Annotated in this window: 53 protein-coding genes (2 of these 53 only partly in view); 5 read left to right on the plus strand and 48 right to left on the minus strand. The window is 43.3% G+C overall.

Annotated elements, in window-relative coordinates; genetic code table 11:
- Nucleotides 1-556, minus strand: partial view of a zinc metalloprotease HtpX gene (htpX, locus tag HMPREF1195_RS05320; protein ID WP_023918930.1) — the 5' portion only. 341 nt of this gene lie to the left of the window's left edge; the window shows 556 of its 897 coding nt (coding positions 1-556); the start codon lies at nt 554-556; the stop codon falls past the left edge of the window.
- Between the two features lies 1 nt (nt 557).
- Nucleotides 558-1,118, minus strand: coding sequence for a LemA family protein (locus HMPREF1195_RS05325; protein WP_023918932.1), 561 nt, complete (start codon nt 1,116-1,118; stop codon nt 558-560).
- Between the two features lie 70 nt (nt 1,119-1,188).
- Between HMPREF1195_RS05325 and rsmG the strand changes: the two genes are divergently transcribed.
- Nucleotides 1,189-1,902, plus strand: a complete 714-nt coding sequence (rsmG, locus tag HMPREF1195_RS05330) for a 16S rRNA (guanine(527)-N(7))-methyltransferase RsmG (RefSeq protein ID WP_023918934.1) — start codon at nt 1,189-1,191, stop codon at nt 1,900-1,902.
- Nucleotides 1,903-2,117: 215 nt separating this feature from the next.
- Here rsmG and HMPREF1195_RS05335 read toward each other — a convergent pair whose 3' ends face one another.
- The 10 genes from HMPREF1195_RS05335 to HMPREF1195_RS05380 form a co-directional block, all read right to left on the minus strand.
- Complete coding sequence (locus HMPREF1195_RS05335; protein ID WP_023918935.1) at nt 2,118-3,020, minus strand: carbohydrate kinase family protein; 903 nt, start codon at nt 3,018-3,020, stop codon at nt 2,118-2,120.
- 83 nt (nt 3,021-3,103) lie between these two features.
- Entirely contained in the window at nt 3,104-3,856 is a 753-nt protein-coding gene (locus HMPREF1195_RS05340; RefSeq protein WP_023918936.1) for an SDR family oxidoreductase, read from the minus strand.
- 4 nt (nt 3,857-3,860) lie between these two features.
- On the minus strand, nt 3,861-4,691 hold the full coding sequence (locus HMPREF1195_RS05345) for an energy-coupling factor transporter transmembrane component T family protein (RefSeq protein WP_023918937.1): 831 nt from the start codon (nt 4,689-4,691) through the stop codon (nt 3,861-3,863).
- Nucleotides 4,663-6,366, minus strand: a complete 1,704-nt coding sequence (locus tag HMPREF1195_RS05350) for an ABC transporter ATP-binding protein (RefSeq protein ID WP_023918938.1) — start codon at nt 6,364-6,366, stop codon at nt 4,663-4,665. The genes HMPREF1195_RS05345 and HMPREF1195_RS05350 overlap by 29 nt, the downstream gene beginning before the upstream one ends.
- The gene (locus tag HMPREF1195_RS05355; RefSeq protein ID WP_021153738.1) at nt 6,367-7,140 is read right to left on the minus strand and encodes a nucleoside phosphorylase; all 774 of its coding nucleotides are present in this window, start codon (nt 7,138-7,140) and stop codon (nt 6,367-6,369) included.
- A 156-nt stretch (nt 7,141-7,296) separates the two neighbouring features.
- Nucleotides 7,297-8,202 carry a DUF4299 family protein gene (locus tag HMPREF1195_RS05360; RefSeq protein ID WP_023918939.1) on the minus strand — a complete coding sequence of 302 codons (906 nt, stop codon included), beginning with the start codon at nt 8,200-8,202 and terminating at the stop codon, nt 7,297-7,299.
- Between the two features lie 99 nt (nt 8,203-8,301).
- Nucleotides 8,302-9,285, minus strand: a complete 984-nt coding sequence (gene trhO, locus HMPREF1195_RS05365; protein ID WP_023918940.1) for an oxygen-dependent tRNA uridine(34) hydroxylase TrhO — start codon at nt 9,283-9,285, stop codon at nt 8,302-8,304.
- Nucleotides 9,286-9,435: 150 nt separating this feature from the next.
- On the minus strand, nt 9,436-9,927 hold the full coding sequence (locus HMPREF1195_RS05370) for a DUF6773 family protein (RefSeq protein WP_023918941.1): 492 nt from the start codon (nt 9,925-9,927) through the stop codon (nt 9,436-9,438).
- A gap of 10 nt (nt 9,928-9,937) precedes the next feature.
- Nucleotides 9,938-10,420 carry a DUF6773 family protein gene (locus HMPREF1195_RS05375; protein WP_003008473.1) on the minus strand — a complete coding sequence of 161 codons (483 nt, stop codon included), beginning with the start codon at nt 10,418-10,420 and terminating at the stop codon, nt 9,938-9,940.
- 28 nt (nt 10,421-10,448) lie between these two features.
- Nucleotides 10,449-10,643, minus strand: a complete 195-nt coding sequence (locus HMPREF1195_RS05380) for a helix-turn-helix transcriptional regulator (RefSeq protein ID WP_003005328.1) — start codon at nt 10,641-10,643, stop codon at nt 10,449-10,451.
- 175 nt (nt 10,644-10,818) lie between these two features.
- Here HMPREF1195_RS05380 and HMPREF1195_RS10705 point away from each other — a divergent pair.
- A protein-coding gene (locus HMPREF1195_RS10705; protein WP_155246333.1) for an IS3 family transposase occupies nt 10,819-12,167 on the plus strand; the annotation gives its coding sequence in 2 pieces (ribosomal slippage) (nt 10,819-11,284 and nt 11,284-12,167; 1,350 coding nt in all).
- Between the two features lie 209 nt (nt 12,168-12,376).
- Here HMPREF1195_RS10705 and HMPREF1195_RS05395 read toward each other — a convergent pair.
- The 23 genes from HMPREF1195_RS05395 to HMPREF1195_RS05505 all read right to left on the minus strand — a co-directional run bounded on the left by HMPREF1195_RS05395 (nt 12,377) and on the right by HMPREF1195_RS05505 (nt 35,728).
- Complete coding sequence (locus tag HMPREF1195_RS05395) at nt 12,377-12,928, minus strand: ECF-type riboflavin transporter substrate-binding protein (RefSeq protein WP_023918944.1); 552 nt, start codon at nt 12,926-12,928, stop codon at nt 12,377-12,379.
- Between the two features lie 14 nt (nt 12,929-12,942).
- On the minus strand, nt 12,943-13,791 hold the full coding sequence (locus HMPREF1195_RS05400) for an SAM hydrolase/SAM-dependent halogenase family protein (RefSeq protein WP_023918945.1): 849 nt from the start codon (nt 13,789-13,791) through the stop codon (nt 12,943-12,945).
- Nucleotides 13,781-14,377: an MptD family putative ECF transporter S component gene (locus HMPREF1195_RS05405; RefSeq protein WP_023918946.1), complete on the minus strand. Its 597-nt coding sequence runs from the start codon at nt 14,375-14,377 to the stop codon at nt 13,781-13,783. Before HMPREF1195_RS05405 ends, HMPREF1195_RS05400 begins: the two co-directional genes overlap by 11 nt.
- Nucleotides 14,378-14,389: 12 nt before the next feature.
- Complete coding sequence (locus HMPREF1195_RS05410; RefSeq protein ID WP_003008487.1) at nt 14,390-15,082, minus strand: methionine ABC transporter permease; 693 nt, start codon at nt 15,080-15,082, stop codon at nt 14,390-14,392.
- Nucleotides 15,079-16,146 (minus strand): methionine ABC transporter ATP-binding protein, encoded by a 1,068-nt coding sequence (locus HMPREF1195_RS05415; RefSeq protein ID WP_023918947.1) that lies wholly within the window; start codon nt 16,144-16,146, stop codon nt 15,079-15,081. Before HMPREF1195_RS05415 ends, HMPREF1195_RS05410 begins: the two co-directional genes overlap by 4 nt.
- Nucleotides 16,139-17,512: a M20/M25/M40 family metallo-hydrolase gene (locus tag HMPREF1195_RS05420; RefSeq protein WP_023918948.1), complete on the minus strand. Its 1,374-nt coding sequence runs from the start codon at nt 17,510-17,512 to the stop codon at nt 16,139-16,141. The genes HMPREF1195_RS05415 and HMPREF1195_RS05420 overlap by 8 nt, the downstream gene beginning before the upstream one ends.
- A gap of 72 nt (nt 17,513-17,584) precedes the next feature.
- The gene (locus tag HMPREF1195_RS05425; RefSeq protein ID WP_023918949.1) at nt 17,585-18,448 is read right to left on the minus strand and encodes a MetQ/NlpA family ABC transporter substrate-binding protein; all 864 of its coding nucleotides are present in this window, start codon (nt 18,446-18,448) and stop codon (nt 17,585-17,587) included.
- Between the two features lie 24 nt (nt 18,449-18,472).
- Nucleotides 18,473-19,300, minus strand: a complete 828-nt coding sequence (locus tag HMPREF1195_RS05430; protein WP_023918950.1) for an amino acid ABC transporter substrate-binding protein — start codon at nt 19,298-19,300, stop codon at nt 18,473-18,475.
- A gap of 126 nt (nt 19,301-19,426) precedes the next feature.
- Complete coding sequence (locus HMPREF1195_RS05435) at nt 19,427-20,566, minus strand: amidohydrolase (protein ID WP_023918951.1); 1,140 nt, start codon at nt 20,564-20,566, stop codon at nt 19,427-19,429.
- Nucleotides 20,567-20,712: 146 nt separating this feature from the next.
- Entirely contained in the window at nt 20,713-21,801 is a 1,089-nt protein-coding gene (locus HMPREF1195_RS05440) for a DUF4352 domain-containing protein (RefSeq protein WP_023918952.1), read from the minus strand.
- A gap of 154 nt (nt 21,802-21,955) precedes the next feature.
- On the minus strand, nt 21,956-22,867 hold the full coding sequence (locus HMPREF1195_RS05445) for a DMT family transporter (RefSeq protein ID WP_023918954.1): 912 nt from the start codon (nt 22,865-22,867) through the stop codon (nt 21,956-21,958).
- A 94-nt stretch (nt 22,868-22,961) separates the two neighbouring features.
- Entirely contained in the window at nt 22,962-24,005 is a 1,044-nt protein-coding gene (locus tag HMPREF1195_RS05450) for a 2,3-butanediol dehydrogenase (protein ID WP_023918955.1), read from the minus strand.
- Between the two features lie 133 nt (nt 24,006-24,138).
- Nucleotides 24,139-24,522, minus strand: a complete 384-nt coding sequence (locus HMPREF1195_RS05455) for a hypothetical protein (protein WP_023918956.1) — start codon at nt 24,520-24,522, stop codon at nt 24,139-24,141.
- A 99-nt stretch (nt 24,523-24,621) separates the two neighbouring features.
- Nucleotides 24,622-26,064: an Asp-tRNA(Asn)/Glu-tRNA(Gln) amidotransferase subunit GatB gene (gene gatB, locus HMPREF1195_RS05460; RefSeq protein ID WP_003005611.1), complete on the minus strand. Its 1,443-nt coding sequence runs from the start codon at nt 26,062-26,064 to the stop codon at nt 24,622-24,624.
- Complete coding sequence (gatA, locus tag HMPREF1195_RS05465; protein ID WP_023918957.1) at nt 26,064-27,530, minus strand: Asp-tRNA(Asn)/Glu-tRNA(Gln) amidotransferase subunit GatA; 1,467 nt, start codon at nt 27,528-27,530, stop codon at nt 26,064-26,066. The genes gatB and gatA overlap by 1 nt, the downstream gene beginning before the upstream one ends.
- Nucleotides 27,530-27,832, minus strand: coding sequence for an Asp-tRNA(Asn)/Glu-tRNA(Gln) amidotransferase subunit GatC (gatC, locus tag HMPREF1195_RS05470; protein WP_023918958.1), 303 nt, complete (start codon nt 27,830-27,832; stop codon nt 27,530-27,532). Before gatC ends, gatA begins: the two co-directional genes overlap by 1 nt.
- 119 nt (nt 27,833-27,951) lie before the next feature.
- On the minus strand, nt 27,952-29,445 hold the full coding sequence (locus HMPREF1195_RS05475; RefSeq protein WP_023918959.1) for a glycosyltransferase: 1,494 nt from the start codon (nt 29,443-29,445) through the stop codon (nt 27,952-27,954).
- A complete protein-coding gene (locus HMPREF1195_RS05480; RefSeq protein WP_023918960.1) occupies nt 29,442-30,725 on the minus strand; it encodes a glycosyltransferase family protein in 1,284 nt (427 codons plus the stop codon). Before HMPREF1195_RS05480 ends, HMPREF1195_RS05475 begins: the two co-directional genes overlap by 4 nt.
- Nucleotides 30,726-30,751: 26 nt before the next feature.
- On the minus strand, nt 30,752-31,639 hold the full coding sequence (locus HMPREF1195_RS05485; RefSeq protein WP_023918961.1) for a glycosyltransferase family 2 protein: 888 nt from the start codon (nt 31,637-31,639) through the stop codon (nt 30,752-30,754).
- Nucleotides 31,626-32,849, minus strand: coding sequence for a glycosyltransferase (locus HMPREF1195_RS05490; RefSeq protein ID WP_023918962.1), 1,224 nt, complete (start codon nt 32,847-32,849; stop codon nt 31,626-31,628). The genes HMPREF1195_RS05485 and HMPREF1195_RS05490 overlap by 14 nt, the downstream gene beginning before the upstream one ends.
- A 111-nt stretch (nt 32,850-32,960) precedes the next feature.
- On the minus strand, nt 32,961-33,539 hold the full coding sequence (locus HMPREF1195_RS05495; protein WP_023918964.1) for a cysteine hydrolase family protein: 579 nt from the start codon (nt 33,537-33,539) through the stop codon (nt 32,961-32,963).
- On the minus strand, nt 33,539-34,327 hold the full coding sequence (codY, locus tag HMPREF1195_RS05500; protein WP_003005668.1) for a GTP-sensing pleiotropic transcriptional regulator CodY: 789 nt from the start codon (nt 34,325-34,327) through the stop codon (nt 33,539-33,541). The genes HMPREF1195_RS05495 and codY overlap by 1 nt, the downstream gene beginning before the upstream one ends.
- Before the next feature lie 186 nt (nt 34,328-34,513).
- Nucleotides 34,514-35,728 carry a pyridoxal phosphate-dependent aminotransferase gene (locus tag HMPREF1195_RS05505; RefSeq protein WP_003008537.1) on the minus strand — a complete coding sequence of 405 codons (1,215 nt, stop codon included), beginning with the start codon at nt 35,726-35,728 and terminating at the stop codon, nt 34,514-34,516.
- Nucleotides 35,729-35,935: 207 nt separating this feature from the next.
- Between HMPREF1195_RS05505 and HMPREF1195_RS05510 the strand changes: the two genes are divergently transcribed.
- Entirely contained in the window at nt 35,936-36,388 is a 453-nt protein-coding gene (locus HMPREF1195_RS05510; protein WP_023918966.1) for a universal stress protein, read from the plus strand.
- A 36-nt stretch (nt 36,389-36,424) separates the two neighbouring features.
- Here HMPREF1195_RS05510 and HMPREF1195_RS05515 read toward each other — a convergent pair whose 3' ends face one another.
- Nucleotides 36,425-37,825, minus strand: a complete 1,401-nt coding sequence (locus tag HMPREF1195_RS05515) for a Cof-type HAD-IIB family hydrolase (protein ID WP_023918969.1) — start codon at nt 37,823-37,825, stop codon at nt 36,425-36,427.
- A gap of 62 nt (nt 37,826-37,887) precedes the next feature.
- Between HMPREF1195_RS05515 and HMPREF1195_RS05520 the strand changes: the two genes are divergently transcribed.
- Nucleotides 37,888-38,850 carry an asparaginase gene (locus HMPREF1195_RS05520; RefSeq protein WP_003013345.1) on the plus strand — a complete coding sequence of 321 codons (963 nt, stop codon included), beginning with the start codon at nt 37,888-37,890 and terminating at the stop codon, nt 38,848-38,850.
- A gap of 401 nt (nt 38,851-39,251) precedes the next feature.
- Here the strand turns inward: HMPREF1195_RS05520 and recG are convergent, their stop codons facing one another.
- The 8 genes from recG to manA all read right to left on the minus strand — a co-directional run bounded on the left by recG (nt 39,252) and on the right by manA (nt 50,685).
- Nucleotides 39,252-41,267, minus strand: a complete 2,016-nt coding sequence (gene recG / locus HMPREF1195_RS05525) for an ATP-dependent DNA helicase RecG (protein WP_023918971.1) — start codon at nt 41,265-41,267, stop codon at nt 39,252-39,254.
- Between the two features lie 60 nt (nt 41,268-41,327).
- Entirely contained in the window at nt 41,328-42,440 is a 1,113-nt protein-coding gene (gene alr, locus HMPREF1195_RS05530) for an alanine racemase (RefSeq protein WP_023918973.1), read from the minus strand.
- Nucleotides 42,427-42,792, minus strand: coding sequence for a holo-ACP synthase (acpS, locus tag HMPREF1195_RS05535; protein ID WP_003005615.1), 366 nt, complete (start codon nt 42,790-42,792; stop codon nt 42,427-42,429). The genes alr and acpS overlap by 14 nt, the downstream gene beginning before the upstream one ends.
- Before the next feature lie 86 nt (nt 42,793-42,878).
- Nucleotides 42,879-43,907 (minus strand): 3-deoxy-7-phosphoheptulonate synthase, encoded by a 1,029-nt coding sequence (locus HMPREF1195_RS05540; RefSeq protein ID WP_023918975.1) that lies wholly within the window; start codon nt 43,905-43,907, stop codon nt 42,879-42,881.
- A gap of 52 nt (nt 43,908-43,959) precedes the next feature.
- A complete protein-coding gene (secA, locus tag HMPREF1195_RS05545; RefSeq protein WP_023918977.1) occupies nt 43,960-46,479 on the minus strand; it encodes a preprotein translocase subunit SecA in 2,520 nt (839 codons plus the stop codon).
- A gap of 174 nt (nt 46,480-46,653) precedes the next feature.
- Nucleotides 46,654-48,498 (minus strand): APC family permease, encoded by a 1,845-nt coding sequence (locus HMPREF1195_RS05550; RefSeq protein WP_023918979.1) that lies wholly within the window; start codon nt 48,496-48,498, stop codon nt 46,654-46,656.
- A gap of 374 nt (nt 48,499-48,872) precedes the next feature.
- Entirely contained in the window at nt 48,873-49,613 is a 741-nt protein-coding gene (locus HMPREF1195_RS05555) for a MerR family transcriptional regulator (protein WP_023918981.1), read from the minus strand.
- Between the two features lie 127 nt (nt 49,614-49,740).
- The gene (manA, locus tag HMPREF1195_RS05560; RefSeq protein ID WP_003005297.1) at nt 49,741-50,685 is read right to left on the minus strand and encodes a mannose-6-phosphate isomerase, class I; all 945 of its coding nucleotides are present in this window, start codon (nt 50,683-50,685) and stop codon (nt 49,741-49,743) included.
- A gap of 115 nt (nt 50,686-50,800) precedes the next feature.
- Here manA and queG point away from each other — a divergent pair, with 115 nt between their 5' ends.
- The gene (queG, locus tag HMPREF1195_RS05565; protein ID WP_037599392.1) at nt 50,801-51,940 is read left to right on the plus strand and encodes a tRNA epoxyqueuosine(34) reductase QueG; all 1,140 of its coding nucleotides are present in this window, start codon (nt 50,801-50,803) and stop codon (nt 51,938-51,940) included.
- Nucleotides 51,941-52,288: 348 nt separating this feature from the next.
- On the opposite strand, the gene HMPREF1195_RS05570 is transcribed toward queG, so the two are convergent.
- The 4 genes from HMPREF1195_RS05570 to HMPREF1195_RS05585 form a co-directional block, all read right to left on the minus strand.
- Complete coding sequence (locus HMPREF1195_RS05570; protein WP_023918985.1) at nt 52,289-52,915, minus strand: GNAT family N-acetyltransferase; 627 nt, start codon at nt 52,913-52,915, stop codon at nt 52,289-52,291.
- Nucleotides 52,916-52,998: 83 nt separating this feature from the next.
- On the minus strand, nt 52,999-53,514 hold the full coding sequence (locus tag HMPREF1195_RS05575) for a phosphatase PAP2 family protein (RefSeq protein WP_023918987.1): 516 nt from the start codon (nt 53,512-53,514) through the stop codon (nt 52,999-53,001).
- Between the two features lie 610 nt (nt 53,515-54,124).
- Nucleotides 54,125-55,885, minus strand: a complete 1,761-nt coding sequence (locus HMPREF1195_RS05580) for an ABC transporter ATP-binding protein (RefSeq protein ID WP_023918989.1) — start codon at nt 55,883-55,885, stop codon at nt 54,125-54,127.
- On the minus strand, nt 55,878-57,671 hold the 3' portion of the coding sequence (locus HMPREF1195_RS05585) for an ABC transporter ATP-binding protein (protein ID WP_023918991.1). It continues 9 nt past the right edge of the window; the window shows 1,794 of its 1,803 coding nt (coding positions 10-1,803); the start codon falls outside the window, past its right edge; the stop codon is at nt 55,878-55,880. Before HMPREF1195_RS05585 ends, HMPREF1195_RS05580 begins: the two co-directional genes overlap by 8 nt.

The following is a 57,671-nucleotide window of genomic DNA, read 5'->3' on the forward strand; positions in this document are numbered from 1 at the left end:
CCCGGCTACGGCCACCGCCCCACCACATCATCCGGCCACCAATGCTAGAAAGCATGGTGATGGCACTGGCAAGGGCCACTGCAATCGTAGAGATGCGAATATCGTAATTTCGAATGTGGCTGACTTCGTGTCCGATAACTCCCTCCAATTCCTCACGATTCATCACAGCTAGAAGACCTGTCGTTGCTGCAACAGCAGCATTTTGAGGATTGGACCCTGTCGCAAATGCATTCATAGAAGGATCATCTACAATATAGACCCGAGGCATGGGGATCTGGGCTACCATAGCCATATCTTGTACAATATGGTAGAGTTGAGGGGCTTGCTCTTCCGTTACCTCACGCGCCCCATTCATCCGCATGACAACTTCGGTGGATTGAAAAACCATGCTAAAGGCATAGATTCCACCAATAATCAAAGCTAGGATGACGCCACCAAGGGAGGAGCCTAACCAGAGGTAACCAACGGCTGCTCCGATAAGAGCTAAGAGTATGAAAAAAGCAATAAGGAGAATCCAGGTTCTCCTTTTATTGCTTGCAATTTGGTCAAAGAGCATATTAGTCTCCTAATCCGCTAAAGTCCACCTTTGGTACTGCTTTTTCTTCTTCAGGCACTTGAAGAAATTCAGCTTGTCTGAAGCCGAACATTCCAGCAATCACGTTTGTTGGGAAAGTTTCCAACTTGACATTGTAATTGCTTGTGACACTATTGTACAATTGACGAGCATAAGAAATTTTGTTTTCTGTGTTGGTCAATTCTTCTTGCAATTGCATGAAGTTGGTGTTGGCTTTCAAGTCTGGGTAATTTTCAGCCACCGCAAAGATGCCTGCTACTTGGCGTGAAAGAGCATCACTGGCTGCCATTGCTTCTGCAGGTGAAGAAGCTTGCGCTACTTGTTGGCGAAGTTGAGTCACTTTTGCTAGTGTATCTCCTTCGTACTTGGCATAGCCTTTAACGGTTTCGATCAAGTTTGGAATCAAGTCATTCCGACGTTTCAATTGCACATCAATTTGACTCCATGCTTCACGAGTTTGCATGCGGCTTTTCACCAAACCGTTGTAAACTCCTACTACAATCAACACAAGGACCACAATGATCCCAAGAATAATCCAAATCATTTTATTGAATTCCTTTCATTTCTTTCTACCAGTATATCAAATTTCCCTTATTTTGTGGTAAAATAAAAGCATGAAACCAGAAGAATTTTATGTCCTTTTAGCCGATCTCGGCTTTCCATTAACTGATCGTCAAAAAGAGCAATACGAACGCTATTTCGAGCTCCTCGTGGAATGGAATGAAAAGATTAATCTCACTGCCATCACCGAAAAAGACGAAGTCTATCTCAAGCATTTTTATGATTCTATCGCACCCATTTTACAAGGTTTGATCGAAAATCAACCCATCCGTCTCTTGGATATCGGAGCTGGTGCTGGCTTTCCCAGCCTACCAATGAAGATCCTATTCCCTGAGCTGGATGTGACCATCATTGATTCCCTCAATAAGCGGATCAATTTTCTCCACTTGCTGGCTGAAGAGTTGGGCTTAAGTGGAGTTCATTTCTACCATGGACGAGCTGAAGACTTTGCGCAAGATAAGGCCTTCCGTGCTCAATTTGACCTCGTAACTGCGCGCGCCGTTGCTCGGATGCAGGTCCTTTCTGAGCTGACCATTCCTTATTTGAAAGTAGGAGGGCGCCTCCTCGCACTTAAAGCTAGCAATGCTCCAGAAGAGTTGGAGGAAGCCAAAAACGCCCTGAATCTGCTATTTAGCAATGTTGAAGACAATCTACAGTATGAATTGCCAAATGGGGATCCTCGCTATATCACTGTTGTAGAAAAGAAAAAAGAAACCCCCAATAAATACCCAAGAAAAGCAGGCATGCCCAATAAGCGGCCTTTGTAATAAGATACAAAGGGCCAAGCGGATAAAGTCAAAAAAGAGGCTGAGACAAAAGTCCTAGTCTCTCAATTGTTTTTGGATTGTCGAGCAAGACGCAGTGGTTGAGTGGACTCTACTACGCTGATTTCATCAGCTTTTACAGCCCTACTCAACTGTGCGGAGGTGGGACGACGAAATCGAATTCTAACGAATTACCGATTTCTGTCCCACTCTCTTTTTTATTTTTGTTTCAATTCTGTTCGTAGGGCTTCTTGCTGCTCTTTTGTCAGATGAACGCCCTTACTTGCAACAATCTGGCTAGAGACTTTATTGGCAAAGCTTAAGGCTTGTGCGATATCTAAGCCTTCTAATCGGGCTGACAGAAAAGCTCCGACATGGCTATCCCCAGCACCTACTGTATCAACAACTTCTGCTGGGAAACCGGCCGCCTCATACCAGTTGCCATCATAGGCAACCGCTCCTTTTTCCCCCAAGGTGACAATGACTAATTGTCCCGTTCTCTGATACAAACGTTCGATGGCTGGCTGGATCTCTCTACACCCAGAAAAAGCCAGTGCTTCAGCCTCATTAACATGGAGAATCGGATGCAGATCATAAATTGCTTCCAGTCGATCTTTGGGAATCATGAGTCCGCGTGGTCCTGGTGCGAAAATCACCTGGCCTTCTAATTGCGAAACAGACTGCACCAATGCAAGACCGGTTGGCTCCTCGACTTCAAGGCCACACAAGTAGATGTAATCAAACGGATCTGTCTCGATCTCTTTTAGCCACTCTGCTCGGAAGCTATACTCTACTCTGTGGTCCGATAAGAAGGTCCTCTCACCATCAGACTCTACAAAGCAATAACAGCACCCATTGGCCCCTTCTAATGAGATGCTAGAAGAAATCCCTAATTGTTTTAGCTCTCTCCGAATAAAATCACCATACATCCCAGAACCAACAGGCGAGACAAACTGGTAGGGTTGCGACAAAAAATGAAGAATATTGACGACATTAAATGCACAACCTCCCACAGACCATTGTTGGTGATCAATATGGGCATCTCCTTCACGACTCGGCAAACGATCCAAGTAAATCATCACATCACAAACGGTAGAACCAATAATTAACGCAGCTGTCATCTTTTTCTCCTTACTTTGCCTTCTATTATACCAGAGGAAACATAAAAAACAACCAATCCCTTGTGGATTGGTTGTTTCTCTTTTCAATCTCGATAAACGGGTTGAGGGCCAAAAGTTTGGGAAACCGGCATGATTTCAATCCGGTTGACATTGACATGCTTAGGCAGTTGGATCAACCAAGCTACAGTATTCGCAATGTCTTCGGGCTGAATGGCATGGGCATCGCGATAGAGAGCCTCTACCCGTTCTTCGTCTCCTTTAAAGCGAACAGACGAGAACTCTGTTCCTTCACAAAGACCGGGTTCAATATTGCTGACACGAATCTTCTTCCCTGCTAGATCTGCTCGAAGATTGAGGGAGAATTGCTTGACAAAGGCTTTGGATGCTCCGTAGACATTGGCTCCTGGATAAGGCACTGTTCCTGCCGTAGAACCCATATTGATGACATAACCGTCATTTCTTTCCACCATCTGGGGGAGGATTTGCCGGGTCAAATAGGTCAGACCGATAATATTGGTCTGAATCATGGTCAGCCAGTCTGCGACCTCTGCTTCATAAGCTGGGGCGAGGCCTAGAGCCAAGCCAGCATTATTGACCAAAACATCCACTCTCTCCCAAGCTTTTGGCAAACTGGCAAGTGCATGATCTACCTGAGAAAGATCCGTCACATCCATTTGCAGGGGATAAAAGGTTTCTCCCAACTCTTCTTGGAGGGCCTGTAATTTATCGATGTGTCTAGCTGATCCGATCACACGGTATCCATCTGCTACTAAGCGACGGCAAATCGCTTGACCAAAACCAGCTGAAGCTCCTGTTACTAAAATCGTTTCTGACATGTCATTACCTCCATGGATTGTAAAAACGTCCCTGATTGAGAAAGATCAGGACAATACTCAAAACCAGAACAGCCAAGGCTGATAGAATCATCCCATAATCTTTCATTTCCATGGCTTGATGAGAATACCAGGTCCGCTTTTTATTTTTACCAAAGCGACGTAATTCCATGGCTGTAGAAATACTATCAATCCGCTCAAGTGAGCTAAAGATTAAGGGAGAGATGATTTGTAAATTGCCTTTGATCCGCTGGATCAGCTTGGCCTTTTTGGACAACTCCACCCCTCTGGCTTCCTGAGACAATTTAATCGTTTGATATTCTTCTTGTACGTCAGGAATGTAACGCAGAGTCAAGCTGACAGAATAGGCAATCTTGTAGGATACGCCAATTTGGTTGAGGCTTGAAGCAAACTGACTAGGATGGGTCGTCATCAAAAAAATCAAGGCTAGAGGTATGGTACAGACATACTTAAGAGCTAGATTAAAAAGATAAAAGAGTTCCTGCGAGGTTATACTATAGGAGCCCCACCCCTTCATCAGTACCGTCTTTGCCCCGTAGATCTCTACACCATACTGAGGGGCAAAGAGATAGACCATGACAACATTTAACAGTGCAAAAACAAGAGCAAATGCAAGTACAAATGAAATATCCCGAAATCGAATACGAGCTGTAGAGAATAACAGTAAGGCGCCCACACCAATTCCTAGAAGGAGCCGGGTATCATAACTCAACATGGCCGCAAGAGATACAAAAAGAAGAAAGAGTAACTTACTCGCACCTGAAAGGCGATGAAGAAAACTCGTCCCCTCATGGTAGCCGACTAATCGATGCTTCATGATCTACTCCTTTCTGTTGCATATAAAACTGCGTTAGCGCCAAGGGATCCATTCCTAATCGATTGGCTAAGGCAAAAATCGAAGTCTCTTTGAGATTAGCCTCTTGTAAAATATCCGGATGAGTGAACAGCTCTGCAGGTGAGAGATCAGCTAGAATTTGTCCGTCTGATACCACAAGTGCACGATCAGAATAATCCAACATCAGTTGCATATCATGGGTAATCATGACAATGGTATGGCCTTTTTCTTGCAAGCTATCTAGAAATTCCATGATGTCAGTGTAATTGCGTTGGTCCTGACCTGCTGTCGGCTCGTCCAAGACCAAAATTTCTGGTCCTAAAACTAGTATAGAGGCGATGGTCACCCGTTTCTTTTGCCCATATGAGAGGGCAGAAATCGGCCATTTACGAAACTCATAGAGACCACAAGTTTTCAGTGCTTGATAGACACGCTCCTTAATATCTTCTTCCGATATCCCCCGCAAGCGCAAACCTAGAGCGACTTCGTCAAAAATCATATTGGTCGAAATCATTTGATTGGGGTTTTGCAGGACATAGCCGACTCGCTCAGCCCGTTCCTTGACACTCTCCTGCTTGATATCTTCGCCTCTAGAGGTGTATTGCCCTTCTGTGGTAATGAATCCACAGATGGCTTTCGCAAGAGTTGATTTCCCTGCCCCATTCTTCCCAACAATCGCTAAGCGCTGCCCTTTCGGAATCGTGAGTGATATATCTTTTAAGATCGGATGATTTTCTTGATAAGCAAAGGAAATCTGCTCCAACTTCAATAGTTCTTCTGCTTCACCAGTTTTAGTAAAGGTCGCTTCTGGAATCACACAATTTACATCATCCAGTTGGATATCGTCCAAACGATCCAGATGCTCCAATTGATTGATATCCTGTCCAAGCTGGCGAAGAGTTGTTAAATAGAGGGGTTCTCGAATCCCATTTTCAGCCAGCAGTGTCGTCCTCAACAACTCATCTGGGCTCCCATTAAAGAGAACTTGACCTTGATTGATCAAGATAACCCGATCGACAGGACGGTAGAGTACATCCTCTAAACGGTGTTCGATAATAATGGTGGTCGTCCCCTGTTCTTCATGAATCTGATCGATAAGATCAATAATATCCTGACCCGACTTGGGATCTAGATTAGCCAGTGGTTCATCAAAAAGGAGGATCGGACTTTCGTCAATCAGAACACCTGCTAAGCTCACTCGCTGTTTTTGCCCACCGGACAAATCTTGTGGCCGATGATCCAAGAGCTTCATCAAATCCAAGCGTTCTGCCCAACTCTGCACACGCTCTTTCATCGTTCCCAGATCCACCATGTCATTTTCAAGAGCAAAAGCCAAGTCTTCTGCGACACTCAAACCAATAAATTGGCCATCTGTATCTTGCAAAACCGTACTGACCAAGTGAGATTTCTCATAAATACTGAGATCAAAGGCTTCTTTCCCCTGAATGAGGAATTGCCCACTACTGGTTCCCTTATAGATATTAGGGATAATCCCATTTAAGCACTGGCCAATGGTTGACTTACCAGAACCAGACGGCCCAACAATCAGAACCTTTTCCCCCTTATAAATGGTTAAGTTGAGATTTTTCAAGGTTGGTTCAGACTGTGCCTTGTATTGGAAGGAAAAATCCTTCAGTTCAATCATTGCTTCTTTCATTTAGTTTGCCTTTTCCCAAAAGAGAGCAAATTGGATGGCTAACTCCGCGATGCGATCCTTGCTATCTAAATCTTCATGACTAGATAAGGTTCGGATATCCCATTTTTCTTCCGAGAGGTGGTCAGCTGCATAGAAGAAATGGCAGAGCTCAAAGCCTCTATAAACTGCTAGGGCTGCCACTGCCGAACATTCCATATCCACACAGATGGCTCCTGCTTCCTTTCGTCGCTTCATCTTGTCGATGGTTTCCCGGTAGGGTGCATCTGTCGTCCACACTTTTCCTGACTGATAAGAAACCTTGTGACTATCCAGAAAGGCTTGGAAGAGAGGGAGGGTTTTCTTGTTTACTTCCACTTCATCACTAGCCGGCAGATAGTGGTAGCTAGTCCCCTCGTCGCGAAGAGCAGCCGTTGGAATGATGATGGAAGTCGCTTCGATATCACGGTCTAAAACCCCACAGGTCCCAAAGAGCACCAGTTTTTCCATCCCAAATTGAATCAAATCCTCTATAATCCCCACACAGGAAGCAGCCCCAACGGGTGCATTAAAGGCAGCAATTTGTTGGTCTTCAATAGTGATCCCATAGACCAGGACTTCAAAGTTGGCCATGGAGGTTCTTGCAATGACCTCATGGTCATAATTCTCAAGGAGGCGCGCAAAAGTTACTCTTGAAAAGCAAGAGATGACTACTTTGGGAAATCCTTCAATTGGTTGGTGTAAGTCTTGTGGATTGATAATCGCCTGTCGATTGGCATCAAATTCTTCTAACAGCATTTCGTGCACCTCTTTCATTCTACTTCTAGGCCCCTATTATACCATAATTAGCCTAGTCATTGGTTTTTGATCAAAGGAAGAGCATAAAAAAAGAACTGCTCCCAGACGTTAGATTTTTCGGATCAAACGTTGGAAGGACAGTTCCCTACGATATTGTTACTTGTTTTCCAACTGCGCTAATTCTAGCAAGCGCTCTTTGGACAATTTTTTAATTTCAATTTGACTAGCATCTAGCAGCTGGTATTCATCTGGCTCTAGCGCTTCTATAAGTTTCTTCAGTGCAAGAGAACCGACTGGATGGTAATTTTCTGGCTTATCCGGATCTCCATCGATCGCAACCAATAGAACTCGCCAATCAATGATACCCGCTAAGCCCACAATTTCTACATATTCTGCAGGAACATGTGGCACGCTTGGCAAGACCGTATCCGTATCTTCTGTCAAGCTATAGCTGGCTAAGAAGGCTCCTGTCTCCTCCTGTTGATAAAAACGAACTTGACTGAAATAAGCTGCACTATATTGAATCTTCTTGATAAAGGCAGAGTAGGCTTCTAGTGGATGGACATGGTTCAAGACTTCCTGCACTGTATCCCGATCCAAATAGACTGGATGAGCGAAGCCTTGTACTTCAAACTCTTTTAGATCTTTTTCCTTGGTCAAATTCCCCAGCGTTTCTAGGATAACGACTTCATAATCAAAATGGAAAATAGAATCTGGAGTATAGCTTGCACCCTCACTCGATACAATTTCGGTTCCTAGTACTTCTCCTAGGCGACTGATCCATCGAAGGGCCAACTGCCAATCTTCTTCTATTGCAAAAGAGGGCACCTGAATCTGATAAGACTCTTCCTCATCAAAATAGCGTAACTGCAGAGGAAGACCGCTCTTGCCAAATACGATACAGTTCAAGCCTTCAAAATCATTTAAAGGACGATGAAGGGTGGCAGGATCATAGTTGTAGGTTGTTAACCCCTCCACTAATTTAAGAACTTCCTGTGCTGTGAGTACTTTCTGATAGCCAAATAAGCTCTTTTTATTTTTGATTGAAAACACGATACTCATTTGTTTTCTCCTTTGTGAAATCGCTTACCTAAAGTATAGCACAATTTTCAATCAATTTCCATATAAAAACAGCCTGAGCTTTCAGGCTGTTTGTTTCCATTATGCAGGTGCTCCATCAAGTGTCTCACCGATAAGGGCCAAACGCTCAGCAACCTCTGCTTGTGACAAGTTGTGTTCTTCAACATAACGATTGCGAGGGTGAACCCGGCACTCATGCGAACATCCGCGAAGATACTTGTCTTCGTTTTCTTCTGAGGTCAAGATGCGACGGTTACAGAAAGGATTTCCACAGTTGACATAGCGTTCGCATGGTGTGCCATCAAACCAATCTTTTCCGACAACACTTGGATCGACATGGTTGACATCGACTGCAATCCGCTCGTCAAAGACGTACATTTTCCCATCCCACAGTTCGCCTTGAACTTCTGGATCTTTCCCGTAAGTGGCGATTCCACCATGCAATTGACCAACATCTTTGTAGCCTTCACGCACCATCCAGCCAGAGAATTTCTCACAGCGGACTCCACCAGTACAGTAGACGACAACGCGTTTGTCCATGAATTTTTCCTTGTTATCACGGACCCATTGTGGCAACTCACGGAAATTGCGGATGTCTGGACGAATAGCGCCACGGAAGTGTCCAAGATCGTACTCGTAGTCATTCCGAGTATCAAGGACAACGGTATCTTCGTCGAGAAGAGCTTCTTTAAACTCTTTTGGAGACAAATAAGCACCTGTTGTTTCAAGGGGATTGATGTCGTTATCGAAATTATCATCTTCTAAACCAAGGTGGACAATCTCTTTCTTATAACGTACAAACATCTTCTTGAAAGCTTGCTCTTCTTCCTCATCGATCTTGAACCAGAGGTCTTCCATCCCTGGAAGGCTGTGAACGTAGTCCATGTATTTTTGTGTTGTTTCGTAGTCACCAGAAACAGTTCCATTGATTCCTTCGTCAGCGACTAGGATACGTCCTTTGAGGCCGATTGATTTACAGAAGGCCAAGTGATCAGCCGCAAATTGTTCTGCGTTTTCGATGGGAACATATTTATAATAAAGTAATACACGAATAGGTTTTGCCATGTCATTCTCTTTTCTAAGATTAAATTATCAGAATTTTTCATTCAACTATACCAGTATACTCTCCCAAGAAAACGAATGCAATTTATTTGACTGAAAAATAAAAGCCTGGTTTCCCAGACTTTTATACGATGAAACCAGGGTTCCAACTTCCTACTCTTCCTTTTCCAACTGATCCAGATAGGCTTCATAGCGTCTTTTCTCAACTTTTGCAAGAAGCATTACAAGAGTATTCACTCCCCATACAATTGGAAGATTCAGTAAAAAGGTAATAGGAAGTACTAGTAAGAATTTTGAATGGAAGGGATTTGCCTGATAGACAGCTTGGTTTAATTGAAAATTTTGAGCCCAGATGAACAAGGAGAGAATAGAGGTTACTGCTACAATTCCCGTCACATTTAGATAGCTATAACTGATAAATCTCACACCCAATCGTTGACAACGCACCGAATAATATAATCCTGAGACGATGAGTAAGGCTACCACCATGATTGGACTGAGCCCCACCTTAGATGTAAAAATGGATCCTACACTAAAAACAGTTAAGGCAAGGAAAAGAAAAACAGCCATCTCAGCACCAGCCTTATGAGCTAAGCCTTCTTCTCGTTCATCTATGATTTGTTTGTTCAGCAATTGTAATCTCATCCCTTCCTCCTTATTCTTCATCCTCTAATTCTGCCTCGATCTTCTCTTGTTTTTTCCGATTGATAAGAGCAAGTGGTTTTTCAAGCAGATCTGTCAGGATGGCAAAGACGAGAATTTCTAATAGAATTTTGACCAGATACTTTGGACTCAAGATAAAGCTCATTGCTTCTCTCTTTCCAATCACATCCATAGCTGTCACAAGCACAGCAAAGAATAGACCTGACCCAAGGCGACTCAACCAGCTATCTTTTTCTAACATATCTCGGATATCAATCCCTGAACTGATCCTTCTCACAAAGGCATAGGCTCCCATGGCAATCAGAAGGAACATCTCAGGGAGATAAGCGACTAGGTCTAAGTCCAGGATACTGGATTTCACAAAGGCAGATAGGGCAATAAAGCAGGTCATACCAAGGACAAGTTCTCCTGCGATTTTTCCATCAAGTAGCATGGTCCGTTCATCTTTTACAATTGGTTCTTTCTTTTGTTTCATATTCTTCCTCTTTCTATTATTAAAACTGTTACTCCCAGAACAGTTGATCCAGCGTCTTATCCAAGGTCTTACAGATGGCAAGGCAAAGACTGAGGGTTGGGTTATACTTTCCCGCCTCAATCAGACCGATGGTCTGGCGCGTCACTCCAATGGCATCTGCAAGATCCCCCTGGGTCATGTCATGCTCGACCCGGGCCATTTTTAATTTGAGATTTTTCGCCACAGGCTTTTCCTTTCTTATTTTTATAGCTCTATTATACACTATATTTTCTATTTTGCAATATATATCTTACATTTTGTAAAAAATATTTTTGATAAAACAAAAAAGAGGCTGGGACAAAATGAACTGCACCCCAAAAGTTAGACAGAAAAAATCTAACTTTTGGGGTGTTTTTATTATGAAATTAACTTATAAAGATAAAGTTCAGGTCTATGAACTTAGAAAACAAGGGAGAAGCTTCAAAGAGCTTTCAAATATATTTGGGATAAAAATTCCCAATCTTCAGTACATGATTAAATTGATTGATCGTTATGGAATAGAAATCGTCAAAAAAGGAAAGAATTGTTACTATTCACCTGAACTAAAACAAGAGATCATTGATAAAGTTCTGATTGAAGGTCGTTCACAAATAAGGGTATCTCTAGATTATGCTCTTCCAAGTGTTGGAATGTTGCCTAATTGGATAGCACAATATAAGAAAAACGGGTATACTATTGTTGAGAAAACAAGAGGGAGACCGCCTAAAATGGGACGTAAACCAAAGAAGAACCCCGAAGAGATGACAGAGATAGAGCGACTTCAGGAAGAATTAGAATATTTGAGAGCGGAGAATGCCATTCTAAAAAAGTTGAGGGAACTCAGATTGAGGGACGAAAAGGAGCAAGAAGAAAAACAGAAATTGTTCAAGGATTGGTAACAGAGTTTCCTTTAGATATCCTTCTAAACATTATCAAACTTGCTCGTTCAACCTATTATTACCACTTAAAGCAACTGAATCAAGTGGATAAAGATCAAGCTATCAAAGTGGAAATACAAGCCATTTATGATGAACATAAGGGAAATTACGGCTATCGTAGAGTTACTCTTGAATTAAGAAATCGTGGTCGTGCGGTCAATCACAAAAGGGTGCAGCGTCTGATGAAAATTCTTGGTTTAACAGCTCGTATTCGTCTTAAACGTAAGTATTCTTCATATCTAGGAGAAGTTGGCAAGAAAGCAGATAATCTTATTCAACGCCAGTTTGAAGCATCCAAACCAATGGAAAAGTGCTACACAGATGTGACAGAGTTTGCCATTCCAGCGAGCAGTCAAAAGCTCTACTTATCACCAGTTTTAGATGGCTTTAATAGCGAAATTATCGCCTATAATCTCTCAACTTCACCAAACTTAGAACAAGTGAAAGCTATGTTAGACCAGGCCTTCACAGAGGAGCATTACGAAAATACCATTCTCCATAGTGACCAAGGTTGGCAATACCAACATCAGTATTATCATCAATTTTTAGAGGATAAAGGGATCCAACCGTCCATGTCACGTAAGGGAAATAGTCCAGACAATGGTATGATGGAGTCCTTCTTTGGCATTCTTAAGTCTGAGATGTTTTATGGTTATGAGAAGACGTTTCACTCACTTGAGCAATTGGAACAAGCTATTGTAGACTATATTGATTATTACAACAACAAACGCATTAAGGTAAAATTAAAAGGACTCAGTCCTGTACAATACAGAACTAAATCCTTTGGATAAATTAATTGTCTAACTTTTTGGGGTCAGTACAAAAATCCTAGCCTCTCAATTATTTTTGGATTGTCGAGCAAGACACAGTGGTTGAGTGGGCTCTACTACGCTGATTTCATCAGCTTTTATAGCCCTACTCAACTGTGCGGAGGTGGGACGACGAAATCGAATTCTAACGAATTACCGATTTCTGTCCCACTCTCTTATCTTCTGTACATTTAATCTTTGGTCAAACTTCCATCTTTTGTTTGAGTCCGTGCATAAGCAATCAAGAGAAGAGAACCTGCAACAGCTACTGTTAAAGCATTAAATGAACCGGCAACAACACCTTGTAGGAAGACTTTATTGGCACTTTCCTTGTAGATCAAGACATCTCCAACCGGAGCAATCAAGCCCCAGATCACAAGGTTGGATACGATTTGAACAACGTTAAAGACAATTAATTCTTTCTTTGTCACTTCCCCTTTAAATTCACCGATTTGTTTGCGGAAGAAACCAACAAAGAGTCCAAACAAACCACTTGAAATGATCCAAGTCCACCAAAGACCACCTGACATAGCGTCCTTAATGGCATGACCAATCAAGCCCATTAAGAAGCCGACAATTGGGCCAAAGACTACACTAAAGAGAGCTTGAAGGGCATATTGCAACTGAATGCTCGTATTCGGTGCAGGTGCAGGGATTTGCAACATAGCAATCACGACAAAGAGGGCTGCTCCAACCCCAATAGCTACAACATCTTTAATTGAAAATAATGATTTCTGTTTCATTATGATATCTCCTATTAATTTTCCATTTTTCTAATCTCGATATGCCAAGAAGCCCCAACTCCTACATTATAGGCCTTGGCAAAGGATCCCTGGTTGATGGCAAGACCAACACGGTAAAGGGAATTGATATAAAGGATTGGCTGTCCAATCCGCACGTCGGCGAAAGACTTGCCGTAGGTTACTTGGTTTTGATAAACCAGCATGTCATTGTTATAGATGGTCACTTCAAAACGTTCCCCAAATTCAGGTGACAAATGATTGAACTCTTCCCGAGTAATGGAAGTCCAAAGAGAACCAAAGCGCACATCTAGGATGTCAACTGCACCTTTAACAAGATTATCCTCAAGAACCGTCTCAACCACTGGGATTTCCACAATATGTTCGACACTGAGTTCTGGTCCGACTTCTTCAAAACTAATATGGCCACTGGCCAACTTAGCTCCTGTATAGGCGTAGACATCACGCCCATGGAAGGTATAAGAAAACTCTGTATTGGCCCGGCGGTTCTTCACTTCTGAAATCTCACGGATAGCAACAATCCCTACATGTTTCTTGATAAAAGAGAGAGTTCCATTATCCGGAGTGACAATGTATTGATTTTTCGCCGTTTTAGCTACGACACTCTTTCGTTTGGAACCGACACCAGGATCGACCACCGAAACAAAGGTTGTCCCTTCTGGCCAGTAATCTACTGTCTGAAAGAGACGGTAACTCCCTTCAAAGATATTGTAGGGGGTAATATCATGAGTTAAGTGGTGAATTTTAATGGTTGGTGATTCTTCTAAAGCAACCCCAATCATAGCTGATACTGCTCCATCCACCAAACCAAAGTCTGACTGAAGAACTAGTAAATTATTGTGCATCTTTATCTCCTTTTTTGGCCAATAATGGAAGAAGGATGTTCGATAGTCCCCATCCTAATCCAGCACCCAGTATGACCGTGAGGACAAACCAAGTGATGGTCGCTAGATCTGGTGATACCATCACCCGATTGACATAGTCTATCGATTTACCACGATCCAGTAACGACATGCGGTAACTGGCTGGATAGAACCACATCATAAGAATGGGTCCTGTCGTCGCAAAGGCAAAAATAACAAAAGACAAGGCATTTCGTAAATTCGAGCGAAAACGACCACTTGAGGCGACCATCTCCGCAAAACTTCCGGCGATCAAGGCTGGAATAAAGGCCCCTGCACCATGACGCGAAAAGAGGAAGAAGGATCCGATCACGCAGCCAACTATAAAGATAGATCCAACTCCTTTTATTTTTTCTAGATAATAGCGGTAGATCGTCCCGCCAAACAGGGCTGAAAAGGCAGGAGCATAAAACATATTTCCTTGATGATCGACCAGATTTCCAACTAAGACCCCCAGTCCAATCGCAAGAAAATAGAGGAAAATGAAGGCTCCAACTTGTTTTATTTGATTCACATTTATTCTATTCATTGGATACTGATCCTAACGGTGGCTAATTTTCTTCGAAAGGAAGTCCCCGATAAATTGGACCAGAACGATCAGAATCAGGATCAATAAGGTCGCCACAAAGATGACATCATTGTTAAACATGTTTTTCCCGTAGTTGATGGCCAAGGTTCCTAATCCTCCAGCACCAACGGCACCTGCCATGGCGGTTTCTCCAATCAAGGAAATGATGGTCACCGTTGTTACACGGATCAAATCAGGAAGCCCTTCACGAAGGTAGACACCAACAATATCCCAGAAGGTTGCCCCACTTGCTTGTGCTGCTTCAATCACGCCTCCATCCAACTCGGACAAGACTACTTGGACTTGGCGGGCAAAGAATGGAAAGACTGCCAAAGACAGTGGAACAAGGGCCGCTGTAGGGCCGATGGTATTTTTCAAGAGCAAGTAGGTCAATGGATTAATAAAGGCCAACAAGATAATGAAAGGAATGGCGCGGAACAAGGAAGTAATCTTATCCAAAATTTGGAAAACGATTCTATTTTCGATAACACCACCTGGACGGGTCAAGACTAACAAAAGCCCTGTCACCAAACCTAAAAATCCACCAATAATGAAGGAAATAACAGTCATGTAAAGAGTTAAGTAAATAGCGGTTCCCCATCCATACTGGCCAGACCACCCTAATTTATAGACATTTGGTAAATATGTTTGAATTAACTGGATCATGCTTTTCTCCCATCTTTCACAATAGTCACGGAAACTCCTGCATTTTCTAACTCAGCTTTGGCCGTTTCCAGATTTTGAGTCTCACCTGATAAGATGACCACCAACTCTCCAACAGGCGTGTTATCAAGGATCTCGATGTTCCCAAATAAAATGTTGGCAGATACTTGGTACTGTTTGTAAATATCATTGATGATGGCTGTATCTGTCACAGAACCTGCATACTTAAGATGCGCCAAAATCGAATCATCAGGCAAGTTCTTCACAATCGCTTGTTGATTGATTTTCACCATGGCTTCATCGATACCTGTTGCAACTGTGATAAAGTCTTGCGTCAAGGCATTTTTCGGATTCGAGAAGATATCTAAAACAGACCCTTCTTCAATCAGTTCGCCATTTTGCATGACAGCTACCCGGTTGGCAATATCTTTGACAATTTGCATCTCATGGGTGATCAAGACAATGGTTAAACCAAGTTTTTTGTTCAATTCTTGCAACAAAGCTAGAATTTGTTTGGTCGTCTTTGGATCCAAGGCTGAAGTTGACTCATCTGAGATCAAAATTTTTGGATCGTTGGCAAGGGCACGCGCAATCGCTACCCGCTGCTTTTGTCCACCAGACAATTGGGCTGGGTAATTTTCTGCACGGTCAGCTAGACCAACCAAATCCAACAATTTCGCCACTTTCTCATTCTTTTGTTCTTTGTTTAATTTAGAATGTTTAAGAGCAAAAGCCACATTTTCTGCGACAGTCATTTGGGCCATCAAGTTGAAGTGTTGGAAAATCATCCCGATATCCCGACGTTTCTCCCGAAGGGCAGCCGGTTTTAGGGTCACCTGATCTTGATAAATCACATCTCCATCAACAGTGATGGTTCCGGCACTAGGTACTTGCAAGAGATTGATCACCCGAACCAAGGTCGATTTCCCGGCTCCAGAATACCCTACAATCCCATAGATATCGCCTTCATTAATATGAATGGTCACATCTTTGACGGCTTGGATCTGACGTTTCTTTTGCTGGAAGGTCACATCAATGTGGTCCAGCTGAATCATTGCTTTACTCATAACTTGCTATTAACTCCTTTATCAATTCAATATGGGTGTAATAATCGGCGATTTTCACATTTTCGTCGCCCCCATGATCACGGCTATTGGCATTGCCAATTCCAAAGGCTGCCATCGGCACCTGCAAAGCCTCAAATACCGTATGCATGGGCCCTGTCCCCGCTGTTGTTGGAAGAACAGAAACTCCTTCTCTATAGAAATCTTTGGCCAGCCGAACGACATTTAAAATCGATGGGGCACTCATATCACTTCGGTAACTCATTTCACCGAGAGTATAGATCAATTCGACCTGATCATAGCCATTTTTCTTCAATTGTTGCTTGATCTTTTCTAAGACATCCTTGGGATCCAGTCCAGGAACCAAGCGCACCTCCATCTTGGCACGCGCCTCTGCCGGAAGAATCGTTTTAACACCTTGTCCTTGGTAACCAGAGCCAAAACCTTCAATATTCAGGGCTGGTTCAAAATAGAAACGGCGCAGGAATTCTTTTCGGTCTTCCTTCAAAATTGGGAGGGTTAAACCATAGGTTTCCGCTACATCTTCTGGTCCTTTGTTGGCATATTGCTCGATCAAAGCTAGCTCGCGTTCATTGGGTTCTTGGATCTGATCATAAATCCCATCCACCAAGATTCGGCCTTCTTTGTCACGAAGACTGGCGATAGCATTTAACAAATACCAAGAAGCAGAGTCTACCACACCGCCATAGCTGGAATGAATATCCACTTCTGCACTCTTCACCACCATATCAAAGGTGACGATCCCTTTGCTACCACCGGAAATTTCCAACTGACCCTGATTATTTCGGGTACCTTGTTCCCAGACTAGGAGGTCTGCCCCACGCAAGTGTTTCTTGTGTTTAGCTAAGTATTTATCCAAGTCCGTCGATGCAGACTCCTCTGCTCCTTCGATGATAAAGGTGATATTGACTGGCAAATCGCCACTTTCACGAATGTATTTTCGAAGAGCCGTGAGACGAGCCGTGATATGCCCCTTGTCATCATCAACCCCTCGACCGTACATGGTCCCATAATGAACTGATAAGGTAAAAGGATCTCCCGTCCAAGGTTGGTCTCCATCAGCTGGTACTGTATCATAGTGGTTATAAAAAATGATGGTTTTGGCTTCAGGATTTGGCGAGAAAAATTTGGCAATCACAAAAGGTGCTGTGTAGCTATCATCAACTTCGACTTTGGCTCCTGCAGCTGTAAAAATTTCCCCCAAATAGTTGGCTACTTCCTTGAGACCAACTTGTTGGGCAAAGATGGATTTTTTTGAAATCAAGGTTCGCAACACTTCAAAATAATGTTGTGCGACCTCATCATTTTCAAATTTACGGATTTGTTCCGCTTCTGTTGCAAAAGGCATGCATTCCTCCTAATACACGATAAGAGGTAGAGAATTGCTTCTCCACCTCCTTCATACACTTGAGATCAAATCTTAGAAGACTGGTTGGTCCATTCCTTCTGAAGATTCTTCGATCACTTTCTTCACATTGTCTTTGTGATAGGCTTTGATGATTTCTTTGATTGCTTTTGCTTTATCAGATTTTTCCCAATCTTTCTTAGCAGCGATCACGTTGTACCATTGTTTTGAGTTGTTGTCTTTCTTTTCAACATAGATAGCTTTTTTGAAATCAACGCCTGCTTCACGAACGAAGGTATTGTTGATGACTGCAGCATCTACTGATGGAAGAGCAGATGGTGTTTGTGAAGCATCCAATTCAGAAATCTTCAAATCTTTTGGATTTTCTTTGATGTTTGACACGTTTGCCAATTGACCATCTTTGGTATCCAATTTAATCAAACCAGCTGATTGCAAGACATACAAGGCACGGCTTTCATTTGTTGGGTCATTTGGTACAGCGATTGTTCCACCTTTAGGAATTTCTTTAATTGAAGTGTATTTGTTTTTACCGTTTTCTGTACCAGAGTAAAGACGGATTGGAGCGATGTACGTATCTGCTACTGCAACAAGGGCATTGTCGTTTTTAGAGTTCCAGTTATCAAGGAAGTTGTAGTGTTGGAAAGCATTGATATCCACGCTACCATCTTTTACAGCCACGTTTGGTTGTGAGTAGTCTGTAAATTGAGTGAATTCCAATTTGATTCCTGTTTTAGCGTCATCCAAGTTCTTTTGAACTTGATCCCAACGAGCTTTTTCAGTATCGCTCAAAGTCATGACACCTACTTTTACAGTTGTTTCACCATCTTTGCTAGATGATTTTGAAGAACCACATGCTGCAAGAGCAAATGTTGCAATAGCTGCAAGAGCTGTTAAACCAAGAATTTTTTTCAATTTCATTTTGAAGTCTCCTTTAATTATATATTATTCTTTAATATCTTTTGCTTCTGGTAGATAAACTCCACCAAAGTATTTTTTAGACAGTTTTTCAAGGGTTCCATTGTCATAGAGTTCCTTGATACGTTTGTTGACAAATTTTTGAAGGTCTTTATCTTCTTTTGCAATAATTGGATACACATAAGGTTGTTGGTCGCTTGGAAGCTCGATAACCTTCAAGTTGTCATAGCCTTGATCACGAATGATAGTATCTACTGAGATCCGTTCGAAGATCTTGTAATCTGTACGACCATCCGCTAGATTAGCCATGATGGTTTGAATCGTTCCATCTGTGTATTGCAAGTCGGTTGGTTTATCTGAATGTTTTTTATTGTAATCTTCTAATTGTTTAGCAGTAGATGTTCCTTGAACAACTTCTGTTTTCTTGCCACCAATGTCATCCAAAGATTTAATAGAAGAATCTTTTGGTACGACCAATACTAGTGGATTACGAGCATATGGATTTGGATAGAGGTATTTTTCTTCCCGCTCTTTTGAGTAGCTGATGTTGTTGGCACCGATTTGGAAACGGTCACTATCTAAGCCAGCAAAGACTGAAGACCACTCTGTCTTGTTAAAGTTCACTTCGTATTTGTCTGAACCTTTAAAGATTTCACGCAATACTTCGATTTCATAACCAGTTAGCTTGCCGTCTTTTTCTTCATAAGAGAAGGGTTTGGTTGTTCCAACAGTCCCAACTTCAATGGTTTTCTTCCCACTGGCTGATTTGCCAGATGAACATGCTACTAAAGCACTGGTTGCAAGGACTGCAACTAATCCTAAAGCAGAATACTTAATCACTTTTTTTAGATTCATAGGATCTCCTTATTCGTTTCAGGCACATAAAACGCCATTTTAAAAGTATTTTTTTATTTTACCAGAAAAGCATTCACTTGCCTAATATATATTTTTTATGGAGGTGATAGTTTTTCTTTATCACACTTATTTTTCTTTAAAATACCGCAATAAAGCTTGCGCATTTTCAACATAATAGGGAACCGACACCTGAAAGGCTGCATCATCGATGGTCATGTGATCATGATGGAGGTCTGGCGCATCCGGTTCTCCATTTGAACCGATAAAGGCAAAGACTCCAGGAATTCGCTCTTGGTAAAAGGCGAAGTCTTCTCCAGCTGTAGAAGGATTCGCTGGGATCACTTCAGCCAAACCTTGTGAAGCTTCCCAAACGACTTTGGTCAATTCCTCATCATTAAAGGTAACAGGCGGGGTCACTCCCCACTCAAAAGCCACATCCACTTCCAGGCTTTTTGCTATATGACGAATGATCGAAATGAAATGTTCCTTCAACTCTCTTTGCACACTCGGATTAAAGGAGCGAATCGTTCCTTCAAAATAGCCTGATTTTGGGAGTACATTCCAGGTTGAACCCACATTTAGATGCGTAATCGATAAAACAGCTGTTTCAAAGGGAGAAATGGTCCGTGAAATTAATAATTGTACATTCTGAACCATGGTTGTGACGGCTGTTACCGTATCAACTCCCAAATCCGGTCTCGCAGCATGGCTACTAACCCCTGTTACAGTGACCTTAAATTTCTCTACCCCTGCCATCATAGCTCCAGCATTCAAAGCAAGTTGTCCTGCTTTTAGCTGAGGCATATTATGAAATCCAATAATTCCTTGAACATCCTCCAACAGTCCTGTTGCTAGAACGTCAGAAGCACCTTCTGAAATTTCTTCTGCCGGTTGAAAGATCAAGCGTATTGTTCCTTCCAGCTGGTCTTCTTTTTCCTTGAGAAGAGCTGCTGCTCCTAGAAGACTGGTTTGATGAAAATCGTGACCACAAGCATGCATGACACCTGGATGTTGACTTTGGTAGGGCAGATTTGTTTGTTCCAAAATTGGAAGGGCATCGATATCTGCACGTAGCGCCACCACTGGTTTACCAGATCCAATTTCTGCAATCAGACCAGTTTTTAATCCACTCTCTAAAATACGAATCCCCAACTCTTCCAAACGTTCCCTTAGAAAGGCGGTTGTCTGGTATTCTTGACCAGACAATTCAGGGTGTTGGTGGATATAGTGGCGAATCTCTGCTAACTCTTCATAAGAAAAAGACACGAGCCTTCATCTCCTTTCAAACTTAAAATTATTTTATCACTAATAGGTGTTTCCGTCTAATTCTTGTTTCTTGGGTTTTGATATAGTTTCAAACTATAGACAAAAAACACTCCTAGATTTCTGTCCTAGGAGTGTCTTCTTCATGATTAAGAAAGATTTCCCTCGAATTTTTCCATAAAGCTATCACTATTATAGGCTTTTTCTACTTCCCATTTGCCATCTTTCTTAACAAAGGTCAACTGGTAGTCGTATCGATCCGGCGTCGTTAAAGGACGATCTGCCAGAGAAGCCATCATTTCTTCTCTATAGGCCTTGTTTTGAGCCTGATTCGCTTCGATGATCCCTGGGTAGTCTTTACGATGTTCTTGATAGAAGGTCTGCATGTGGTTTAAGATCGTCTTTTCCATGCTGACAGTCTCAGGATTCAAGCTAATGACCACCTTGTCCGGGAGGTATTGTTTAACCTTATAGGTTAATTTCGCGCGCTTAGCATTTTCCTTTTCATAAGCATCGATAAACTGGGTCACTTCTTCTTCTGAGAATTGGTAATCGTGTAGTTTGCGAGTAAAATCAGCCGCAAATTTCGCACGGAAATCACTGGCTTCCTTTTTCAAATCAGTTCCCAAAACAAAAGCATCATCCTTTTTGACCTTTCGTTGGCCACTAAAGTAAACTTGATTGATGTATTCATCAGCTAGAAGGGTGGAAGCTTCCACCTTGTCCTCATACTGAGAAGAATCCACCGCAAATTTTAGAGGCTTCGTTTTTTTATCAGAGCTATAGGTTTTTCGTTCATACCGCACTTCGTATTTTTTGCCTTTTTCGACTGGGAAGACAATATAGCCGGTTAATTTTTTATCCTGGGCCAACTGATCACTCTTGAGCAATTGGAAGGCTTCCGTTTGGTCATAAATTCCTGACTGCAATTTGACCTTGTTATTCTCCGCATCGTAAATGGTGATATCTGAATCTGACACGTTAATAGATTCTTTAGCAACATTCTTAAATTCTAATTGAAGGGCCAAATAAGTGCCGTTTTCTGAGTCATTGAGGACAGGCGGTTTGATGTATTGCCCTCCTTTTAGGCTCAGCTCTACTTGACCGTCAGATGCAGAGCTTTTCGCTGCTTTTTCTGTCTTTGCTTGCTGCGAATTTGTCTTTTGAGCACTGATTCCACAAGCCGCTAAACTCAAGGTCGCTACAGCAAATAGGGTCCATTTAAAAATCTTTTTCATCCTCATCTCCTTAAAAAAGTTTTGTTCTATTTTAACATCTTTTTCTAGCGATGTATACGCTATATAGTGATAACTCTCCCTCAGAGGGCGAGGATTACAAAAAGGCCAAGACCTTCGTCTCAACCTTTTAACTAAAATATGATTGGTTTTGGTTTTACAAGATTCCTTTTTCTTTTTGAATCATGAGATCCTTGAGGGAAATCAAGAGGACCGCAAAGAGGATCATAGCCATTCCGATAAAATCAATGGCAAAGAAATGTTCATTCATAATGATAAAAGAAAAGAAAACTGCTGAAATAGGTTCCATAGCTGCAAGAAGACTTCCTTTAACTGCACCGATCAGACTCGTTCCTTTCAAAAAGACAGTATAGGCAAATATGGTCCCAATCACCACCAAGCCAACTAAGCCCATCAGATTGTCCATGCTATATTGGCCATGAAAGAGTCTTCTTCCTGTGAAGGGAATCATCACAAGTCCTGGAATGAGCATACCGATACCAATCACCAACATACTTCCCCATTTTTGAATTAATTGAATCGGCAGAATAATGTAGAGGGCATAGGCAAAGGCAGAAACCAGTCCCCAAACTAGTCCTTTAGGAGTGATGGCTAATTGATTTAGTTGACCATGGGTTGCAATGAGAAAGGTCCCTGCGATCGCTAAGACCATGGAAATGACCTCAGATACTGTCGGAGCTACTCGGTCCTTAACACAAGAATAGGCCAAAACTACAATGGGACAGAGATATTGAAAAACAGTTGCCGTACCTGCATTAGTCGCATCAATCGCTTCTAGATAAGTCAATTGGGTCATTAACAACCCTAAAAAAGCAAATAAGAGCAAGGGAAGGTAGGACGAGCGGTCTCTTAGAAAGGCCTTTACTTTTTCCTGGTCTGCTAGATAAGCAAGAAGCAGCAGCACAGCCCCTGAAAACACTAAACGAATCGTTGTCAAACCAATTGCTGTAAATCCATGAGCCAGTAGGTACTGGCCACAGGCTCCTGACAAGCCCCAAGCGATCCCAGCGATCAAGGTCATGAGTGTTCCTTTCATCGTCTTTGACATAGTCCCCTCCTAAATCTGTTCCTTACTTTTATTGTATCATAAAAGGCCGAAACGAAACGTTTCAGCCTCATATATTTCATATAAATTTATTCGCTTATTCAGGTTGAACCAAGATCTTGATTTGAGATTTATCTTGTGTTAATTCAACAAATCCTTCTTCAACGATATTTTCCAATTTAATTTTCTTGGTAACCAATTTTTCAGCAGAGAAGTAGCCTTGTTCCATCAATTCCAGCACTTTAGGGAAGATATGACGGTAGGCAATAATTCCTTTGAGAGATTTTTCTTGGATAGCAAATTCATTTGGATTGATGCTGGCTTCACGTTCCCAGATAGATACGACCATACATTCCCCAGCTTTATGAACAGCTGCAAGGGCTTGACCTAAAACAACTGGAACTCCAGTAACTTCATAAGAAACATCTGCTCCACCACCTGTTAAACGATGGATGGCTTCGACGATTGTTTCTCCTTCTTCTGGGCGAACAACGATTGCTCCCAATTCTTCTGCTTTAGCTTGGCGTTCAGGAGACAATTCAACCGCATAGATTTTTGATGCTCCTGCTGCACGAAGGGCTTCAACGATCAAAAGACCAATTGGGCCTAAACCAAAGATAACGGCTGTATCCCCAGCTTTCAATGCAGATTGACGAACGGCATACACAGCAACAGCAGCAGGTTCTGTAAGAGCAGCTTGTTCATAGCTCAAGCTATCTGGAATCACATGAACCAAATCTCCATCAAGGACACAATATTTGGCAAAACCACCATCTGCAGCAAGGCCGACAAAGTTCAAGTTTGGATCAAGGTTATAGTCACCGATTAGGTTATGTTTTGCCAAAATTGGTTCAATCGTCACGCGATCCCCAACTTTGACACGAGTCACATCACTTCCGACTTCTACAATTTCACCAGAGAATTCATGTCCCAAAGTGACCGGTGCTTTTTGACCAGAATACACATGTTCTTCAGTTGGGATGAAGATCGGTCCATCCAAATATTCATGCAAGTCCGTACCACAGATCCCTGTGAACTTAACTGCCACTTTTACTTGATGTGGTTGTACTTCAGGTACTTCCACTTCTTCGATACGAACGTCTTTTGCTGCATGCCAGCGAGCTGCTTTCATAGTAGCCATATGATGATCTCCTTGTTTTCACGTTTTTTGTTTTCTTTTCAGGAAACTTTATATTTTAAATTGTAAACGTTTTCCTTTTGTTTGTCAAGGAAAAACTGAAGATGAAAAAGAGCAGCCCTTTGACTGCTCCTTCTTATTTCTTCTTGATCCGAGAAGATTCCAATCTCCACCCCACCATCCAACCAAGGACCAGGAGGTAATTTTCAAGTGCACCGATCCCATTGACCGGCAGATGATTGTGAAAATAACTAAAGAGATGATTGGTACCAATCCCAAGCCCACCGATAATCAAGGCCAATAAAACCGTACGAAGATAAAACCAATCGTATTTGAGATTGACAGCAATCAGGATCACAAGAACTGCCACATTCCAAATCCCAATCTCTCGCTGCCAACCGACAGAAACACCATATCCCGAATGACTTCCCATATAGGATGGAAAGAAGAGCTGGAAGATAATCGCTCCAGTCATGGCGATGATAACCAGGACAAATAAGACTCTTAAAAATTTGTTCATGTAACTCCTCCTAATGCCAGTTGATATGTAATGGTCTTTCCTATTCTAACACAATTTTATGGATAGTAAAAACCAACCTCTCGGCTGGTTTTTTCTCTATTACTCTTCTTTCAACTTCGCCAATTCTTGAGCAAGTAACTTGAGGGCTACTTGTGGGTTGGCTTGACCTTTGGTTGCTTTCATGAGGAAGCCGGTGAAAGCCTTGTCCGCATTCCGTTTCCCTGACTTGAAGTCAGCTACGGCTGCTTCATTGTCTGCAAAGACTTGGTGGATGATTGGTATCAAAACTTCAGGATCTGAAATCTGTACCAGACCAGCTTTTTCGACGTATTCACGCGCGCCGCCACCGTTTTTCGCCAAGTGAACGAAGACTTTCTTGGCAATCTTAGATGAAATGGTTCCATCTTCGATAATGGCAATCATTTCAACCAAGTTTTCTGGTGTCAATTGGATTTCTTCCAGCGTTTTGCCTTCTGCGTTCAAGAATTGTGCGACTTCACCTTGGAGCCAGTTAGACACTTGTTTGGCATCGCCACCAAGGGCTACAGCTGCTTCAAAGAAGTCAGAAGTGACTTTCGTCGCTGTCAATTGGTTGGCATCATAATCAGACAAGCCAAGTTCTGCCACGTAGCGAGCACGACGGTCTTTTGGAAACTCTGGCAACTCCGTACGCATTTCCTCAATCCACTCATCTGAGATTTCAAAGAGTGGTAGGTCTGGTTCTGGGAAGTAACGGTAATCCGCCGCTCCTTCTTTGACACGCATAAGAATCGTGCTCTTGTTGGCTTCATCATAACGGCGTGTTTCTTGACGAATGACCCCACCTGAACGCAAGATTTTCGCTTGGCGCTCCACTTCGTATTCAAGACCTTTACGGACGTTTGAGAAGGAGTTCAAGTTTTTCAACTCCGTCTTGGTACCAAATTCCTCTTGGCCGTATGGGCGAAGGGAAATGTTGGCATCCACCCGCATCGATCCTTCTTCCATCTTGACGTCTGAAATACCAGTGTATTGGATAACTTCTTTGAGGGCTGTCAAATAGGCGTAGGCTTCTTCAGGAGAACGCATATCTGCTTCAGAAACGATTTCGATCAATGGAACCCCTTGACGGTTAAGGTCTACATAAGAGAAACCGTCTGTTCCGTGCGTGTTCTTACCAGCATCTTCTTCCAAGTGGGCCCGTTCAATCCCAATTTTCTTAGTTGAGCCGTCTTCCAATTGCACTTCAATCCAACCGTTGTAACCGATCGGCTCGTCAAATTGCGAAATTTGGTAAGCCTTTGGATTATCAGGGTAGAAATAGTTCTTACGGTCAAAGTGCATGTGCTGATGGATATCCATATTCAGCGCCAAAGCAGCCTTAATACCAGCATCCACAACACCCTTGTTCAAGACAGGAAGCACCCCTGGGAAAGACCAGTCAATCACATTGGTATTGGCATTTTGCTCATTCCCAAAGTGAGCAGAGGTTGGTGAGAAAATTTTTGAGTTTGTATTCAATTCAACGTGGACTTCAAGTCCGATGACTGTTTCAAAGTTCATTAATTGTCACCTCCGAAAATAAGGGGTTGTTGCTTGTGGTAATCCGTCGTTGCTTCAAAGGCAGCTGCAGCTTGGTAGATGGTTTCTTCAGAATACTTGGGACCGATCAACTGCAAACCAACTGGAAGACCTTGCGCAAAACCTGCAGGAATCGAAATCCCTGGAAGACCTGCCAAGTTGACTGGAATGGTCAACAAGTCCGCCAAGTACATGGCAACCGGATCATGGTTGAGCGAATCCAAATCAAAGGCCACGCTAGGAGCTGTTGGACCAAGGATAAGGTCGTAATCCGCAAAGACTTTTTCGAAGTCTTGGATAATGAGGGTACGAACTTGACCAGCTTTCTTGTAGTAAGCATCGTAGTAACCAGATGACAAACTAAAGGTACCAAGCATAATCCGGCGTTTGACCTCATCACCAAAGCCTTGGCTACGAGTGTTCACATAGATGTCATCCAAGTTCTTGGCATCTTCCGCACGGAAACCATAGCGAATCCCGTCGAAACGTTGCAAGTTTGAAGACGCTTCTGAAGAAGCGATGATATAGTAAACGGCAACCCCGTATTTAGAGTGTGGAAGGCTGACTTCTTCGACAGTTGCTCCCAATTTTTCAAAGTGTTTAGCAGCATTAAGGATGGTTTCTTTGACTTCTGGGTCAATCCCTTCACCGAGGTATTCCTTAGGAAGGGCAATCTTCATGCCTTTAATGTCTTGACCAATCTTAGAAGTAAAGTCTGCTACACGTACTGGTGCTGAAGTTGAATCCTTGGCATCTTCGCTGGCAATGACATTGAGCAATTGGGCATTTTCCTTAACCATTGGTGAGAAAGTACCAATTTGGTCAAGTGAGCTACCAAAGGCAATGAGACCAAAACGTGAAACTGTTCCATATGTAGGTTTGAGACCAACAATCCCGTTAAAAGCAGCTGGTTGACGGATAGAACCACCGGTATCTGAACCAAGGGACAAACGGACTTGCCCTGAAGCTACAGAAGCTGCTGAACCACTAGAAGATCCACCAGGCACCTTGCTGTGGTCCCAAGCGTTTTTAGTCGCGCCATAGTAAGATGTTTCACCAGATCCACCCATGGCAAATTCATCCATGTTGGTCTTACCGATGACAATCATATCTTTGGCTTTAGCATTGGCAACAGCTGTCGCATCAAAGATTGGCTCATAGTTATAGAGCATTTTTGAAGCCGCAGTGGTCAAGATGCCATCTGTTGAGATATTGTCTTTGACAGCGAGTGGAATCCCTGACAGAAGGTTGTCTGCATCAATTCCTTTTTCATCAATGGCCTTGGCTTGTGCAAGGGCAGCTTCTTCGGCCACCGTTACAAAGGCATTGACTGCTTCTTCACGCGCCTTGATATCGTCCAGTGTCGCTTGGGTCAATTCAGTTGCCGAAATTTCCTTAGAAACAAGGAGGTCGTGCAACTCTTCAATGGTTTTATGGTTGAATGACATTAGGCATCTCCTCCATCTTCTAGGATAGCTGGTACCCTGATGTAGTAGTTATCTTTTTCAGGTACATTTTTAAACAAGCGGTCACGGTCCGTCCCTTTTTCAGCGATATCCGGACGCAATACGGTCTTGCGATCCGCCATGGTCGTTGTTGGAGCAACACCTGTTGTGTCCACTTCTTCCAACAATTCCACCATGTCGACAATTTTAGACAAGGTTGTCGCAAATTCAGCTGTCTCTTCTGGAGAGAATTTCAATTTTGAAAGATTGGCAACGTGGGTTACCTCTTCTTGCGTAATTTTCATCTTGCTTCCTTTCGTGAAATGATGATTTTTCAATACCCTCTATTTTACCATAATTTAGCCCAATTTGCTTGCCTTAGAAAAAATCTGTAGGACTTTTTTGTCGCTACAGATTCTTCTTTTTATATTTCTTTTCCGCCGAATTGCCCCATCTCCATTAGAGTCTCTTTCCAGACTTCCTGGACGTTAGAAGCGAGGTAGGAAGAGGCCAAGTCATAAGAAGCCTGATGAAATAGAGCGAGGTCGCTTTCAAAGAGCTGGACCAGCTTGTCCGCCAACTCTTTCACCAACTCTTCTTCTGGCACTGTCTCGCTATAAGGTACCAAAAAGCCATTTTCACCCTCTTTTATAAAAGTCGGATTGCCATAACGGGCATCAAAGCCCAGCAAGGCCAAACCTGCTCCAGCCGCCTCCATTAAAGTCAAACCAAAGGTCTCCCACTGAGAAGTGGTGAGGTAGGCTTGGTAGCAAGGATAGATCTGCTGAAGATCCGCATGACCGCGTAGGTGAATATAATCTTGTGCTGCAAGCTCCTGAATCAGGTGGCGCAAGTTGTCCGCTTCCCCACCCTTTCCATAAATATCAAACTGAAGGGCTGGGAGTCGTTTCTGTGCTTGAGCCACTACTCGAATAGCCAAATCGATGCGTTTTCTTGGATCCAAACGGGAAGCTGTGAGCACACTAAAGGGAGGTCTGTCTCCTAGTGATTCCGTCAATTCTTCTAGATGCCCTACTGGAATGCTATAGATTGGAATTCCTTGGCATCCTTGTTTAGCAAGTGTCTGCTCCAAGACTTCTTTTTGAAGATCCGTTGCCGTGATGAAGTAATCGAAGCGTTTGGCATACTTGAACACATAATAATATTCATAATTGAGATGGCCATTTTCAAATTCATGCTCCGAATGAAACACCATGGCGAGCTTTGAAGGAGCAGCTTTCTCCAACAAAGGGCGAGCAAAATCCATGCGCGAAGCCCGATCAAGCAGAATCAGATCTTCTTCTTTGAGGGACAGCTGCGACAAAAAACGTCTCATCACTTCTGTATGGTTGGTCAAAATCTCAGACCCCAGTTTATAGAGCCAGCTTCCACCTAACCTCGATTCTTCAAAAGCGATAGTTCCATCTTGATTGTGATAGGTCCGTCTGACAACACTACCATACTGAAAATACTCTGTGACAAGTTTACAAGCTCCATAATACTCTCGCTTGATTCTATTTCCAGCCAAAAGATAGTCTACATAGCGGACACAGTTTGGATGATAGGGATCCAGATGAAAGGTCAGGGCGTTTCCATCCGCAAATTGGTAGTGAATGTCTCTTTCCGTTTTTTCAACAATATCCAAACGAGTCAGTTGAAACTCCATCTGCAAGGCTCCCACCGTCTTTTGAGGGACCGTAGTCTCTTGATCCGTAAAAGCTACATGGGCAAAAAGCAACTCCTCGTCCCGGTGACCTAAAGACAGGTAGTAAGCCAATTTTTCTTGAGTGGGCCAAGTGGTAAAGATAAACTTCGCTGCTACTCCTAGTCCCCGGAGCATCTTTGCCCGAGAGGCTTGGGCAACATCGACCCCATTGGGTTCGAATCCCACTAATAGATTAAAGGTATAAATGGTCATGCTGTCCCTCCCTCTAATCGCTTAAACAGCTCTTCCAAAGCTTCTTTTTCAGGCAATTTCAAGATTCGTGCCTGCTCTCTTACCAATTCTTTGTAGGCCTCTGGCTGCTGGAGCACTATTTCTAGTTGCTGTTCCATTTCTTCGACTGAATCTGTAATCGTGCTCAAGTCTTTATAGGCTTCATGATGCACTTTGCTCTTCAAACCAAATAAGACCTGCCCATTTTCAAGAGCATGAAGACTACTACTCCACACTTCTTCTCCCTGGTTGCAATCCAGATAAATAGAGCAGCTGGATAACAAGTCCTCATATTTGTCCAGCGAAATCCCTGGATAGAGGCGCACATTGGAGCGAGTTGCTAAGTCTGTTAATTTTGGCCCCATAGCCGTCAAAGCAGCAATGTGAAAGGTCACTTGTGGGAATTGATGGACTAGGCTAGATAGGCCTTCGACCTCTTGAGAAGCCGTCATGACCAGAGCTTCTGGTTGAAAACTTTCCTGCTCCACATCTACCAGCCCTGACAAGACTGTGATTCCGTCTTTTTTCTCCCTCAACAGACCATCTTCTACCAACAAAATCTGACTGACTTGTTCTTTGATCTCGTCTAGATCATGCGCATTACTGGCACAATAGGCGAGTCTTTCCTTTGGTATCTCTTTCACAACATCTAGCAATGCCTTGTCCATCAAAAGAACGGCTTCATCTTCCGGCAAGACTTGTTCTAGGACAGCTCTTTGCAGCTCTTTCTTACTGGCATACAGGCGATCCCGTCCCTTAGGAGTTTGAAGTAAAAAGGTTCCTTGTGAGACAAAGTGAAGCAAGACTTCTTCTTGCTGACGGTTCAAATAGATGTTTAAATAGGGTTGACCAGCTTCCGTAAGGAGACTCCGTTTGCTTCTCCAGCCATAGCGGTTGTAGACATCAATCGATATGATCTCCTCTCCCTGACCAAACCACTCCACTCTGTCAACCGTTCGGGACAAGATATCCTCTCGCAAAACCACGTTGGCACGACGTTCCTCACCATCAAAAAGATAGGTTGTGATCCCCAGTGTCCAACATTCCCATAATTCTGGAACTGCTAGATCATTGAAAAATAAAGGTTTTCCAATTTTTGATGCTGGGTCTTTTTGGGTAAAAAAGGTCGCAAGACTCTCTGTCTGTTGGTCCAAATCTGTTTCCAAATTGGTCACAAATACCCGATAGGGCTGGCCAAGTTTGTCCAAGTATTTTTGCAAACGATCCAGCTCTCTGGTCTGCTCTGATGCAATAATGAACATGCTGATCCTTTCTCATCAATAAGGGGTTAGTCCATCGTTTCAATAAAACGGAGGTTGGTCACCACGCGCTCATAGGTTTCTGACCCTTGCAAGCCTGCTTCCTCTAATTTTTCAAGGGCCCGTTTCAAGCGCGTTTTATAGATATAACGATGCCAAGTCAAATCATAGCCCAACATCCCCAGTAGAGCCAACTTCTCCTGCTTAGCTTCCATCTCATCGACGACTCGCTTTTCTGTCCAAACCTGGGACAGAGTATCTGCACGCCCCACGCGATACCAATAAATACATTTCTCCGTATGAACTACCCGATGGGCTTTTAAGAAGAGCTTGTACATCAGGAAGTTGTCTTCAACATTTTTTCCGACTGGAAAACGAAGCCCTTCAAATAAGCTACGCTTATAGAGCTTCATCATGGCACAAGCCCAGGCCATATCTCTAGTCTCCTGGATGGCATCCTGGTCCATGATCTCTCTCCCCTCATAAAGGGTCTCTGAATAATCGTCGTCTGTTACCTTGATCAAGTATTTGCTACTACTGTCATCATAGAGGTTATAGTTGGCTACGGAAACATCCGCATCATACTTCTTCAGTTGACGATAGAGCACTTCTACATAGTCCTCCGTCACCCAGTCATCTGGATCAATAAAGGTGAGGTAATCACCAGTCGCTAGCTCAATTCCTGTATTCCGAGCAGCAGATAAGCCCCCATTTTCTTGGCGAACGTAGCGGATGCGCGCATCCTTCCTAAAAAATTCTTTACAGATCTCTTCTGATTGGTCTGGCGAACCATCATTGACCAGGATAATTTCAAGGTGAGGGTAAGTCTGATGGACAACCGTTTCCAAACATTGTCTCAAATAAGCTTCTACATTATAGATGGGAATGATGATACTCACTACTTCATTTGTTTCCATGCTTCTTCTCATTTCTCTTTAAATAATCGCGAATCGCTGCCACCATCTCTTGCACCTGATCATCCGCAAATACTTGATTCTCTCCATTCTCCACATGATTGGTTCCTTCAAAAGAGAAAATCGGTAAGCCCAATTGATGAATCCTTTGCGTCATCTGATCCACCTCATCATAGGGATTGATATCCAGATAGAAATCCAATTTTTCTAGGACCTTTCGACTGGTCAAGGGATCAAAAGAGGGATAAAGAAAGAGGTTGGGGTAGCGTTCCAATTGCACCAAGTTAAAACCAAAATGGCTATGGGCAAGGACATGAATCGCTACGTCTGGCAACTCTTTTAACAACGTCTCCAACTCGTGGATATCTGCTGTATGGGTATAAATGGCAGCATGATAAGGAAATTCTCCCACTAGCTCTTGATAGGTTTGCTTCAAAATCGGTTTTCGAAGCAAAATTTCCTCCCAAGAGAGGGCATAGTAAAACCACCATTGTTCCCGAAAACGATTGAAGCGTTTGGAAGTCCATGGTTTATTATGAGAGGTGTAGTGAATGACCGCTGGAATCCCTTGAAAGGCATCATACCAGTCTAAATCTCCATAGAGGTATTGATCCTTATCAGAGCCTACTTGTAAATTATAGGTCCAAGGTAATGAAAACCACGCATCTTTGAAATACAGATTCAAAATTCCTTGATCTCCATAGACCTGTTGATGATGCTTGCGAGTAAGGTCAAAAAGAGCCTCTGTTACTTGGTGCTCTTGCCACCAAGTCTTATCAATCACCAAAAGCCCAGCATTAAATCCATCTATCGTCGTTGGCTTATCTACCACCGCGCCCAGTCCATAACCTTTTAGATCGACCTCAAATAAAGGCGATAAATCCTGTGTAAAGATCATGTCACAATCCAGATAGAGGATCCGTTCTTCCTCCACAAACTCTGGAATAGCGTAACGGAAATAGGTCGCATAGTGAATATGGTCACTTGGAAGCGAGAAGGATTGGAATTGCTCGGGAGATATCCGACAATTGATCACCTCTGAATCCAACTGGCGCAAGCGCTGATTCATGATGGCAAACCACTCTGTTGGTAGATCTTCATTTAAGACATAAATTTTCAACTGGTCCTGATGGGCACACAGTGACTTCATAGCGGTTTCCAACTTTTCCATATAAGATAGATTGGCTGAAAACACGACAGCTTTTTTACTCATAACTTCCCCTTTTTTCTTTCATTAGAATACCATTTTCAAGAGAGGAAAACAATTTCTAGGCCCGAAAAAGAGGCCTAGACAAATGTCTATGACCTCTTTTACAATGTTTTCTTATTTAGTATCTAATACAGCTAATGCGCCGTCTACCAAGCTTGCCCCTAAGACATGCTTGAAATGATTCAAGGCAAACTGGTGATTTTCAGGAGTGAGCGACGCCACTGCAGGTTCCACGACTTCAATCTGGTAGCCGAGATTGTAGGCATCAACCGCTGTATGAAGGACACAGATATCAGTCAAGACACCTGTCAAAATAACGGTATCTACATGGCGTTCCCGCAGGCGGATATCTAGGTCCGTTCCTGAAAAAGCAGAATAATGACGTTTATCCATCCAAAAGACGCGTGGATCCGCTTGGTGCTCCCGATAAAAATCTGCTAAAGGGCCGTACAAATCACGTCCGCTGGTCCCAATGATATTATGAGGTGGGAAGAGCTTGCTTTCAGGATGAAATGGATCCTCTACATCATGCGCATCAATGGCAAAAAAGACATAGGCTCCTTGGTCAAAGGCCAATTGGGTCACCTGAGCAATGGTCTCAGAAATGGCTTGTGCAGGAGCACCTGCCGTAAGCTTACCATCATCTGCTACGAAATCGACAGTGTAGTCAATTGAAATCAAAGCTTTAGTCATTAGTAATCTCTTTTCTTAATTTCCTCAAAGATATCTGGAATCAACACTTTGAGATAGGTTCCCTTCATTCCAAGAGAACGGCTTTCAATAATACCAGCTGACTCCAATTTCCGAAGTGCATTGACAATCACAGAGCGGGTAATGCCAATACGATCTGCGATGATAGAAGCAGTCAACTGACCTTCATTGCCTTTCAATTCACTAAGGATGGCAGATACGGCACGCAACTCGGAGTAAGACAAGGTATTGACAGCCATATTCACCGCTGTGCGACGACGAATATTCTTCTCGTCCTCCTCGCGTTGGTAGTTCAACATTTGAATCCCTACCACGGTACTAGCAATCTCAACCAAGATCAAATCATCATCCGCAAACTGTTTATCATTGCGCCAAATGATTAAGGAACCCAACCGAATCCCAGAAACATGAATAGGCGCAATGGTGGTCAAGCCATCAGGAAATTCAGACTTGGTTTCAACCGGAAAGATACTCAAATCATGGTCCACATCTAAATTAGCTTCTGTATCGTAGACCAAACTAGCCGCCTTGGCATAATCTTCTGGTAGTTTTTTATTTTGGAAGAAAGCTTCTACCCGGTCATTGTTGGTCTTGTAACGCATGAAATAACCAAGAAGGGTTCCCTTGCTATTAATGATACAGGCATTACAGTGGATAATATCCGCCAATTGCTGGGCAATATCATTGTAAGGCATCTCAGCCTGCAACTGTTCATCTGTCCGTTTCAAGATAGATGTAATTTTACGTGTCTTTTCTAATAAGTTTGCCATAATAAACCTCGCATATAGTCAGCTCAAGTATATCATATAAGTGTGGGAATTTCAATCAAATTATCTGAAAATTATTTATTTTTTCTACAATTATGCACAATTCAGAAAAATGGCGATGAGATAACATGGATTTTATAGAATGAAACAAAAAAGATTGAAGACCTTCATCTTCAATCCTTTAACTAATTAGCGTTTGTATTGTTTCAAGAAACGAGTCATTTTTTCTTGAATTTGAGCCAATTCATCCACACGTGGGAGGTAAACGATCCGGAAGTGATCTGGGTCCTTCCAGTTAAAACCACGGCCATGAACCAAAAGAATCTTTTCTTGCTTCAAGAATTCTAAAACAAATTGTTCATCGTCATCCACTCGGTACATATCCCGATCAATCTTAGGGAAGATATACAATCCAGCCTTTGGCTTAACAGCTGAGAGGCCCGGAATCTCATTGATGGCTTTGTAAATAAAGTTCCGTTGTTCGTAGATTCGACCACCTGGAAGCAAGAGTTCATCCACAGATTGGTAACCTCCAAGAGAGGTTTGCACAACATGTTGAGATAAAACATTTGAGCAAAGACGCATATTGGACAACATGTTCAAGCCTTCGATATAGCCCTTCACATGATGCTTCGGACCAGACAGAACCATCCAACCAACACGGAAACCTGCAATCCGGTGAGATTTTGACAAGCCATTCATACTCACACAGAAAAGATCTGGCGCTAAGCTTGCAATAGCCGTGTGTTTTTCGCCATCCATGACCAAGCGATCGTAGATTTCATCCGCAAAGATGATCAAGTTATTTTGGCGAGCAATCTCTACAATCTCAAGCAAGATCTCATCTGGATAGAGGGCACCCGTTGGGTTATTCGGGTTGATGACAACGATGGCTTTGGTATTTGAGGTAATTTTCGACTTGATATCCTCGATATCTGGATACCAGTTTGCTTCTTCATCACAAAGATAGTGAACCGCATTCCCACCAGCTAGGCTGACAGCTGCTGTCCAAAGAGGATAGTCCGGCATAGGAACCAAGACTTCATCGCCATTGTCGAGCAGTCCTTGCATGGACATGACGATCAGCTCACTCACTCCATTTCCAAGGTAAATATCATCAATATCCACATTTGGAATTTTTTTCAACTGGCAGTACTGCATGATGGCCTTGCGGGCTGAAAAGATCCCTTTTGAATCCGAATAGCCTTCACTATCACGCGCATTCATGATCAAATCATGGATAACTTCATCTGGAGCTGTAAAGCCAAATTCAGCAGGATTCCCTGTATTCAAACGAAGAATTTTTTCTCCATTTGCTCGCATGCGCATGGCTTCTTCCAAGACTGGACCACGAATATCGTAAGCGACATGTTCGAGTTTGCTTGATTTATTATATTCCTTCATATTCTGCCTCGATTCACGAAATTATCTCTATTATACCACTAGTTCAAATAGAGTACAAATTGAGGACTTTAAAAATTCTGTAAAAATATACCAGAAAAGTGAGACTTTACCTTTACATTCTAGCTTAAAAGGAATAAAATATAAGTGTATAAAGAATAGAAAAACTTCTGTTCTATCCATGTTTTCAAGCTATAAGGAGGTAGGGTTATGTCTCAAAAATACGAAAACATCATGGTCGCCGTCGACGGTTCTCATGAAGCGGAATTAGCCTTTGAAAAAGGGGTTAATGTTTCTCTTCGCAACGGCTCTAAATTGACTATTGTTCACGTCATCGATACCCGTGCCCTTCAAAGTGTCTCAACCTTTGATGCTGAAGTCTACGAAGAATTGCAAGAAGAAGCCAATGAATTGCTCAAAGGCTACAAGGAACGTGCTGAAAAAGTCGGGGTTCAAAATATTGCGACTGTTGTAGAAATGGGAAATCCAAAGGTCCTCTTGGCCAATGATATCCCAAGCAAAGAAGGGGTTGACCTTATTATGGTCGGAGCTACCGGACTCAATGCATTCGAACGCTTAATGGTCGGATCCTCCTCAGAATACATCCTTCGCCACGCCAAAGTAGACTTACTAGTGGTGCGCGATAAGGATAAAACCATGTAAGAAAGAAAAAGTTTGGAACCTTTGTTCCAAACTTTTTTAGTTGTCTTTTTTTGCTTCTTTTTGTTTCGCGTGTTTTTCGTAGGCCTTGAGCTGGCGATCGAGTTCTTTTTGGATAGCTGGTTCTGGGGCGTATTTTTCTTCCCAATCATCTGGCTTCAAAATCTTGTGAGTCACTGGATCAAAGTGCGCTCTTCCATCTGGGAAAATCTTACCCATATTTGCCCGATGAACAATCTCAAAGACCTCTTCAGGATCCACTCCCATTAGAACAAAGCTACCATAAGTCAGATAGAGGGTATCGATCAAGGCATCGACCTGTCCCACCATGGAAATCTCAGCCGAATGCTTGCTACGCACCTTATCTGCAGCCTTATCCAAAGCTTCGTGAAGGGCCGCTACCGAGCGATCGAATTCTTCCTCACTTGAGCTAGCTGCTCGAACAAATTCCACCAATTCCTCTTGCTTGAACATGGTCCGGTAAAGGGCATCTTGAGGTTGCCAGACCACTGGTTTCTCCTGGGTTTCCCCATCCATCACGCCATGGAAGGTTTTGACCTTATTGAAGTGATCATCCTTAGAAAGAAAGAGTTCTTTCTCTGAGAGAATACCAAAGTGTTGCAGGGCTTTTTGAATGCCATCCTTGCCATTACTAGTCGTGGTATGCTTGGCAATCGCCTTGACACTTGTCGTCCCATTTCCCATCGCAATGGACAAACCAACTCCCGAAAGCATCTCTAAGTCATTATCAGAATCTCCAAAAGCCATCACTTCATCGATGTCAAAACCAAATTCCTGACCAACGATGCGGATCCCTTCTAACTTGGAAATCCCTGGGTTGAGGACATCTGCTGCAAAAGGACTAGAACGTGTGAATTTCAGATGTGGAAACTCTTTTTCAATTTTTGCAGTCTCTTCTGGACTCGATAAGATCAACACTTGGTAGATTGGTTCTTGCGCTAGTGCATAGAGGGTGTCCTGATCTTGTGGGACGACCTTGCTAACCACTTTGTTAAATCCACGACTGACTGTACGGGCCATTTTGCGGGGCACAAAGCGACTGGACCAGGTTGAAATAGGACTCATCCCAAAACTCATAATCCGAGAACCAAATACCCCATCCTTGGTACCGAGAGCAATTTCCTTGCGGTGTTCTTGAGCATAGTCAATTAGTTGGTGCAGACTCTTTTTATCGATTGGGCTAGTAAACAGCACGCGGTCCTTGGTCAAAATATACTGACCATTATAGGTCACTGCAAAATCAAAACCATAGCGTTCCATAAACGGTTTGACAAAGGCCGGTCCCCGCCCTGTCGCAAGGCCTACATAGATCCCTTCTTCCTTTAAAGACTGAATAGCTTTTTCTGTTGATTTGAGGACTGCTCGACTATCATTCACCAAGGTTCCATCGATATCAAAAAAGACTGCTTTTATTTCCATGTCTACTGTTTCTTTCTTTTTATGATAAAATAAATTATATCATATATTCCAAGGAGCTTCACATGTTTAAGAAAATTTTAGCACTACATACCGGAGGGACCATTTCGATGGCGGCAGATGACTCTGGGGCAGTGATTACCAATGAAGTCAATCCCATGACCCAAGTTACTTCACCAATTGAAGGGATTGCAGTCACCTCGGAGGACTTCTTCAACCTTCCCAGCCCTCAAATGACACCCCGTCACATGTTAGCTCTATATCAAAAAATCAAAGAGGAAGCTCACAACTACGACGGCATCGTTATTACCCACGGGACAGATACGCTGGAAGAAACGGCCTATTTCTTGGATACCATGGAGTTACCAGAGATCGCTGTGGTCATTACAGGAGCTATGCGAAGCTCCAACGAGCTCGGAAGCGATGGCGTCTACAATTTTCTGACAGCCCTTCGAGTAGCTGCAGATCCAAAAGCACGTGATAAAGGGGTCTTAGTCGTCATGAACGATGAAATTCATGCGGCTAAGTACGTCACCAAAACCCACACCACCAATGTCAGCACCTTTCAGACACCAACCCACGGCCCACTGGGGTTGGTCATGAAAAAGGAAATCCTCTTCTTTAAAACAGCCGAGCCAAGGGTGCGCTTTGATCTCGATACAATCGATGGTTTCGTTCCGATCATTGCTACCTATGCAGGGATGAAAACCGATCTGCTGGACATGCTGGATCTTTCAAAGCTTGATGGTCTCATTATCGAAGCCTTTGGAGCAGGAAACATCCCTAAAGAAACAGCACATAAACTCCAAGAATTCATGGATGCAGGTCTTCCAATCGCTTTAGTATCCCGTTGCTTCAATGGAATCGCTGAACCCGTCTACGCATATGAAGGAGGAGGCGTCCAACTCCATCAAGCAGGTGTCTTTTTCATCAAAGAATTAAATGCACCCAAAGCGCGCATCAAACTCCTCATCGCCCTCAATGCCGGCCTAAAAGGACAAGAACTCAAAGACTATATCGAAGGGTAAAATAAGATACAAAGGGCGTAGCGGATACAGTCAAAATAGGGAATACGACGAAGAATCCAAAAGATTCTAGGAGGATTCATCTTTTTGACACAATCCGCAGCCCGTGTTCAATTAATAAGATACAAAGCCCGTAAAATGCCAAGTGAAAATAGGAAATTGTCGCCGGGAGCGAAGCTCACAAGAGAATTTATCTTTTTCACACAGCATTTAGGGCGTGTTCAATTCGTGTAACGGCAAGCACTATGGTGACTTGCCGACACGACTCACTAACTCCTCAGGCGGATGGTATCGATCCACCTTCGTCCTGTCGCAGTTCAACAAGATACAAAGCCTGTAAAATGCAATCTTAAAGGGAGTAGAGTGGAATCCAAAGAATTTCCACTCTACTCCCTTTTTATATTTTAGTCTAAATGTTCTTTCTTTTCTAAGTAAAGCGAGAGCAAATGCCAATCGGGGTGTTCGCGCCAATCTGGCGTGGCTACGATCTGGCTGGCAACTTTCCTTGCTTCTTCCAGAATGGGATAATCTTCTACCAAATCCGCCACTTGAAATTCTGGAATCCCAGATTGACGGGTTCCAAAGATTTCACCTGAACCCCGCATTTTCAAATCTTCTTCCGCTAGCACAAAGCCATTGGTCGTCTCTGTCATGATTTTCATGCGCTGTTTGCCACTATCTGTCTTAGGATTGGCTACTAGAATAGCATAGGATTGCTTGCTTCCCCGACCAACCCGGCCTCGAAGCTGGTGAAGTTGGCTAAGACCAAACCGATCTGCATCCATAATGACCATAACGGTCGCATTGGGTACGTTGACTCCTACTTCAATAACGGTCGTAGACACCAAAACATCGACTTGGTGCTCTTTAAAGGCCTGCATGATGGCATCTTTTTCTTCACTTTTCATCTTCCCATGAAGAAGAGAAACGCGTGCTCGCTGCCCAAAGAAGGCCTCTAGCTCTTCTTGGAGGGCAAGGGCATTTTTCAAATCTAGCGCCTCTGACTCCTCAATCAGTGGAGAAATAAAATAAGCTTGAGAACCTTTGCCAAGTTCTTTGACTAACCAGTCGAGGACCACTTCTAACTGCTCATGCTTGACCCAACGTGTGATGATTTCCTTTCGTCCCGCAGGCATCTGATCAATAATGGACACATCCATATCTCCAAAGGCTGTAATAGCCAAGGTCCGGGGAATAGGGGTAGCCGTCATCATCAGGACGTCTGGATTTTGTCCTTTTTCTCGAAGAATACGGCGCTGGGAAACCCCAAAACGGTGCTGCTCATCAATAATGACCAAACCTAGATCTTGGTAGTGAACTCCCTCTTGAATCAAGGCATGTGTCCCCACAATCAGTTGAGCTGTTCCTGAGGCGATCTCTTCTAAGACTTCTCGTTTCTCAGCCGCCTTTAATCCTCCTGTTAGAAGGGCAATTGGCAAGTCCGGAAAAAGATTTTGCAAGCTTTCCTTGTGCTGCTCTGCCAAAATCTCCGTTGGAACCATCAAGGCAGCTTGCTTCCCAGCGCTTAAGGCTGCATACATGGCAAGTCCAGCCACGACTGTCTTCCCGCTTCCCACATCCCCTTGTAAGAGGCGGTTCATATGATAAGGCGAGGCCATATCTGTCAAGATTTCATTCAGGCTGTTTTCTTGAGCTTGTGTTAGCTCAAAAGGAAGCTGTTTTTTTCGTTCTCCTAATTTTTCTGGATCCCAGGCCAAGGAAATCCCTTGGCTGGCATCGTGGTTTTCTTCTTTTAGCACTTGGAGTTGCAGCTGGAAAAAGAGGAGCTCTTCAAATTTTACCCGGCGAAGAGCTTGCTTGTACTCTGCCAGATCCTTAGGAAAATGCATAGCTCGCACTGCTTGGGAACGAGACATAAGTTGATAACGATCTCGTAAGATCTGGGGGACATTCTCTTCTAAAAGCTGGTCCAAACCCTGGTCAAACGCTATTTTGATCAATTTCACCAGGCTGTTTTGGCTGACTCCTTGCGTCACTCGATAGACCGGCTGCAAATCATCTTCCACTTGAGCCAGGAGTTTCATCCCTGTCAAACTCCCCTTGGCCTTGTCCCATTTCCCAAAAATCGCCACTGTCTGCTGAACCTCAATTTTGTCTGCTAGATAGGGTTGGTTGAAAAAATTAACCGCAATCACTTGGTCTCCCTGTTTGATCGAAAAACGCAAGCGATTTCGTTTGTAGCCATAATATTGGACATTGGCTGGTGTTGCTACCACCCCAGAGATGACTGCTTTTTCACCATCTTCCAACTCTAAAACATTGCGCGTTTTGAAGTCTTCATAGCGAAAGGGAAAATACAAGAGCAGATCTTCTAAGGTTTCAATCCCTAACTTTTTAAATTTTTCCGCCGATTTTGGACCAACTCCAGGCAGTACGGATAAGGGTTGGTGTAGATTCATTTCTCCTCCTTTCTTTCATAAAAAAGCAGGTCCATCCGGGAAAATCCCACCTGCTTCTTCTTATTCTTCATCTGTATAGTCACGAGGAATCCGATCACTCAAGAGACAGACCACTTCATAATTAATGGTACCACGGTAATCTGCAACCTCTGTTGCCGTGATTTCTTTTTCGCCCTCTCGTCCAATCAGGGTAACCTTGGTCCCCAGAGGCAATTCTTCAGGAAGGCGAACCGTTATCTGGTCCATCGAAACGCGACCAACAATGGGACAATAGTCCCCCTTAATCAGCACATGAAAGTTTTGCATCTCTCGGATCCAACCATCCGCATAGCCAATAGGAATCGTCCCGATCCATTGGGGTTCTTCTGTCGTATAGGTTGCTCCGTAGCCAATATCTTGACCAGCTTCTAACTGTTTCACATGAACTAACTCACTCACCAAACTCAAGGCTGGCTTGATTTCATAAGGCAAGGCTAACACAGAACCACTGGGATTCAAACCATACATGACATCTCCCAAGCGCACAGCCGTGAAAATCGTATCCGCATGCCACAAAGAAGTGGCTGAATTACTCGCATGGACAATGGTAGGAAGGGTTTCAAGAGCAGCCAATACTTCTTTGAAAAACTGGTATTGCGCTTGAAATTTTCGATCATCTGCCTCATCTGCTGTTGCAAAATGAGTAAAGATCCCTTCAATTTCAGCTCCAGCTGCTAAGAGGAGGCGTTCAGCCTCTTTGATATCTTCGATTCTTCGGAATCCAATCCGCCCCATTCCTGAATCCACCTTGATATGGACCTTCAATCCTGAAAGATCTGCTTCTTGTCCAAGCAATTGATCCAACCAAGCAAGACTCGCCACTGTTAAGCGGATGTCATGCTCTTTGGCTAGATTCACTGTTTCACTTGGCACAACTCCTAAAATCAAAATAGGGTGTTGCAAACCTTCTTCACGAATTTCAAGGGCTTCATCCATATTGGATACACAAAAGCCATCAACCTGAGGCGCCAATTTTTTGGTTACTGCAACGACCCCATGACCATAGGCATTGGCCTTGACGACTGCATATTTCAAGGCTTGACTCGGAATATGGTCACTGACTTGTTGCACATTAAAGGCAATGGCATCCAAATCGACTCTAGCAACAGTTGGTCTATGTTTACTTGCTTTCATTTTCTTCCTCCAAAATGACACTGGTCGACACTAGGTCTCCCTTATGACTGATCGAAATCCATACCTTCCCAGAAAAAGGAGACTTGGAAAAATAGGGAGCTCCGTGGGCATCATTTAAAATTTCTAAATCTTGAAAACCAACTGGTCCAATCCCTGTTCCCATTGCCTTTGAAAAGGCTTCTTTGGCGGACCATCGGCCCGTTAAATATTCCATTTTCCGTTTTCCAGACAATTCCTCAAAGCGCTCTCGCTCAGCCTCAGTTAAGACTTTTTCAGCGAATCGGGTATTCTTCTGATAGGCTTTTTCAATCGCAGCGATCGATTCGATATCGATGCCATGTCCTTTGATCATCTTGTTTTATCCTTATTTATCGTTTCAGTATCGTTTTACTGACAAAAGAGAAGGGGCTAAAGAATCACTCCTTCCGCCCCTGCCTTTTACTTATTCATCGTTGCAATTTCTTTGACCAAGGCCTGTGTTTTTTCCCAACCCAGGCAAGGGTCTGTGATGGATTGACCATAAACCACTGGTTCATTTTGACGGCCATCTTCTAGATAGGATTCAATCATGAAACCACGAACTAAAGTTGCCAAATCCTTGTTCCAAGCACGGTTCATCATGGTTTCTCTCACGATGCGTACTTGCTCTTCGAATTGTTTACCAGAATTGTCATGGTTGGTATCCACCAGGATGAAAGGATGTTGCAAGCCCATTTCGCTATAGCGTTTTGCTGCCGCTAGCAAATCTTCATAATGGTAGTTTGGAATATTCTTACCACTTGCATCCAAGCCCCCACGAAGGATCGCATGAGCTAAAGGATTTCCTGATGTTTCCACTGCTTGGGCATTGAACAAAAAGTTTTGGGGATGTTGGGCTGCATAAATCGCATTGAACATGACAGAAAGATTTCCAGAAGTTGGATTCTTCATGCCGGTCGGAGCAGAGATCCCACTAGATACAAAGCGGTGCTCCTGGTCTTCAACTGATCGCGCTCCAATGGCATGATAAGAAATCAAATCTTCAACATAAGGAAGACTTGCTGGATAAAGCAACTCATCCGCAGTTGTCAAACCAGTTTCTGTAATCACACGGTAGTGGAGATGTCGGACCGCTTTCAAACCGTCCACAAAGCTTGGTGCTGCATGTGTATCTGGTTGGTGCATCAAGCCTTTATAGCCATCCCCGTTAGTCCGAGGCTTAGCCGTATAGACCCGCATCACAATGAAAATCTGATCTTTGACTTTCTCTTGCAAGTCTGCCAAACGACGGGCATACTCCATCACAGCTTCTTCATTATCAGAAGAGCAAGGCCCGATCACAAGAAGGATCCGTTGGTCTTCTCCTTTGATAATAGCTTCCAATTCTCGATCACGCGCTTCTTTGCGCTCCAAGGCTAGACCTTCCAAGCGGTAAAGCGAAGTGATCTCTTGCTCATCAATCTTATTGCTCTTCGTAATGAATACCATACGGCCTCCTTATGCTAGCTAGACCCATCCTCTTTCTATTTCAGAGGAGCTCTTAAAATTTACGTCCGTGACAGTTTTTGAATTTCTTACCTGAACCACAAGGACACAAATCGTTGCGTTTCACTTGTGACAAGTCAATATCTGCTGGAATATCTTGTTGTTGCGCTGCAATGTTGCGAGTCGCAGTTGTTGAAATACTGTGTTCCGTACGTGGACGTTCTTGTTCGTGAATTTGGGCTTTCATCATGAGACGAGTCACATCAAATTCAATCGATCCAATCATATCGTTAAACATACGGAAACTTTCTGATTGGTATTCTACCACTGGGTTATTTTGCGCATACCCACGGAGTCCAACCGCATTTCGCAATTGATCCAAAGCATCGATATGGTCCGTCCACTTGCTGTCCACTACACGAAGGATCAAGACTTTTTGGAATTCTTGCACAGACTCTTCGTCACGCAATTTCGCTACTTGGCTAGCATAGATTTCTTCTGCACGTGCATACAAGTAATCGATAACTTCCTTGTCAGATTTTCCTTCAATATCGCTTGCAGAAATCGTATCTTCCGGAACCAAATTGTATTTGGCAAAGTTCAGAATCGCTTCAACGCGTTCTTCCTTACTTGAGTGGCTGGCTCCTTCAACAATCCGTTTGATGGTCCGTTTGATCATGGCCTTGATTTCAGGCGCCAAATCACGGTTAGCTGTGATGACATCATAGCGTTCAGCGTAGATAATTTCCCGTTGTTCCCGCATCACGTCATCGTATTGAAGGACTTGTTTACGGGTATCGTAGTTGTTTCCTTCAACCCGTTTTTGAGCACCCTCTACCTGACGTGTGAACATGTTTGAACGGATGACAGATTCTTCTTCGCTCAACTTGAAGCGATCAAGCACTGCTTTGATCCGTTCAGAACCGAAACGACGCATCAATTCATCTTCAAGAGACAAGTAGAATTGAGATTCACCTGGATCCCCTTGACGTCCTGAACGTCCACGAAGCTGGTTATCGATCCGACGGCTTTCGTGACGTTCTGTCCCGATGACACACAGTCCACCGAGTTCGCGAACACCTTCACCAAGCTTGATATCGGTACCACGTCCGGCCATGTTGGTCGCAATGGTAACAGCACCACGTTGACCAGCGTTCATGATAATTTGCGCTTCTTTGTAGTGGTTTTTCGCATTTAAAACTTCGTGAGGGACACCTGCTTGAACCAACAATTGAGAAAGGTAATCACTGGTTTCAACGGCAACGGTACCTACTAGGACTGGTTGACCTTTTTCATGACGAGACTTGACATCTTCCACAACTGCCTTGAATTTTGATTTCAAGCTTGGGTAGAGAAGGTCTGGATGGTCAATACGGGCAATCGGACGGTTGGTTGGAATTGGAATCACGCGAATGTTATAAATTTCACGGAATTCTTCTTCTTCAGTTTTCCCTGTCCCTGTCATCCCTGACAACTTCTTGTACATACGGAAGAGGTTTTGGTAAGTAATCGATGCAGATGTTTTGGTTTCTTCTTGAACTGGAACACCTTCTTTGGCTTCGATCGCTTGGTGAAGCCCATCAGAATAACGACGACCTTCCATTGTCCGACCAGTAAATTGGTCGACGATCAAGATTTCTTGATCCTCACTGACCACATAGTCAATATCCAAAATCATGATGTAGTTGGCACGAAGGGCGTTGTCAATAAAGTGGGTCAAGGCTACGTTTTCAATATCGTACAAGTTTTCAAGATTGAAGTAACTTTCTGCCTTATCAATCCCTGAATCGGACAAACCGATGGTTTTAGATGGGACATCGATAATGTAATCGTCCTCTGTCAAGGTCTTCACATAAGCATCCGCCATGTGATAGAGCTGGCTCGTATCAGAAGCTGTCTGACCAGAAACGATCAACGGAGTACGAGCTTCGTCAATCAAGATCGAGTCTACCTCATCGACCAAGGCGTAGTTCAATGGACGTTGAACCATGTTTTCTGCACGAACAACCATGTTGTCACGCAGGTAGTCAAACCCGATCTCTGAGTTGGTTGAGTAAGTGATATCACAGAGGTAAGCTTCTTTTTTCTCAGCTGGAGATTTTGCTGCCAGGTTGATCCCTACTGAAAGGCCAAGCCATGAGTAAAGTTCTCCCATCTCTGTTGCATCCCGCTCTGTCAGGTATTCATTGACGGTAACAACGTGTACCCCTTTACCAGACAAGGCATTCAAGTATACAGGCATGGTTGCTGTCAGGGTTTTTCCTTCCCCTGTACGCATCTCTGGAACGTCACCATGGTGAAGGACGATCCCCCCCATGACCTGAACCTTGTATGGGAACAAACCAAGAACCCGTTTTGCAGCTTCACGAACAACTGCAAAAGCCTCGTACAAGAGATCATCCAAAGACTCACCATCTTGGTAGCGTTGCTTAAACTCAACTGTTTTCACTTTTAATTCGTCATCCGTCAAAGCTGCCATTTGGTCTTCATAAGAAAAGACCTTATCAGCCATTTTTTCAAGGCGTTTGATTTCGCCTCGATCATTTTCAATAATTGTTTTTACTAAATTTGCCATTTTTTTCCTTACTTTGATTTTTTCAAAATCTAAAATGTTCTTTTTATTCTAGCATTTTTTAAACATTTTTTCAAGATCAAGGATGTATCTTACAAGACTTTCGAGTGGGGTTTTTCGTGTGAGAAAATCCAAAAAGATGCCTGCTCAAGCAGACATCTTTTCTATATGCGATAGTTATTCAGACAAATGGTAAGAATAGCTTGCCACAACCACTTCTTCATGCCAACGAAGTGCGTACTTCAATTTCAAACTCATTTGGTTATGGAGAATATTTTGCCAATGTTTTTTAGGGATGAATTGAGGGACTAAGACTGTGACAGTATTCCCTTTTTCTTTAGCTTCCTCAGCTACTTTAGAGACAAATTCAACTGTTGGTTGAATAATATCCCGGTAGCTCGTCATGACATTTTCAAAGCGAATATGAGGGAAATAGTGCTTAAATTCTTCTGCCACCTCTGCATCTTTAACCTTGGTTTCTTCTGTTGAGACATGCATGGCTATGACGTCATTTCCGAGGCTATTGGCATAACTCATCGCTCCCACACTTACCTGAGTGACATTTCCAACAAGGACGATCACGGTATTGCCCGCATAACTTGTCTTTTCGATCTTACCTCCCAAGCGCAATTGAGCCGCAACTTTATCATAGTGATTGCGGATACTCAAGAACATCCAAAGCAAAAGACTAATAATAGGGAAGAAGGGCCAGATTTCACGCAGACGGAACAGCAAGAGGATCAAGACAATACCATAACAGATAGCTGCCCCGAGGATATTGGCAAGCGAATACTTGAGAAATCCTTTTTGATATTGGCGTTTCCAGTGGATAACCATCCCTGTTTGAGAAAGGGCAAAAGGAATGAAGACCCCAATGGTATAAAGCGGAATCAAGCTTTCTGTTTGCCCATCAAAGATCAAGAGCAAGACGATGGCACCAACCGCCAAGGTCAAAATCCCATTGGAATAGCCCAGACGATCCCCTTTTTCCATATACATGTGTGGCATGTATTTGTTTTTAGCCATGTTAAAGGCCAACATTGGAAAGGCTGAGAACCCAGTATTCGCCGCAACTGCCAGGATCAAGGCTGTTGATAATTGGAAAACGTAGAAGAAGGCTTGTCCGACCGGAGAATTTCCCAAGATCGCTTGGGCCATTTGAGCTAGAGTTGTTACCCCTTTTGCTGGTACGACACCCACCCAGTAATTGAGGAAGGTAATCCCTGCAAACATGATCCCCAAAATCAAAGCCATAATGGTCAAGGTAGAAGCTGCATTCTTTGCTTTTGGTTTCTTAAAGAAAGGAACCGAATTGGAGATGGCTTCAACCCCTGTTAGGGAAGCGGATCCACTCGTAAAGGCCCGCAATAAGAGAATAATACTAACCCCTGAAATGGTTTGACCCACATGAGCAGTTGCGTTATAGGCCAAGTGACCCGTCAAGATTTGGATCACACCATAGCCGATCAAGGCAATGGTACTGACAATGAAAAGGTATACCGGAATCATCAATGATGTCGCTGATTCACGTAGCCCCCGAAGGTTCATCAGCATCAAAATCAAGACCAACAAAATGGAAATGTGAAGATTATACGGATGAAGAGATGGAATCGCTGACGTGATGGCATCTGCACCAGAAGACACAGATACTGCTACCGTCAGCATGTAGTCGACCAAGAGGCTCCCACCAGCGATCAACCCCGCTTTGGGAGACAAGTTCTCCGTAGTCACCATGTAGGCCCCTCCCCCTTGAGGGTAGGCATGAATGACCTGGCGATAAGAAATCGTTAAACTGGCTAGGAGAACCAGGACCACAATCCCAATCGGAATAGACCACCAAATGGCTCCCGCTGAAACGGTCATCAAGACCAGGATAACTTGCTCTGGACCATAGGCAATAGAAGAAAGTGCGTCACTAGAAAGCATGGCCAAGGCCTGCATTTTCCCTAGCAATCCACCTTCACCTTCTGCACCAGATTTCAACGGACGGCCAATAAACCATTTTTTCAATGTTGAAAACATAAAAAACTCCTTGAAAAAAGATCATGAGGCCGGGGATTCCCTGCCTCTTTTCATAAAACAGGGGTTATTCTACTCCTTTTTTTCAAGACTGTCAACCGAAATAGTGAAATTTTCATAAAGTTTTCATTATGTTCATCCATTCAAGCTCTTTTAGATCGGCCTGCTTCTTTTCAAATTGATCCAAGCAAAAAACGAGGCTGGGACAAAAATCCTAGCCTCTCAATTATTTTTGGATTGTCGAGCAAGACGCAGTGGTTGAGTGGGCTCTACTGCGCTGATTTCATCAGCTTTTACAGCCCTACTCAACTGTGCGGAGGTGGGACGACGAAATCGAATTCTAACGAATGACAGATTTCTGTCCCACTCTCACTTTTTTATTTTGCTTGATTTTCGACATAAAAGGCAATGACATCCGAAGTGTACTGGGCTGTGCCAACTCCAAACTTGTCGATGTTTTCCTTGAATTCTGGGTTATAGACATAGCCTTTGCCGATATGGCCAAAAACCTCTATAGAGCAGTCAAATCCATACGTTCGAATCGCGTCTAAAAGTTTGGCGGCTTCTTCTTGGTTTTCCGACGCTGTTACCGGCAAACCAGCTTGGAGGTTTTTCGCCAAGACTTGGAAGACTTGATTAAAGGCTCTTGTCGCCTCCTCTTCTCGACCTTTTTGACGTTCAAGCGCTTGGTCCATGACTTCTTGACCGTACTTCTCTACCGCCTCTTGCTGGTATTTTTGAGTATCTTGGTAGCTAAATCCAGTAAATTTTTCCTCAATGGTCATTTTTCTTTCTCCTTTTTGTTCTTGAATGGTTTTTTGCAAGGTAGAAATCAAGGTATCCAGACGTTGTCTTTCTTGAGTCAAATAGTCCAACTGTTTGGTTAAATGGGGTAATAAGTTAGATTTTTCTTCGGCTAAGAGTTCTGCTATTTGGTCTAAGGAAAATCCTAGATACTTGTAGTAGAGAATCACCTGTAATCGTTCTAAATCTTCTTGACTGTATGTCCGATAGCCATTTTCAGATTTGACAGGGACGAGAAGTCCTATCTTGTCATAGTGGTGCAAGGTCTTGACAGAGACACCTGACAGCTCTGCAGCTTCTTTGATATGATACATGATTTCCTCCTTACAAGGATAGTATAATCCCTCCCCTTAGGTCAGAGTCAAGACTTAACATAAAAATAGTTTTCAGATAAAAAAGGCTTGAGTTGTTTCACAACTTTTAACTCAAACCCTTTCTTTTTTATGGATGACTCACGATCAATTCTAAACCTTGCCCTTCCAAAGTCCAAGATTCAACATCGCTCGGTAAGATAAAGTGACTTCCTTTTTGAATAGGATAATCCTTTCCATCTACCGTCAATTTCCCTTCTCCGGCTAAGACGCTCAACAAGCTGTAATCAGCGGTCTTTTCAAAATCAGCTTTTCCAGTCAGTTCCCACTTATAAACGGTGAAGAAATCACTGGCAACCAAGGTGGTCATTCGAAGATCATCGATGACAACTGTATCTGGATGGCTATTGGCAGGCTCTCCAATGTTCAAGACATCAATTGATTTTTCCAAGTGAAGTTCCCGCAAGTTTCCTTGAGCATCCTTACGGTCAAAATCATAAACCCGGTAAGTGGTATCACTCGACTGTTGGGTTTCAAGAATCAAGATTCCAGAACCAATAGCGTGCATGGTCCCGCTTGGCACATAGAAGAAATCTCCAGCCTTAACAGGAACTTTTGTCAGCAAGGCATCCCAGTTCTTGTCCTCAATTTGCTGACGGAGTTCTTCTTTTGACTTGGCATTGTGTCCATAGATAATCTCGGACCCTTCATCGGCCGCAATCACATACCAACACTCAGTTTTTCCAAGTTCTCCTTCATGCTCCATTGCATAGGTATCATCTGGGTGCACCTGTACACTAAGCCAATCGTTGGCATCCAAAATCTTTGTTAATAAAGGAAAGACAGGCTCTTTACGATTGCCGAATAATTCCCGGTGCTCTTGATAGAGCTGATCCAATCCCATTCCTTCGTATGGACCATTGGCTACTTTAGAAACTCCATGTGGATGGGCTGAAATCGCCCAAAATTCACCGACATGGTCGCTCGGGATTTCGTAACCAAATTCTTCTTTCAGACGAGTTCCTCCCCAAATTTTTTCCTGCATGACTGAATGTAAAAATAATGGTTGTCCCATAATATCCTCCTCGCATTTCATGTTTCTATTATACAAAAAAAAGAAAACTTTTGAAAGCCCTTTCTATTGTTTTCCTCTCTCGCCAGAAACTTTATTTTTGTGTATAATGAAAGGGATGACACTAAAAGAAAACATTATCCAACTGGCGCATTCTATTGGGATATCAAAAATTGGATTTACAACTGCTGATGACTTCGCTTATTTGGAAAAATCGCTCCGCTTGACCGTTGAGGAAGGACGGAATTCTGGATTCGAGCATAAGAATATTGAAGAGCGCATCCACCCCAAATTAAGTCTCTCCTCCGCCAAGACCATCATCTCAATCGCTGTCGCCTACCCCCACAAACTCAAGCAACAACCTCAAAAAACAGCCTATAAAAGAGGAAAATTCACCCCCAACAGCTGGGGATTAGACTACCATTATGTCCTTCAAGACAAGCTCAACCGCTTAGCTGCTGGGATTGAAGAAATGACGCAGGATTTTGAATACAAGGGCATGGTCGATACTGGAGCACTGGTAGATACGGCTGTCGCCCAACGAGCTGGTATTGGCTTTATCGGAAAAAATGGCTTGGTCATTTCAAAAGAATACGGTTCTTACATGTTTCTGGGGGAATTGATTACCAACCTCGAAATCGAACCAGATCAGCCAGTCGACTATGGTTGTGGAGACTGTCGACGTTGTTTGGATGCTTGCCCAACCTCCTGTTTAATCGGGGATGGCTCTATGAATGCCAGACGCTGTCTGTCCTTCCAAACTCAGGACAAGGGCATGATGGACCTAGAATTTCGTAAGAAAATTAAAACGGTCATCTATGGATGTGACATCTGTCAGATAAGCTGCCCTTATAACAAAGGGCTAGATAATCCCTTGGCAACAGAAATCGATCCTGATCTGGCTCATCCAGAGTTGATTCCCTTTATCGAACTGTCCAACGGACAATTTAAAGAAAAATTCGGGCATGTTGCTGGAAGTTGGCGAGGCAAGAATATCCTCCAACGCAATGCCATTATCGCACTAGCCAATGCCAATGACCGCTCAGCCATCCCTAAACTCCTGAACATCATCGAGACCTCGCAAAATCAGATCCATATTGCAACGGCTATCTGGTCCTTAGGGCAACTGCTCCGTGAAGTCACACCAGACCTTGTCGATCTTTTACTGAATATCAAACATCCGACCGATGCTATCATAGAAGAACGAACTGCTTTCTTTGAAAAATTCGGCATTCAAGCAGATTCACAGCTACAATGAAAAAACACTAAGGTTGTAACCTTAGTGTGATGGCGTATACAAATTGTTATTTTATACCAATCTATTAACTTCTGTCAAAATAAAAAAATTTATTCGTTAGAATTATTCAATCATCAACTGAAACTTTCCGACGTGAGAAAAGCTCTTGAAACTATTAAGTTTCAAGAGCTCGGGAGTTTTGAGAGTAAAACAGTTCGGGGAACTGTTTTAGCCAGAGTCCAAAAATTGAAAAGCGAAGGGGCTCAAAACTAAGTCATGGAACTTCGTAGAAGTTCGCTGACGTCCGTACTCACCTAAGGAAAGTTTCTAAAATGACTTTGTCATCAATCTGACACTAAGGTTGTATCCTTAGTGTTTTTTTAGTTCTTTCAAGAAATACCAACTACCCATCTCTACTTGGTTAAAGCTAATCTCACTTGAATAGACTTCCTTGTAGCCATTTTTTGTGTAAAAATAGACATTTCCTTTGGTATTGGTATAGAAGGCTAGTTTTTCCCCTTTGATTTCTTCCAAGAAAGGCTCAATTCCTTCTGTCATAAAGCGACTGCCATAGCCCTGCCGTTGGTGTTTAGGGGCGACTGCGAGAAGCATCAAATACCAATCAAAATCTACATTTTCCTCCAATTCCTTATCCGTGTCCTCCATAAATTTAAAGTAGGACAACATATTCTTCAAGGAAATAAACTTGAGCAAACCGAATCCCCCATTTAAGAGATAGGCCCGAAAAGGAATCGGTCCCTTTTGCAACAAGGCTACCGCATAAATTTCATCGTTTTTTTCTGCCACAAGGCAAATATGGTGCTTAAGAAAAACCTTTACCAGGATGCGCATCATTGCCTCAACAAAGGCTGGGTATTGCTTGGGATCTCGCACCAAATCCTTGATAACTTTTAAAAATAGATAGTCCTCAAAGGCTGTACTGGCTACTCGAACCACCTGATCCAGATCTGCTTTTTCTGCTTTTCTGTACTTCATCTTCTCTCCTATTCTAAGTCCACTTTCCAGTATACACTATCCCTCGCTCTTAGACAAAGGTCAATTTTCAGCAATTTGTTCATTCAGACCAGCAAAAAGAGTCCTCCCCAAATGAGTCCCAACCCCCAAGCGACGAGGACATCCTTGGGATAATGAACTCCTCCAAGAACTCGGACAAGGGCTAATAGAAGAGATAGGAGCATGGAGCACATTCCTAGCGGAAGCGACAACTGGCAGACACACATGGAGATAATGGTCGCCGAAAAAACATGTCGGCTAGGAAAGGAATGACCGGATGAATTTTTTTCTAATAAGGGTTGAATTTCCCATTTTTCATAAGGTCTTGGAACATTGACCCAATGACGAAAAAGGCTAAACAAGACAAAACCCGAAGCAGGGATCCAGATAAAAGGCCAGATTCCTCCCATTGAAGTTTTCTTAAAAAACAGCCAACAAAAGACCAGGCCGTAGATGCCTGGCATGGCGAACGTCAAGATTCGATTCGTCCTTTGAAGGACCTGCACACGATGTGGCTTTCTCGTAAAAGGCAGGGTTAGCCAACGATAAAATTTCGGATAATCTTGAAGATTGGGCTTCATGTTGGCACTCCTGTCTATCATCTCGTTTTTGTACTACTAGTATACGCGATCCTAAGAAAGCCTGTCAAGCCAGGCTTCTTTTTTATCCTTTCTTTCTTCTTTTTCACATGATTTAGCACTAAAATCTGATGATTTATCATTTTTCTGTCTCTAAGAAACCTCTTTTCCATTACTAATATCGATAAAAAAATGAGGCTAGGACAAAAGTCCTAGCCTCTTAATTGTTTTTGGATTGTCGAGCAAGACGCAGTGGTTGAGTGGGCTCTACTACGCTGATTTCATCAGCTTTTACAGCCCTACTCAACTGTGCGGAGGTGGGACGACGAAATCGAATTCTAACGAATTACCGATTTCTGTCCCACTCTCATTTTTTCACTTTGTATGTTACGCCCTTTGTATCTTATTGGAATTGCGAAAGGACGAAGGTGGATCGATATTATCCACCTGAGGAGTTAGTGAGTCGTGTCGGCAAGGCACCATTGTGCTTGCCGTTACACGAATTGAACACGCCCTAAATGCTGGGTGAAAAAGATAAATTCTCTTGTGAGCATGGCTCACTGCAAGAATTTCCTATTTTCACTTTGCATTTTACGGGCTTTGTATCTTATTTTTATGCCACTTCTTCTGTGAATTGACTATTGTAGAGATCGGCATAGAATCCATTTTGGCTCATAAGTTCTTGGTGGTTTCCTTGCTCGATAATATTTCCATCTTTCATCACGAGAATCAGATCTGCATTACGGATAGTGGACAAGCGATGGGCAATGACAAAGGAAGTTCGGCCTTCCATGAGTTTGTCCATGGCTTTTTGAATCAACTCTTCTGTACGGGTATCGACAGATGAGGTTGCTTCATCCAAGATGAGGAGCGGGGCATCCTTCAAGAGGGCACGCGCAATGGTCAAAAGTTGCTTTTGACCAACGGACAAGGTCACTGAATCATCTAATACAGTATCATAGCCATTCGGCAAAGTCCGAATAAAGTGATGGACCCCAACCGCTCGGGTTGCCGCTTCGACCGCTTCATCTGAAATATTGGTTTGATTAAAGACTAAGTTTTCCCGGATAGTCCCTTCAAAGAGCCAGGTATCTTGTAAGACCATCGAAAAGGCATCATGAACTTCTTCTCGGCTCATGGCCTTAGTATCCACACCATCGATGGTAATTTTACCAGCTTGAATGTCGTAAAAACGCATCAAGAGATTGACCATGGTCGTCTTACCTGCACCTGTCGGACCAACAATGGCCACTTTTTGTCCAGGCTTCGCTTCAGCTGTAAAGTCATGGATAATAGTCTTGTCTGGTGAATAGCCAAAGCGAACATGCTCAAAGGTGACATGACCTTTTGGTGTTTCCAATTGACGTGTTTTTTGGGATTCCTCTTCCATTTCTTCTTCGTCTAAGAATTCAAAGACACGCCCCATAGCAGCACTGGCTGATTGCAATTGGGTAATTCCTTGGGCCATTTGACCAATTGGTTGGGTAAAGATGCGGACATAGGTCATAAAGGCCACAATGGTCCCGATGGTAATGTCTCCATTAATGGTGAGGACAGCCCCAACGATACAGACCATGACATAGCCGAAATTCCCTACAAACTGCATCAAAGGCATCATGATCCCAGAGAAGAATTGGGATTTCCACATGCTATGGTACAAATCTTGGTTGATGGCATCAAAATGATCTTTGGCTTGATGGCGGCCATTATAGGAAATAACAACATTGTGGCCACTATAGATTTCTTCAACATAGCCTGAAACTTTGGCAAGATTATCTTGTTGCTGTTTAAACAAAGGCTGACTCTTGACCATAATGATGCTAGAAAGAGCAAAGCCAGCAAAGACGGATACAATCGCTGTGACAGCTAAGTGCCAGTCCGTCTTAAACATCATGAAGATGGAGCCGATCAATAAGACGATAGAGGAGACCATTTGAACCAAGCTTTGGTTAAAGGATTGGGTCATCAAATCCACGTCATTGGTCACACGAGACAAGGTATCTCCTTGTTCGTGACTATCAAAATATTGGAGGGGTACACGATTGATCTTTTCAGCGATGGCATTGCGCAAGCGTTCTGCGAAGCGCTGAATCATGGTTGAGATAATGAAGCTACTGCTGTAGGACACTAGTGCTCCAACTCCATAAAGGATGGCTAAGGTCAGGGCAATCGAAGTGATCTTGTCAATATCAATGACTCCTCCCATCCCTTTTGTGATAGTATCCGTGATTTCTTTTAATTTATCCGGTCCAATAACCGTGATAATACTCGATACGATCGAAAAGAGGATAGCAATTCCGAAAAATAGGTGGAAGCCCTTCAAATAAGGAGAAAGTTGGCTCCAAAGGGACGATTCTTGTTTTGTTTTATGCATGTTCCAACTCCTCCTTAGACAATTGTGAATAGGCAATTTCTTGATAAACTTCATTGGTCGCAAGCAATTCTTTGTGGGTGCCTTGACCGACGACCTTCCCTTGATCCAAGACCAAAATCAAATCCGCATCCATAATGGTCGAAATCCGTTGGGCAACGATCAATTTGGTCGTATCTGCCAGCTCTTCTTTCAGGGCTTGGCGCAGGATCCGATCTGTTTTATAATCTAGAGCTGAGAAGGAATCATCAAAGATGAGGATCTCGGGCTTACGTGCAAGGGCACGCGCAATGGCCAAACGTTGACGTTGTCCTCCAGAGAAGTTGCTTCCTCCTTGCGCTACTTCTGTATCCAAACCTTTTTCTTTTGCGGCCACAAACTCTTTGGCTTGGGCCAATTCAAGAGCTTTCCAGATGGCTTCATCCTCTAATTTTCCTTGACTACTTTCTCCAAATTCCATATTGGAGCGAATAGTGCCGCTAAAGAGCACTGCTTTTTGGGGAATGTAGCCGACTTTATTATTCAGTTCTTGGTGGCTATAATTCTTGACATTGATGCCATCCACTAAGATCTTTCCTTCTGTTGCATCGTAAAAGCGCGGAATCAAGTTGACCAAAGTGGATTTCCCAGAACCGGTTGATCCGATGAAGGCAACGGTTTGTCCTTTCTGAGCTGAGAAGGTCACATGTTCAATCACAGCACGGGAAGTCCGTCCATATCGGAAGGAAACATCTTGAAATTCAACGGTACCCTCTTGGCCTGTTGTTTCTTTTGACTCACTTGGGAAGGCTACAGACGGCTCTAAAGCTAAGACCTGGTTGATTCGTTTGGCAGATACCAAGGCACGAGGAAGAATAATCAAGATGGCCACCATCATCATAAAGCCAATCACGACCTGCATGGCATAAGAGGAGAAGGTGATCATATCGGAGAAGACCTTGGTCCGATCTGCTAATGCAGGACTGGTGAGGATCTTTGTAGGATCTTTTGGCATGGCGATATCATTGATCAAGTGCGCCCCAATCCAGTAGATAGCCAGGGTCAACCCACTTGATACCACTGTCATGACCGGGTTCATCAAAGACATCAAACGATAAACAAAGAGATTTAGACGGGTTAAGCCCTTGTTTTCAGCCTGGAATTTCTCGTTTTGATAAGCTTCCGCATTGTAGGCGCGAACGACCCGCACCCCAGTCAAACTCTCCCGTGTCGTCGCATTCAAGGCATCGGTCAAACCTTGAACCTTTTGCTGGCGAGGAAAGGCAATAAGAACCAGAACAGAGAGAAGAATCAAGACCATCAAGACCGCAATCCCAACAGACGTTGTCCAGGCACTGCTCTTCCCCCAAATCTTGGTCAAAGCCCAAATCGCCATAATGGGACCACGCGTCACAACTTGCATCCCCATGACAATCATGATTTGCAATTGAGTCAAATCGTTGGTCGTCCGAGTCAAAAGAGAGGGAACGGAGAATTTCTTGATCTCGGCATCAGAGTAATCCATCACTTGATGGAAAATCTCTCCTCGAAGTCGCGTCGTAAAGCTGGCAGCGACTCTTGAAGCCAAAAAGCCCACAAAAACTGCCATCAAAAAACTTCCAAAAGAGAAGAGCAACATCTTGCTTCCCGGATCCATAATATCAGAAACCTTGGTCCCCTCCTTAGCTAAGAGGGTCGTGATATCAGATAAGTATTCAGGAGTCTTTAAATCCATCCAAACAGCCAGACAGATAAAGACCGTACTAAGGGCAATCATGCCCCATTCTTTGGCGGTTAACCGCCGAAACAT

Source organism: Streptococcus parasanguinis CC87K (genome assembly GCF_000507765.1).
In the GTDB taxonomy this organism is placed as follows: domain Bacteria; phylum Bacillota; class Bacilli; order Lactobacillales; family Streptococcaceae; genus Streptococcus; species Streptococcus parasanguinis_J.

Bases quoted from the DNA above. Each gene is read 5' to 3' on its own strand.
- HMPREF1195_RS05325 (WP_023918932.1), bottom strand. From the start codon at position 1,118: ATGATTTGGATTATTCTTGGGATCATTGTGGTCCTTGTGTTGATTGTA.
- rsmG (WP_023918934.1), top strand. From the start codon at position 1,189: ATGAAACCAGAAGAATTTTATGTCCTTTTAGCCGATCTCGGCTTTCCA.
- HMPREF1195_RS05335 (WP_023918935.1), bottom strand. From the start codon at position 3,020: ATGACAGCTGCGTTAATTATTGGTTCTACCGTTTGTGATGTGATGATT.
- HMPREF1195_RS05340 (WP_023918936.1), bottom strand. From the start codon at position 3,856: ATGTCAGAAACGATTTTAGTAACAGGAGCTTCAGCTGGTTTTGGTCAA.
- HMPREF1195_RS05345 (WP_023918937.1), bottom strand. From the start codon at position 4,691: ATGAAGCATCGATTAGTCGGCTACCATGAGGGGACGAGTTTTCTTCAT.
- HMPREF1195_RS05350 (WP_023918938.1), bottom strand. From the start codon at position 6,366: ATGAAAGAAGCAATGATTGAACTGAAGGATTTTTCCTTCCAATACAAG.
- HMPREF1195_RS05355 (WP_021153738.1), bottom strand. From the start codon at position 7,140: ATGCTGTTAGAAGAATTTGATGCCAATCGACAGGCGATTATCAATCCA.
- HMPREF1195_RS05360 (WP_023918939.1), bottom strand. From the start codon at position 8,202: ATGAGTATCGTGTTTTCAATCAAAAATAAAAAGAGCTTATTTGGCTAT.
- trhO (WP_023918940.1), bottom strand. From the start codon at position 9,285: ATGGCAAAACCTATTCGTGTATTACTTTATTATAAATATGTTCCCATC.
- HMPREF1195_RS05370 (WP_023918941.1), bottom strand. From the start codon at position 9,927: ATGAGATTACAATTGCTGAACAAACAAATCATAGATGAACGAGAAGAA.
- HMPREF1195_RS05375 (WP_003008473.1), bottom strand. From the start codon at position 10,420: ATGAAACAAAAGAAAGAACCAATTGTAAAAGATGAACGGACCATGCTA.
- HMPREF1195_RS05395 (WP_023918944.1), bottom strand. From the start codon at position 12,928: ATGAAACAGAAATCATTATTTTCAATTAAAGATGTTGTAGCTATTGGG.
- HMPREF1195_RS05400 (WP_023918945.1), bottom strand. From the start codon at position 13,791: ATGCACAATAATTTACTAGTTCTTCAGTCAGACTTTGGTTTGGTGGAT.
- HMPREF1195_RS05405 (WP_023918946.1), bottom strand. From the start codon at position 14,377: ATGAATAGAATAAATGTGAATCAAATAAAACAAGTTGGAGCCTTCATT.
- HMPREF1195_RS05410 (WP_003008487.1), bottom strand. From the start codon at position 15,082: ATGATCCAGTTAATTCAAACATATTTACCAAATGTCTATAAATTAGGG.
- HMPREF1195_RS05415 (WP_023918947.1), bottom strand. From the start codon at position 16,146: ATGAGTAAAGCAATGATTCAGCTGGACCACATTGATGTGACCTTCCAG.
- HMPREF1195_RS05420 (WP_023918948.1), bottom strand. From the start codon at position 17,512: ATGCCTTTTGCAACAGAAGCGGAACAAATCCGTAAATTTGAAAATGAT.
- HMPREF1195_RS05425 (WP_023918949.1), bottom strand. From the start codon at position 18,448: ATGAAATTGAAAAAAATTCTTGGTTTAACAGCTCTTGCAGCTATTGCA.
- HMPREF1195_RS05430 (WP_023918950.1), bottom strand. From the start codon at position 19,300: ATGAATCTAAAAAAAGTGATTAAGTATTCTGCTTTAGGATTAGTTGCA.
- HMPREF1195_RS05440 (WP_023918952.1), bottom strand. From the start codon at position 21,801: ATGAAAAAGATTTTTAAATGGACCCTATTTGCTGTAGCGACCTTGAGT.
- HMPREF1195_RS05445 (WP_023918954.1), bottom strand. From the start codon at position 22,867: ATGTCAAAGACGATGAAAGGAACACTCATGACCTTGATCGCTGGGATC.
- HMPREF1195_RS05450 (WP_023918955.1), bottom strand. From the start codon at position 24,005: ATGGCTACTATGAAAGCAGCTCGCTGGCATGCAGCAAAAGACGTTCGT.
- HMPREF1195_RS05455 (WP_023918956.1), bottom strand. From the start codon at position 24,522: ATGAACAAATTTTTAAGAGTCTTATTTGTCCTGGTTATCATCGCCATG.
- gatB (WP_003005611.1), bottom strand. From the start codon at position 26,064: ATGAACTTTGAAACAGTCATCGGACTTGAAGTCCACGTTGAATTGAAT.
- gatA (WP_023918957.1), bottom strand. From the start codon at position 27,530: ATGTCATTCAACCATAAAACCATTGAAGAGTTGCACGACCTCCTTGTT.
- gatC (WP_023918958.1), bottom strand. From the start codon at position 27,832: ATGAAAATTACGCAAGAAGAGGTAACCCACGTTGCCAATCTTTCAAAA.
- HMPREF1195_RS05475 (WP_023918959.1), bottom strand. From the start codon at position 29,445: ATGACCATTTATACCTTTAATCTATTAGTGGGATTCGAACCCAATGGG.
- HMPREF1195_RS05480 (WP_023918960.1), bottom strand. From the start codon at position 30,725: ATGTTCATTATTGCATCAGAGCAGACCAGAGAGCTGGATCGTTTGCAA.
- HMPREF1195_RS05485 (WP_023918961.1), bottom strand. From the start codon at position 31,639: ATGGAAACAAATGAAGTAGTGAGTATCATCATTCCCATCTATAATGTA.
- HMPREF1195_RS05490 (WP_023918962.1), bottom strand. From the start codon at position 32,849: ATGAGTAAAAAAGCTGTCGTGTTTTCAGCCAATCTATCTTATATGGAA.
- HMPREF1195_RS05495 (WP_023918964.1), bottom strand. From the start codon at position 33,539: ATGACTAAAGCTTTGATTTCAATTGACTACACTGTCGATTTCGTAGCA.
- codY (WP_003005668.1), bottom strand. From the start codon at position 34,327: ATGGCAAACTTATTAGAAAAGACACGTAAAATTACATCTATCTTGAAA.
- HMPREF1195_RS05505 (WP_003008537.1), bottom strand. From the start codon at position 35,728: ATGAAGGAATATAATAAATCAAGCAAACTCGAACATGTCGCTTACGAT.
- HMPREF1195_RS05510 (WP_023918966.1), top strand. From the start codon at position 35,936: ATGTCTCAAAAATACGAAAACATCATGGTCGCCGTCGACGGTTCTCAT.
- HMPREF1195_RS05515 (WP_023918969.1), bottom strand. From the start codon at position 37,825: ATGGAAATAAAAGCAGTCTTTTTTGATATCGATGGAACCTTGGTGAAT.
- HMPREF1195_RS05520 (WP_003013345.1), top strand. From the start codon at position 37,888: ATGTTTAAGAAAATTTTAGCACTACATACCGGAGGGACCATTTCGATG.
- recG (WP_023918971.1), bottom strand. From the start codon at position 41,267: ATGAATCTACACCAACCCTTATCCGTACTGCCTGGAGTTGGTCCAAAA.
- alr (WP_023918973.1), bottom strand. From the start codon at position 42,440: ATGAAAGCAAGTAAACATAGACCAACTGTTGCTAGAGTCGATTTGGAT.
- acpS (WP_003005615.1), bottom strand. From the start codon at position 42,792: ATGATCAAAGGACATGGCATCGATATCGAATCGATCGCTGCGATTGAA.
- HMPREF1195_RS05540 (WP_023918975.1), bottom strand. From the start codon at position 43,907: ATGGTATTCATTACGAAGAGCAATAAGATTGATGAGCAAGAGATCACT.
- secA (WP_023918977.1), bottom strand. From the start codon at position 46,479: ATGGCAAATTTAGTAAAAACAATTATTGAAAATGATCGAGGCGAAATC.
- HMPREF1195_RS05550 (WP_023918979.1), bottom strand. From the start codon at position 48,498: ATGTTTTCAACATTGAAAAAATGGTTTATTGGCCGTCCGTTGAAATCT.
- HMPREF1195_RS05555 (WP_023918981.1), bottom strand. From the start codon at position 49,613: ATGTATCATATCAAAGAAGCTGCAGAGCTGTCAGGTGTCTCTGTCAAG.
- manA (WP_003005297.1), bottom strand. From the start codon at position 50,685: ATGGGACAACCATTATTTTTACATTCAGTCATGCAGGAAAAAATTTGG.
- queG (WP_037599392.1), top strand. From the start codon at position 50,801: ATGACACTAAAAGAAAACATTATCCAACTGGCGCATTCTATTGGGATA.
- HMPREF1195_RS05570 (WP_023918985.1), bottom strand. From the start codon at position 52,915: ATGAAGTACAGAAAAGCAGAAAAAGCAGATCTGGATCAGGTGGTTCGA.
- HMPREF1195_RS05575 (WP_023918987.1), bottom strand. From the start codon at position 53,514: ATGAAGCCCAATCTTCAAGATTATCCGAAATTTTATCGTTGGCTAACC.
- HMPREF1195_RS05580 (WP_023918989.1), bottom strand. From the start codon at position 55,885: ATGCATAAAACAAAACAAGAATCGTCCCTTTGGAGCCAACTTTCTCCT.